Here is a 57671-nt window from a genome sequence, read left to right as displayed (position 1 = left end):
GCGACGCCATCACCGAGATCCCGGCCGGACGGTGGGCTCTCGATGGCTTCTTCGATGCGCAGCGCGGCGCGCCTGGCCGCAGCTACAGCCGCTGGGGCGGCTTTCTCCAGGACATCGACCAGTTCGATCCGCTGTTCTTCCGCATCTCCCCGCGCGAGGCCGAGCTGATCGACCCGCAGGAGCGGCTGTTCCTGACCTGCGCCCAGGCGGCGCTGGAGGATGCCGGCTGGGTGCCGGCAAGGCTGGGCGGCGGGCGCGTCGGCGTCTTCGCCGGGCTGATGTACAACGAATGGCAGCTCCTGGCGGCCGAGGCCTCCACCCCGGAGCATTTCATCCCGGCCCATGCGCCCTACTGGTCGGTCGCCAACCGCGTCAGCTTCACCTTCGGCTGGCAGGGTCCATCCATGGCGGTGGACAGCGCCTGCTCATCCTCGCTGACCGCGCTGCACCTGGCCTGCGCCAGCCTCAGGCGCGGTGAATGCGCGGCGGCGCTGGCGGGCGGCGTCAATCTCAGCCTGCATCAGCGCAAGTATCTCGGCCTGTCGGCCGGCCGCTTCGCCGCGTCCGATGGGCGCTGCCGCAGCTTCGGCGCCGGCGGCGATGGCTATGTGCCGGGCGAGGGGGTTGGCGTGGTCGTGCTGAAGCGGCTGGCCGATGCGCTGGCCGATGGCGACAGCATCCATGCGGTGGTGCGCGGCAGTGCCATCAACCATGGCGGCCATGGCAGCGGCTATGCGGTGCCCAGCCCCGATGGCCAGGCGGGCGCGATCCGCGACGCGCTGGCGGATGCCGGGGTGGACGCGGCGACCATCGGCTATGTCGAGGCCCATGGCACAGGGACAGCGCTCGGCGACCCGATCGAGATCGAGGGGCTGCGGCGGGGCTTCGCCGGTGCGGCGCGCGACCTGCCCATCGGCTCGGTGAAATCGAATATCGGGCATCTTGAGGCGGCGGCGGGCATGGCCGCGCTGGCCAAGGTGGTCCTGCAACTGCGCCATGCCACGCTGGTGCCCAGCCTGCACGCCACATCGCCCAATCCGGAACTGGACCTGCCGGGCAGTGGCTTCGTCGTGGTGCAGAGCCTGCGGCACTGGGCACCGCAGCAGGCCGAGGCGGGGCCGTTGCCACGGCGGGCCGGCGTCAGCTCCTTCGGGGCCGGCGGGTCCAACGCGCACGTCGTTCTGGAAGAGGCTCCCACTCCCCGAAAGCGAGGAATGCCGCCGGCGGGTCCCTGGTTGCTGCCCCTTTCGGCGCCTTCGGCCGTGCAGCTGGAGCGCTGGGCCGCGGCGCTCGCCGCGCATGTGCGGCGGCAGCCGGAGACGGCCTGGGCGCTCGCCGACCTTGCCCACACGCTGCGCATCGGGCGGGGCGCCTGGTCGCAGCGCGCCGCGCTGCTGGTGGCGGACCGGCAGGAATTGCTGGATGGGCTGGATGCGCTGGCGCAAGGCAGAGCCTGGGCCGGGCTGTGGCACGGCAGGGACGGTGGCAGGCAGCGGCCCGACACGGCGCCAGAGCCGGTGCGGGAGTCGCTGCAGGCCTGGCTGAATGGCGCCGCTGCCGAAGCGGCAATGGGCGCAGTCCCGGGCGCGCGGCGCCTGCCGCTGCCGCCGACGCCCCTGGCCGAGCAGCGCTGCTGGCTGCCGGACGCTCCCACGCCGCCGGCCGGGCCCGACGGGCCGCGCCGGCTGCACTGGGCGGCCGCCGACCCGGTGCTGGCGGAGCACCGCCTCGGGGGCCGGCCGCTAGTGCCCGGCGCGGCGCTGCTGCTGGCCGTGGTGGAGGCGACCGGCCTGGAGCAGCCGGTGCATCTCTCGGACATCGTCTTCGTCGCCCCGTTGGCGGGCGATGGGCTCGGGGCGAGCGCCGAACTCACCATCAGCGGCGGCCCGGCGGCCCGGCAATTCCTGGTCACCAGCGCCGGCCAGACGGTGATGAAGGGTCGTATCGAGGCGACCGGAGCGGAGGCGCCACCCTGCGGCGTCGGTCAGGACATCCCCGACGCCGCCGGGGCAGGCTTCGCGCCGGATGCCTTCTACGCCAGGCTGGAAGCGGCCGGCGCCGCCTATGGGCCGAGCTTCCGGCGCATCCTGGGTGCCTGGTCGGATGGCCAGTCGGCCCGGGTGGCTCTGGCACCGGGGGCACCGGCGGCCGGGTTGCTGGACGCAGCCTGGCAGGCGGTGGCGTTGCTGGCGCCTGCCCAGGTCGCGCATGCGCCCTTCACCATCGCCAGGGCCTGCTTCCATGGCAAGGCCGAAACCGCGGTGACGGCCCGGCTGCAGCGGTGTGGCGCCGTCGGCGCGGTCACGGTGGATGCGGTGGTCGAGGACCGCTCCGGCGCCTTGCTGGCGCATTTCTCCGGGCTGGTGCTGCGTCCGGTCTCGCAGCCTGCCAGGCCGGCCGAAGCGGTCGGCGGCACGCCGGATGGCATGGTCCTGCTGGCGCCGCGCTGGCTGGCGGAGCCGGCGCCGGCCCGGTCTGGCAGTGGCGCGGTCGCCGTCGTCGCGGGGCCGGGCGATGAGACTTTCCTCGCGGCGTTGCGCGAAGCCGCGCACCCCGTGCCGTTGCGCGAAGTGGCGCTGGATACCGCAGCGGGAGGTGGCGTCCGAATGGCCCGTGCCTGCGGCGATGCGGCCGAAGTCATCTTCCTGGCCGGCGTGGCGGAGGCAGAGGCGGCGATGCCGGACGCCCTCCGGTTACGACGGGCAGAGACCAGTGGCGTGCTGCCGCTGCTCGGGCTGATGCAGGGCTGGGCGAGCCAGGGCCCGCTGCGCGAGCGGCGGCTGAAGCTGGTGACGCGCGGCGTGCAGGCCACGACCGCGGCCGAAGCGCTGCGCCCCTGGCAGGCGGCGGCAATCGGGCTGGCCAAGGTGGTGGGGCTGGAGTTGCCCCGGCTGACGACCGCCACCATCGATCTGCCGGCCGAAATGGCCGCGATGGAGTTGCCCGCCCTCGCCGCCGCCGTGCTGGCCGAGCCCGTGCGCGACAGCCGCGCCGAGATCGCGCTGCGGGGCGGGCGGCGGCTGGTGCAGCGCGTGGCGCCGGTGGACTTGCCATCGCCGGGCTTCAACCCTTTCCGCCCCTGGGGTGTGCATGTCATCGCCGGCGGCGCGCGCGGCATCGGCTTGGCGATGGCGTGCCACATGGCGCGCCGGTCCCATGCCCGGGTCCTGCTGCTCGGCCGCAGCCCGGCCGAAAGCGCGGCCGCGGCGCTGGAGGCGGTGGCCGAGGCGGGCGGCAAGGCCCTGTACCGCCAGGCAGACCTGACCGACCCTGCCGCCTTGCAGGCCGCCATCGCCGAAGCGCGGCATCGCTGGGGCCCGGTGAACGGGGTGATCCACTCCGCCCTGGTGCTGGACGACCGTAGCCTGCTGCGGCTCGACGAGGCTTCGCTGCGCGTCGCGCTGGACCCGAAGGCCACCGGCGCGGTGGCGCTGGCCGAGGCGGTGGCAGGCGAGGCGCTGGACTACTTCGCCTTCTTCTCCTCGGCCAATGCGGTGTTCGGCAACGCAGGCCAGGCGAATTACGTCGCAGGCTGCCGCTTCAAGGATGCCTTCGCCTTCTATCTCCGCCAGACCCGCGGGGTGCCGGCGCTGACCATCGACTGGGGCTACTGGGGCGAGGTCGGCGTCGTCTCGGACGCGGCGCTGCGGGAAAGGCTGGCGCGGCAGGGGATCCTGCCGATCAGCATTGCCGAAGGGGTGGATGCCTTCGAGCGCGCGCTCTGCGCCGGCGTGGCCCAGGTAATGCCGGTGGCCGGCACGGCGGCGGCCTTCGCGCGCCTCGGCGTGCAGCCGGTGCCGCCGGCCCGGAGCGCCCAGGCAGCGACACGGGCGGCGGGCGGGGAGGCACCGGCGGAGCCGACCGCAGAGGCCACCGAGGAGGCAGCCCTTGCGGCGCTGGAGCGGCTGGCGGCGCGCGAGGTTGCGGCGGCCCTGGCCGGGCTCGGCCTCCGGCCCGGCCCGCCGCGCGATGCCGCGGCCTGGGCGGAGGAGTGCGGCATCGCGCCTGCCTGGCAGGGATTGTTCGCCGCCTGCCTCGACATCCTCGGCCGGGCCGGGCTGGCCAGGCGGCAGGGCGATGCCTGGGCGGCGCTGCCGCTGCCGCCGGCCAGCCCGGACGCCCGGGCGGCGGTGCTGGCGGCTGCCCCGGCGCTGTCGGCGCATGCCACGCTGCTTGACAATGCGCTGGCAGCGCTGCCGGCGGTGCTCAAGGGGCACGGCAATGGACTCGCGGCGCTGATGCCGGGCGGGTCCACCGCGCTGGTGGAGGCGGTGTACAGTTCGGCGGCGGCGACCCTGCGGCTCAATGCCGAAGTCGCCGATGCGGTCCGCGCCTCAGTCGCGGCGATGCCGGCAGGGCAGGGCCTGCGGGTTCTGGAGGTGGGTGGCGGGACCGGTGGCACCACGCAAGCGGTCCTGCCGATGCTCGCCGTGCTGCGGCCGGATGCGGAATATCTGTTCACCGACGTGTCGCCGGCCTTCCTGCCGGCGGCGCAGCAGCGCTTCGGGGGCATGCTGTCTGGCTTCCGAACCCTGCGCCTCGACATCGCCACGGTCGGGGATGCGGGCCTGCCGGAAGCGGATATCGTCATCGCCGCCAATGTCCTTCATGCAACGCCCGGGCTTCGCTACAGCCTGGAGGCCTGCCGGCGGCTGCTGCGGCCCGGCGGGGCGCTGATCCTGAACGAGACGACCGCGGCGCGCGACTTCGCCACCCTGACCTTCGGCCTGACCCCAGGCTGGTGGAATGCCGCCGACCCTGCCGAGCGCCTGCCGCATGGCCCCGCCGCGGCGCCCGAGACCTGGAGGCGTCTGTTGGCCGAGGCAGGATTTGCCGCCATCCGCAGCATCCCCGAGGCCGGCACCGCACCGCAGACCATCTTCATCGCCACGGCGCAGGATAGCAAAGCGGGAGCCGGTGCCGCCGGCCACGCGCTGCGGCAGCATCTCCTGCGCCTGGTCGGCGCTGTGCTGAAGCTGCAGCCGGAGGCGATCGAGCCGGTCGAGCAATTCGGCATCTACGGCCTGGAATCCACCATGGCGCTGGAGGTGATCGCCGCGCTGGAGGAGGATTTCGGGACGCTGCCCAAGGCGCTGCTGTTCGAGGCGAACTCGATCGAAGCCCTGGCGGCCTGGCTGGAACGCAACCACCCGGCCGAAGCGGCTGGCTTCGGCGCAACCGCGCCGCGGCACCCCGAGCCCATCCCGCTCCCCCAGGCCCCGCCTCGGACAGGGCCGGTTGCGGCGCCGGCGGAGGATGCCATTGCCGTTGTCGCCATGGCAGGCCGCTATCCCGGCGCCCGCACGCCGGACGCGCTCTGGGCGCTGCTCCGCGAGGGCCGCAGCGCGATCGGCGAAGTGCCCTCCGGCCGCTGGGACCATGCGGCCCATTACGACCCGGCGGCCGAGCGCGACGACAAGTCCCATACCCGCTTCGGCGGCTTCGTTGAGGATATTGACTGCTTCGATGCCCCGCTGTTCCACATCTCGCCCGCCGAGGCACGGGCGATCGACCCGATGGAGCGGCAGTTCATTGAGGTGCTCTGGGAGCTGCTGGAGAACGCCGGACACACGCCGGAGCGGCTGAAGCAAGGCGCACGCAACGCGCTGGGCGGCGATGTCGGCGTCTTCGTCGGCGTCATGAGCCAGACCTATGAGCAACTGGCGACCGAACTCTGGGCCAAGGGCAGCTATACCGGCGCCTTCTCCTCGCATTCCTCCATCGCCAACCGCGCCTCCTTCCTGTTCGACTTCACCGGCCCCAGCCTGGCCGTGGACACCGCCTGCTCCTCCTCGCTCAGCGCCGTGCACATGGCCTGCGAGGCGCTGCGTCGGGGCGACTGCCGCGCCGCTGTCGCCGGCGGCGCCAATCTGCTGATGCATCCGCTGCACCATATCCTGCTCTCGGCCTATCGGGTGCTCTCGCCCGATGCGCTGACCCGGGCCTTCGGCGCCGGCGGAAAGGGCTTCGTGGTGGGCGAGGGCATTGGCGCGGTGCTGCTTCGGCCGCTGGCCGATGCGCTGCGCGACGGCGATCCGGTGCTGGCCATCCTGCGTGGCTCCGCGGTGAACACCTGCGGGCGCACCACCAGCTATTCCGCCCCTTCCGTGACAGCCCAGACAGCGGTGATCGAGGCGGCGATGCGCCGCGCCGGGGTCGATCCCGGCAGCATTTCCTATGTCGAGGCGCATGGAACGGGGACCGAGCTCGGCGATCCGGTGGAGGTGCGCGCACTGACCCAGGCTTGGCGGAATGCATCCGACCAAGGGGATGCGCCGCGCATGAGCTGCGCCATCGGCTCCATCAAGCCCAATATCGGCCATCTGGAGGCAGCGGCGGGCATCGCCGGGCTGACCAAGGTGCTGCTGCAATTGCGGCACGGCATGCTGGCGCCGTCGCTGCACGCGGTGCCGCCCAATCCCAACATCGACTTCGCTGTAACGCCCTTCGCGGTGCAGACGCGGTTGGCGCCGTGGCCGCGGCTGGCCGGGCCGCGCCGCGCCGGCCTCAGCTCCTTCGGCCTCGGCGGCGCCAATGCGCATGTGGTGCTGGAGGAGGCGCCGGCCCTGCCGCCCGCCGCGCCCGATGACGGCAGCCCGGTGCTGATCCTGGTCTCGGCCCGGACCGAGGACCGGCTGCGCGCGCATCTGCAGCGGCTGGCGGCGGCGCTGCGCGCGGAGCCTGGCCTGGCAGTGCGGGATGTCGCCTGGACATTGCAGGTCGGCCGTCAAGGGCTGGCGGAACGCTGGGCCGTTGTCGTGCACAGCCAAGCGGAGCTGCTGGCCGCGATCGAGGCCTGGCTCGCCGGCCAGGCGGTGCCGGGGCTCCAGCGCGGCAGCCTGAAACGGCTGGGCTCCTCCGCCGCAGCCGGTACAGTCGCCGAACCGGGCCAGGCCACGGATCCCTTCGCCATGGCGGTGCACTGGGCGCAGGGCGGCCGCATCCTGCCGGAGCGGCTGCCGCGCGCCGTGCCGCCCCGCATCGTCGCGCTACCCAACTATCCCTTCGAGCCAAGGCGCTTCTGGCTCGACGAGGGGCCCGGCTTTTCTCGCGCCGCAATCACCGCCTCACGGGCCGAGGCGCGTGCCGCATCGACGGCGGCCGTGGCGCCGCTGCAACCGGTGGCCGATTATTACGACATCACGCTGCCGGTGCGCTCCGACAGGCTCGACGAAGCCTATTTCTCGCTGGCCCCGCTGGTCGCGCCGCCGCCCGGTTTCTCCTGGACCCGCACGGTGCTGGACCCGGCCGCCGACCCAGCCGCGGCGGAGGCCCTGCTGGAGGCCCAGCGGCACCTGCGCCGCGTGTTGCTGGACGGCGTCGACCTCGCATCACGCCCGGTGCGGGTGCTGGATTTCGGCTGCGGCGCCGGCACCGACCTGATCCAGCTGGCGAAGGCGCATCCCAGGCTCACCGGCCTTGGACGCAGCCTGGCGCCGGAACATGCGCGGGTCGCCGGTGCCAGGGTGACGCTGGCAGGGCTGGACCAGCGCCTGGCGATCGAGGTGGGCGACAGTGCCGAGGCCCCCTTTGCCGGGCTGTTCGACCTGATCCTCGGGATCGAGGTGGCGCATCATGTCGCCGACAAGGACAGGCTCTTCGCCAATCTTGTGGCCTCGCTCGCTCCTGGCGGACGAATCGCGCTGGCGGATTGCGTCGCCCGGCGCGTCGGCGTCGCGGTGCCGGAAACGGGGTCATGGACGTTGGCCGAGGCGGCCTATGCCGCCACAATGGCCCGGGCCGGGCTGCGGATCGCCCGTGTGGTCGATTGCAGCCAGGAGGTGTCCACCTGCCTGCAGGATAGCGCGACCGAGGCCGTGATGGCGCGGCTGGCAGCCGACGGCATGGCGGCGGACCGGCTCGCACTGGTGCGGCGTGTGCATGCGGGCTGGTCCAATTTCGGCCGGGCGCTGGCGGAAGGCAGCATCCGCTACCTGCTGCTGCAGATGGTGCGGGCGGCAGAGGATGTCGCCGCGCTGACGCAACTGAACAGCGCAGCGCTGGCCGCGGCGCTGCCCTATGCCGAGGCGTTGGCCGCCGCAGCTCCGCTGGGTGGGGCCGCAGCGTCGCGCCAGCATCAGGCCATCCTCGGGACGCTGCTGTCCTGCCTCGCAGGGGTGCTGGGCATGGATGCGGCGGATGTCGAGCCGGAGATGCCCTTTGCGGAACAGGGACTGGACAGCCTGGGCGGCCTGCGCTTCCTCGATGCGCTGTCGGCTGCCCTGGGCTGCACGCTGGATGCCCCGCTCATCTACGATCATCCGACGCCAGCGCTGCTGGCGGCGGCCCTGGCCCTGCAGGTGGCGCCGGGGTTCCCGGAGCCGGAGCCTGTGGCGGCACCGGCTCCGGCGCCCGCCGCCGTCCCGCCGCGGGGCGACATCGCGGCGGTGCGCGAATGCATGGCCGCCGTGCTCGGGATCACACCCAGGGAGATCGAGGTCGATACTCCGTTCGCGGCGCAGGGGCTGGACAGCCTGGGAGGGCTGCGCTTCCTCGACGTGCTGAACCAGAGGCTGGGGCTCTCGCTCGGCACCGAGACACTCTACGACCATCCGACGGTGACCGATCTCGAGACCCAACTCGGCCTCGCCGTCCCGCCGCCGCCGACCAAGACCGCCCGGGCGCCTGTCGCCGCGTCGCCAGAACCGCGGGGCCCGTCGCCGGTGGCAGTCGTCGGGCTGGCAACGCGCCTGCCGGGCGCTGCGAACCAGCAGCAGCTTTGGCAGGTGCTGCGCGAGGGGCGGGACTGCATCACCGAAATCCCGCCGGACCGCTGGGACATCCACCGGCACTGGAGCCCGGATCGGGAGGCGACGGACCGCAGCTATGGCAAATGGGGCGGCTTCCTCACCGACCACGACAAATTCGATGCCGGCTTCTTCGGCATCGCCGCGCGCGAGGCGGCATGCACCGACCCGCAACAGCGCGTCTTCCTCGAAGCCGCCTGGCACGCGCTGGAGGATGCCGGGCTGGCCACGGATGCGTTGCGCGGCACGCGATGCGGCATCTATGCGGGGCTCTGCGGCAACGAGTATGCCGGGCTGATGAGTCAGGCCGGCGCCGCGCCGGATGCCTATGCGATGCTCGGCAACGCCGGCTCCATCCTGGCGGCGAGGCTGGCCTACCTGCTGGACCTGAAGGGGCCGGCTCTCACCGTGGACACGGCCTGCTCATCCTCGCTCGTCGCGGTGCATCTCGCCGTGGAGGCGCTGCGGCACGGTGAGGTGGATGTGGCGCTGGCCGGCGGCGTTTCGCTTTATCTCGGGGAACAGCCATTCAAGCAGATGAGCCGGGCTGGCATGCTGTCCCCCACCGGGCGTTGCCGCAGCTTCGATGCCGAGGCCGACGGCATCGTGCCGGCGGAAGGCGTGGCGGTGGTGGTGCTGAAGCGGCTCGACCGCGCTATCGCGGACCGCGACCAGATCCATGGCGTCATCCTTGGCAGCGGCATCAACCAGGATGGCCGCACCAATGGCCTGACGGCACCTTCGGCCGCCGCCCAGGAAGCGCTCATTGGCGAGACCCTGGATGCCATCGGCGTTCCGGCGGACAGCATCGACATGCTGGAAGCGCACGGCACCGGCACCCGGCTGGGCGACCCGATCGAGGCGGCGGGGCTGGTGGCTGCGTTCTCGGCGCGGACGCAGCGCCGTGGCTTCTGTGTGCTGGGAAGCCTGAAGACCAATCTCGGTCATACCACCGCGGCATCCGGTGTAGCGGGGCTGGCGAAGGTGCTGCTCTCCCTCCGGCACGGCGTCATCCCGCAGAGCCTGCATCTCGCCACGCCCAATCCGCTGATGCGCCTGGACGGTTCGGCCTTCCGGCTGGCGACCGCGGCGGAAGCCTGGCCCGCGGTCGCGGGGCGGTCGCGTCGGGCCGGCGTTTCCTCCTTCGGCTTCTCGGGCACCAATGCGCATCTGCTGGTGCAGGAAGCGCCCGTCCGGCTGGCTGCAGCGGAGGAGGAGGGCTGGCGGCTGGTTACGCTGTCGGCCCGGGACGCGGCTGCGCTGCAGCGGAGCCTCGTGGCGCTCGGCGACTGGCTGGATCAGACAGGGCCGCTCCGGCTCGCGGATCTCGCCTATACGCTGAACCACCGCCGGCGGCACGAACCGGTGCGGGCCGCCTTCGTGGTGGCTGACCTCCCCAGCCTGCGCAAGGCACTGCGCGAACCGGTGGAATTCCTGCCCAAAGCTGTCGCGGTGCCACCGGCGCCACGCGGGGTCCGCTGTGACTCCGCCGCATGGCATGGCTGGCTGGATGCCCAGGCGGAGGCCTATCGGGCCGGCGGGGCGCTCGACCTTGGGGCGCTGGACGAGGGCGCCGGGGTGCAGGTCGTCTCGCTGCCCGGCTATCCCTTCGCGCGGGACCGCCACTGGTTCGTGGCACCCGATGCCGCGCCGACGGCAATCCGCCTCTACGCCCCGGCCTGGCAAGCGGCGCCGACTGATGCCGGGGCAGGAACCGGGGCCGTGCCACGTGGGACGACGCTGGCCCTGGTCAACAGCCCGGCGGAGGCGGCGGCGCTGGAGGCGCTGCTTCCAGGCCCGCTGCATCCGGTGCTGGCCGGGATGTTCTGCGATCTGGACGCCACGCCGCCGGTGATCCGTCCCGGTGCGCCGCAGGACGTGGAGGCGCTACTGCGGCGGCTGCCGACGCGGCCGGACCGGGTGGCGGATCTCTGGGCGCTCGGCACGGCCGCCGGCGCCGATCCGGTCGGGCAGGCGCGCGCCCTGTTCGTGCTGGCGCAGGCATTGGCCGCGGCCCCCGGGGCGAGCCATGGGCCCGTCCGCATCGTCCATGCCCATCCCGCCGAAGCCCCGGGCGGTGCGGCGGGGCTGGTCTCCAGCTTGCCGCAGGCGGCGCCCGGCCTTGCCCTGTCAACGCTCGGGCTCGACTCGGCGGCGCGGGCCGGTGCGCTGCCCCTTGTCGCGGCAGAGTTCGCCCGGCCGGCAGGCGAGATCCGCCACCAGGCCGGCCAAGCCGAGATACGGCGGCCGCTGCCGCTCACCGCACCGGCGGGCGCTGCGGCGGCGGTGACCGGCACGATTCTCGTCGCCGGCGGGCTCGGTGGCATCGGGCAGGTGCTCTGTCGCCGCTTGGCGACGCCTGGGGTCAGGCTCGCCATTCTCGGCCGCTCGCCGCCGTGCGAGGCCGGGGAGCTGCTGCTTGGCGGCCTGCGTGCGACGGGAGCCGAGGCCGCCTACTGGCAGGCCGACGTCACGGACGCGGCCGCACTGGACCGCGTACTCGGCAGCATCCGTCGCGCCTTCGGGCCGGTCACGCAGGTGCATCACCTGGCCGGTGTGATGGGCCGCAGCACCCTGGGCGGCAAGCCGGTGGCCGAGGCCGATGCCGTCCTGGCGGTCAAGATCGCCGGCGCGCTTGCGCTGGACGCCGCCACCGCCGCCGACCCGGTGGAGCAGTTCGTGCTGCATGGCTCGCTGGCCGCCACGCTGGGGGATCTCGGCCAGGGCGACTACGCCATGGCCAACCGGTTCCTCGAAGCCTTCGCTGAATGGCGGGCCGGCCAGCGGCGGGGCCGCAGCCTCTGCATCGCCTGGCCGCTCTGGGCTGAGGGCGGCATGCAGCCGGGGGCCGCGGCCGCGACCCTGCTGCAAGGTCTTTCCGGCCTGCCGCCACTGCGGACAGCGGACGCCCTGGCCGCCCTGGATATGGCCCTGGGACTGGACCAGCCGGTGGTGCTGGTGGCGACCGGGGAGCTCGAAGCGGTGTTGCCACGGCTCGGTGCCGCGCTGCCCGTGCCGCGCCCGGCAGGGCCGCGCCTTGCCTTGCCCGAAGGTGGCCTTTCGGAATGGTTGCGCGGCCTCGCCGCCGGCATCCTGCGGGAAGATGCTGCCGCCATCGATCCGGCGGCCAGCCTGCTCGAACACGGCTTCGATTCCATCACCCTGAAGGAACTGGCCTCGGCCATGTCGCGCAGGCTGGGCATCGAGATCTCCGCCACACTGTTCTACCGCCACGGGTCCCTGCAGGAGATCTCGGCGCATCTCGCCGCGGAGCATCCCGGTGCCTTCGCCATGGTCGCGCCGCCCGCCGCGCCCTTGGCGGCTGCCGAGGCCGAGGATCCGGTCGCGATCATCGGCATGGCCGGGCGCTTTCCCGGCGCGCCCGACCTGGAGGCGTTCTGGGACCTGCTGCGCCAGGGCCGGGACGCCATCGGCCCGCCGCCGGCCGGCCGGCCGGGCTGGCAAGGCCACCTCACGCCGGCCGGCTACATCGAAGGCATCGAGGAATTCGACGCCGCCTTCTTCCAGATCGCGCCGAACGAAGCGGCGCTGATGGACCCGCAGCAGCGACTCTTCCTGCAGACTGCCTGGCAGGCGCTGGAAGCGGCCGGCATCCGCCCGGACAGTCTTGCCGGCAGCCGCGCCGGCGTCTTCGTCGGCGCCCAGTCCAGCGACTATGCCGAAGTGGTGCGCGGGCTCGCCGCGCCGCAGCTGGTCACCGGCCTTGCCCATGCCGCAATACCGAATCGGCTCAGCTACTGGCTCGACCTGCGTGGGCCCTCCATCGCCATCGATGCCGCCTGCGCCGCCGGGCTGCTCGCCGTCCATCAGGCGGCCGGCGCCATCCGCGCTGGGGATTGCGGACTGGCGATCGCCGGGGCGGTGAGCCTGCTGCTCAGCCCGACCTCCGGGCCCATGGTGGAAGCCATGGGCGTGCTGGCGCCCGATGGCCGCTGCAAAAGCTTCGCCCGCCAGGCGGATGGCTATGGCCGTGGCGAAGGGGTGGCGGCCGTGGTGCTCAAGCGGCTGTCGCAGGCGCTGGCCGATGGCGACCCGGTGCTCGGCGTCATCCGCGGCAGCGCGGCGGGGCATGGCGGCCATACCGCATCCCTGACCGCGCCCGACCCCGCCGCTCAGGCCGCGCTTCTGCTGCAAGCCTGGGAAGCGGCCGGGATCGATGCCCGCGACATCGCCTATGTCGAGGCGCATGGGACTGGCACCGAGCTCGGCGACCCAACGGAGGTCGATGGGCTGAAGGAGGCGCTGGCGACCCACGCCGCACGGCGCGGCGAGGCTGCGCTGCCCCGCGGCCATGTCGGCCTGGGCAGCGTGAAGTCCAATATCGGCCATCTCGAGCCGGCCAGCGGACTGGCGGGACTGGCCAAGGTGCTGCTCGCGTTCCGCCACGGCACCTGGCCCGCGAGCCTGCACTGCGCCGAGCCCAATCCATTGCTTCGGCTGGAGGAGACGCCGCTGCGCCTGGTGACCGCGCCTGAACCATGGCCCGGCCCACAGGCGGTGGCAGGGCTGAGCGCCTTCGGCTTCGCCGGGGCCATGGTCCATATGCTGCTCGCGCCGCCGCCGGCGCTGCGGGCCCGCCCGCCCGCTCCAGGGGGCGCACGGCTGGCCCTGCCGCTTTCGGCGCGCGACCTGCCGGCTCTCCGGCGCATGGCGGCGGCTCTGTGCGCGGTGCTGGAGCGGCCCGACACCCCGGCGCTGGACGCCGTTGCCCACACCCTGCAACACGGCCGCACCGCCTTCGAGCAGCGGCTGGCGGTGGTCGCCGGCACGGCGGCGGAAGCGGCGGGGCTGTTGCGCGCTTGGCTGGACGGCGCGGCGGCTGCCTGGCCGGAGGCGGTGTTCTTCCCCGCCGCCGAGGTGCCGCGGCGCCCGTTCCGGCAGTGGCTGAGGCGGACACCGGCCGCTTCGCCTGCGGAGGCCGATGCTGAAGCCCTGGCGCGCGCCTGGGCGGGGGGAGAGGATGTGGTCTGGCCGGCACCGCCGGCCGGCGTGCCCGTCGCGGCGCTGCCGCCCTATCCCTTCGCGCCCTCGCCGCACTGGGCCGTGGCGCCCGGGGCGGCTCCGACCCCGTCCCCTGGCCTGCTGGGCCCTGCCGAAGCGGGGCCGGATGGCACCACTTGGCCGCTTGCCTTCCCGGCGCTGCTGGCCGACCACCGGGTCTCCGGCCAGCCGATGCTGCCTGCCGCCGCCACTGCGGCGCTCGTGCGCGCCGCGGCCGGCCCGACGGCTGCCCAGTTCGCCGACCTGCTATGGAGCCGTCCGATCGCGCTGAATGCGCCGGCCCGCTTGCGGCTGGCGCGACCCGGACTGGATGGCAGCGCGGGTTTTGAGATCCTCGATGCGGAGGGCACGGTAGCCACCAGCGGGACCGTCCTGGCCGGCTGTCCACCACAACCCGCGCCCGAGCCCTTGGCGGCGATCGCCGCCCGCTGCCCGGAGCGGCTGGCCGGGGCGGCGCTGTACCAGGACTTCGCCGCCGCCGGGCTGGAATGCGGCCCGGCCTTCCGCCGGCTGCTGGAGGTTTCGCTCGGCGAGACGGAGGCGCTGGGACGCCTTGCCCCGGCAGTTGGCGGGAGCGGGCCGAGCCTGGAGCCCGATCCGGCGCTGCTGGATGCCGCCGCACAGGCAGGCGCGGCCTTGCTGCGACGCCTCGGGGCGGGGCCGTTGCAGCCCTTTGCCGCCGATGCCATCCGGCTGTACGCGCCGCTCGATGCCGCGGCCTTCGTGCTGGCGCGGCATGGCGGCGAGGAATTGCTCGACCTCGCCGTGCTGGACGATGAGGGCGCTGTGCTCGCCGGCATCGAGGGTCTCTTCGCCCGCGCGCCGGCGCCCTTGCCGCCGCTGTCGGTCTGGGTGCCGGACTGGGAGGTGATGCCGGATGCGACGCCGTCCGACATCTGCCTGGATGCGCCGGTGCTCGTGCTACGGCAGATGGCGGATCGGGGCCTGACCGCTGCGCTGCGCGCCATCCATCCCGGACTGGTCGAAATCCGCCTCGGCCATGTGACCCGCCGGCTCGGCGCGCAGGCCTGGGAGGCCGCCCCAGCCGAGCTGGAACGCGCCCTGGCCATGGCGGAGGCCGAGGCCGGCGCCTTCCGGCGGATCTACGCCCTGAATGCACTGACCGGCCTGGACGAGTTCGACCCGGCGGCCCTGCTGGCGATGCAGGCCCTCGGGCTGGCGCCGCTCTTCCGGCTCGGCCGCTTCCTGGCCCGCCCGGGACGCGTCACCGCCAGCTTGGTCGCGGTGACCGAGCGGACTGAGTCACGGGAGGCGCCGGACCCCAGCGGGGGCGGTGTCGCGGCTTTCTGCCTCAGCCTGGGGCAGGAGTGGCCGGCGGGGCGCGTCGTTGCGGTCGATATCGATCCTGGGCGGCAGGATACCATGGCCTTGGCGCGCTTGCTCGCCGCCGAGGCGGGCGAGCCGGGCCGACCCGCCGAATTGCTGTGGCAAGACGGCCGCCGCATGGCGCGCGTGCTGCGGCCAGTCGCGCTGCCGCCGGCCGCCGAGCTGGCGGCCGGGCTCTATCTGCTGATCGGCGGCGCCGGTGGCATCGGCGGGGCCCTGGCCCGGCACCTGGCGCGGCCCGGGATGCATCTGGTGCTGACCGGGCGCCGCGCGGCCGATGCGCGGATCGAGACCCTGCTGGGCGAACTCCGCGAGCTTGGCGCTGCGGCTGAATATGTGATGGCGGATGCGGCCGATGCGCCGGCGATGCTGGCGCTGGTCGCCCGGTTGCGGCGGCAGCACGGCCCGATCGCCGGCGTGGTCCATGCCGCGCTGGTGCTGGCCAATGCGCCGTTGGCCGGCATGACGGATGCGGGTTTCGCTGCGGCGCTGGCGCCGAAGCTGGCCGGTTCACTCTGGCTCGCCGAGGCCTTTGCCGAGGAGCCGCCGGGGTTCCTCGCCCTGTTCTCCTCCGTCATCGGCCTGTCCGGTGGCGCGGGCCAAGCCAATTACGCGGCGGCGGCGGGTTTCCAGGACGCCTTCGGGCACTGGCTGGCAAGCCGGCTGCGCTGCCCCTTGCGCATCCTCGACTGGGGCTTCTGGAGCGATACCGGCAGCGTCGCCCAGCCGGCGGAGCGTGCCAGGCTGGCGCGGCTCGGCATGGGGGGCATCGCCACCGGGGAGGGGCTGTCTGTCTTCGCCCAGGCGCTCGCCGCGCCGCATCTGCGCCTGGCGATCGCCCGGATGCTGCCGGCCGGCCGCGGCGCGGCACCTGCCGCACCCGCGGTACCGGTTTCCACGCCGCTGGCCGCCGGGCTCGCCGTGTCCCGGCCCCGGTTGGAGCGGCCGCAGGTGCTGGCATGGCTGCGCAGCCTCTTCGCGGAGTTCCTCGGGTGCGACGCCGACAGCGTGCCGGAAGCCGAGCCGCTGGTGCTGCTGGGCGTCGACAGCCTCGTCAACATGCAGGTGCTGCGGCGCCTGGAGGCCACGCTGGGCCGCCTGCCGCGCACCCTGCTCTTCGAGCATGGCGACCTTGGCCAGCTGGCGGATGCCCTGCTCTCCAGCCATGGCGCCGCGCTGGCGGCGCTGCTGGGCGTGGCTCCCGCGCCTGCCGCCGCCATGCCCGCCCGGGCAGCGCCTGCCCCGGCCGTGGTCCCGGATGAGGGCGCCATCGCCATCATCGGCATGGCCTGCCGCTTTCCCGGGGCCGATACGCTCGAGGCCTTCTGGTCCATGATCCGCGAAGGCCGCGACGCCTTCGGGCCGGTGCCGGCGGATCGGTGGCCGGCCAGTGCGACGGAGCGAGGCGCCTTCCTCGACCGCGTCGACCTGTTCGACCCACTGCATTTCGGCATCAGCTTCCGCGAAGCCGCCGCGATGGATCCGCAGGAGCGCCTGTTCCTGCAGACCGCATGGCATGCGCTGGAGGATTCCGGCCACACGCGGGCAGGGCTGCGGGCTGCGGCGTTGGCCGGCACCGGCGCCGATGTTGGGGTCTATGTCGGGGTCATGAACGGCGCCTTCCAGCTGCATGCCGCCCGGCCGGGCGCCGGCGGTACGCAGGTGCAGGCCATCGCGCCCTATTGGTCCATCGCCAACCGGGTCAGCTGGCTGTTCGATTTCCATGGTCCCAGCATGGCAGTCGATACCGCTTGCTCTTCTTCGGCCGCCGCCCTGCACCTGGCATGCGAGGCGCTGCACCGGGGCGAGATCGGCGCCGCGCTGGTCGGTGGCGTGTCGCTGCTGCTGCACCCCCGCCAGTTCGAGACGATGCATGCCATGCGCATGATTTCGCCGAGCGGACAGTGCCGGCCCTTCGCGGCCGGCGCCGATGGCTTCGTGCCGGGCGAGGGGCTCGCCGCCGTGGTCCTGCGTCCGCTACGCGAGGCGGTCGCCGGCGGCGACCGGATCCTCGGCGTGATCCGCGGCAGCGCGATGAACACCGGCGGGCGTACCAGCGGCTATACCGTGCCGAATCCCGCTGCCCAGGCCGCGGTGGTCGCCGCGGCGGTCGCCCAGGCCGGCGTCGATCCGGCCAGCATCGGCTATGTCGAGGCGCATGGGACCGGCACCGCGCTGGGCGATCCGATCGAGTTGGAAGGGCTTGGCCGCGCGCTGGACCCGAATTTCGCTGACCGTAGTCAGCGCAATTCGGGTCCAGCTTTTCCTGAGCCAGCGCTTCACGCCTTGACGGTGTCCGCCTGCGGCGAACACCGTCAGGGCGATCGCGGGCTTGACCAGGGCGCGGGGCTGCCGCCCTGCGCGGTCGGATCGGTCAAGGCGCTGGTAGGGCATCTGGAATCGGCCGCGGGCGTGGCGGGGCTGGCACGGATCCTGCTGCAGTTCCGCCATGGCGAGATCGCGCCCGCGCCGCTGCGCGGCGCATTGAACCCGGCCTTGCCGATCGACGGGTCCCGCTTCGTGCTGCCGGCCGCGGCGATGCCCTGGACCGGCAGCCGGCGTGCCGGGTTGTCCTCCTTCGGCGCCGGCGGCGTCAATGTGCATCTGGTGCTCGAGGCGCCGCCGCCGTCGCCCGCGCCGCCGCCGGCGCGGCCCCGGATCGTGCCGCTCTCGGCGCGGACAGCAGAGCAGCTGCGGCTGATGGCCGGCCGGCTTGAAGCATCGCTGGCGACCGGCGAGGCGGACCTCGCCGCCATCGCCTACACCCTGCAGACGGGGCGGGAGGCGATGGCGCACCGCTTCGCCTGCGTAGCCGCCGACCTGCCGGGGCTGCGCGCGGCGTTGCGCGAATTCCTGTCGGGGCCGGATGCGGCCATGCCGCCGCTGCCGGCCGGCCGCGTGACCACGGCGCCGGAGGCCTTGCGTGGCATGGCGCTGCCGGCGCTGGCGGCGCTCTGGGCCAGCGGCACCAACCTGCCCTGGGAGGCGATCTGGGACGGCCCGGTGCCGCAGCGGGTCGGGCTGCCGAATTACCCCTTCGCGGCGGAGCGGCATTGGCCGGCCGGGCTTACGCCGCTGGAAGCCGCCCAGGCACCGGAGCCCGATGGCCCGCATCCGCTGATCGAACGGGTGCTGCCCTCGCTGCAGGGCGCCGGTTTTGCCGTGAAGCTGGATGCGGCGGCGCCGCTGCTCGGCGGGCACCGGGTGGATGGGGCTGCGCTGCTGCCGGGCACCGCCGTGCTGGAACTCGCGCGTGCCGCTGTGGCGCTGACGACCGGCGAAGCGATCTCCACGCTGGCGGATGTCGCCTGGCTGGCACCGCTGCCGGCCGGGGCCAAGGTCGTGCTGAGCCTTCGGGAAGATGTGGCCGGCCTGCGCTTCGAGCTGACCTCGGCACCGGATGGCCGGCGGCTTCTGCATGCATCAGGGCTGGTGCCGGCATCGCAGGACGGTCCGCCGCCCCCGGTGCGGAATCCTGGCGGCCTGGAGGCGGCGCTGCCGCAGCGGCTTGAGGGCGCCGCAATCTATGCCCGGTTGGCGCAGCTCGGCGTGGCCTATGGCGAGCCCTTCCAGGGTCTGGCGCGCATCGCCTTCGATGCCGATACTGCGCTGGCGTGGCTGCATCCCGTCGTGCTGATGCCGGGCATGCCATGGCAGCCGGCGCTGCTGGATGCCGCCTTCCAGGCAACGATGGGGCTGCTTGGCGCGGCCGGCCAAATCGAGCCGCTGGTGCCCTTCCTCGCGGAGTCGGCGCGGGTCTTCGCGCCGCTTGGCGAGGCCATGGCCGTGCTGGTCCGTCGCGCGCCGCTCGGCGGTGCCGGCGGCGTGGTGGTGGATATCGAAGTGCTCGGCGCGCATGGCGAGGTGCTGGCTGCCTTCGGCCGGGTCACGCTGCGCCGGCGCGCGGCGGAGGTGGCTGCGGGCGCCGCAGCACCGGGCCTGGCCGGGTCGCCGCTGGATCGGCTGGACCGGCTGGCTGCGTCGCGGATGCTTGCGCAGTGGCAGCGGCATGGCGTCTTCGCCGCGCCGGCGCAGCGCTGCACTCGGGCGGAGATCGCGCAGGCGCTGCGGCTGCATGCCGGCCACGCCCGGCTGCTCGCCGCCGCGCTCGACCTGTTCGGCCAGCGCGGCTGGATACGGCAGGACGGCGAGGCATGGTGCGCGCTCCCGACGGCGCTGGAGGCCAGCCGCGACTGGCAGGCAGCGCAAGACGCCCTGGCCGCTGCCGAGCCGACGCTGGCGCCGCATCTCGAATTGCTGGACCGCTGCATGGCCTCGCTGGACGGCATCCTGGACGGCAGCATCCCGGCGAGCGAAGCCTTCTTCCCCGATGGGTCCATGGAGTTGCTGGCCCGGGTCTATGCCGGTGACGACAATGCGGCTTTCCTGCATGGGGCAGCGGCACAGGCGGTGGTCCAGGCTGTGCGAGCCGCTGGCGCCTCGCCACGGGTGCTGGAGATCGGCGCCGGGACCGGCGGCACCACCGGGCCGGTGCTGCACGCGCTGCGCCGGGCCGCCCTGTCGGCCGAGTTCGTTTTCACGGATCTCTCGCCACGCTTCCTGCAACAGGCCCGCGAGCGGTTCGGCGCGGACCATGCGGGCTTCCGCACCACGCTGCTCGACATCTCGCGCGACCCGGCGGAGCAGGGGCTGGCAGGCGGGTTCGATGTGGTCCTCGCGGCCAATGTGCTGCATGCCACGCCGGAAATGCGCGAGACGCTGCGGCATGCCGCCGCGCTGCTGACCCCAGGTGGCACCCTGGTGGTGAACGAGATGACCGCGGCGCGTGACTACGCGACCCTGACTTTCGGCCTGCTGGAAGGCTGGTGGCTGGCGAATGATCCGGCATCCCGCCTGCCGCACGCGCCACTGCTCTCGATCGGGCAATGGCGGTGCCTGCTGGCTGAGTCCGGCTTGGAGGTGGCCGCCGTCACCCTGCCGCCTGCCGTCACCGAGGAAGCCGCCACGCCGCAGGCCGTGCTGGTGGCCAGGAAGGCGGCGGCCCGGCCGGAGGCTGCGGTGGCCGCGCCAATGGCCATGCCGGCGGCGGCGCCGGCATGCGCGCCGCCGCAGGGCAGTGTAGGCTGGATCGAGGATGCGGTGACGGAGGCGGTCGCGGCGGTCTTCGAGATGCCGGTGGAGACGGTGCGGCTTGGCGGCATCCTCAGCTTCAGCGAACTCGGCGGCGATTCCCTGCTCTCCGCCGAGCTCGCGGCGAGGCTGGGGCAGCGGCTGGGCGTGCCGCTGAAGACCACCGCCATCTTCAATTACCCGAACATCGCGCTGCTGGCGGCGCATATCGCCGAGGAATTCCCCGGCATCGGTGCCCCGGCGAAGGCCGTGCCGCCCTCCGCCCCGGCCGTTCCCGTGCCGGAGGACGAGGAGGCGGCGCTGCACGCGGTGCTGCGGGCGCTGGAGACCGGCGATATCGATGTGGACGAGGCCCTGCGCCGCGTCACCCCCGCGCTCTGACCGGGCGTCGCATGACGACCGCCGCAGGAACCCTCATGGGACATTCCAGCATGGACACCGATGCGACACCCCGCGCGCTGTTCGGGATGGTGGCCAGAGGCGAGCTGACCGCTGCCCAGGCGCAGACGCTGATCGCCACGATCCGGGCGACCCGCCCCGCGCCTCCGCCAGCGCTGGATCAGGTCGCCATCATCGGCATGGCGGGACGCTTCCCCGGCGCCGATACGCCCGACGCATTCTGGCATTTGCTGGCCAATGGCCGCAGCGCGGTCAGCCCGCAGCCGCCGGCACGCTGGGCCCAGGGCCCGCGCAACGGCGCGCCCGCGATCGCCGGCGGTTGGCTGGAGGGGATCGAGGATTTCGACCACGCCTTCTTCGGCATCCCGCGCCGCGAGGCGGAGGTCATGGACCCCCAGCAGTCGCTCTTTCTCGAAGCCGCCTGGTCGGCGCTGGAACAGGCGGGTTATGCGGAGCGCGACATGTCGGGCCGCAGCGTCGGGGTCTTTGTGGGCGCCGGCGCCGGCGACTATGCCAGCCACCTGATGGCCAAGGGCGCCGAGCCGGATGGCCTGTCCTTCATGGGCAACAGCAATGCCATCCTGGCCGGCCGCATCGCCTATCTGCTGAACCTGCGCGGTCCGTGCCTGACCGTCGACACCGCCTGCTCCTCCTCCCTCACCGCCGTGCATCTGGCGCGGGAGGCGCTGCTCTCGGGCGGCTGCGAGATGGCGATTGCTGGTGGCGTCTGCGTGCTGCCGACGCCGACCTTCGCCGTCGCCGCCAGCCGGGCCGGCATGCTCTCGCCGAGCGGGACGTGTCGTGCCTTCGATGCCGCCGCCGATGGCTTCGTGCCGGGTGAGGCGGTGGCGGCGCTGGTTCTGAAGCCACTGGTCCGGGCGCTTGCGGATGGCGACCATGTCTGGGGCGTCATCGAAGGCTCCGCCGCCAACCAGGATGGCCGCACCAATGGCATTACCGCGCCCAGCGCGCCGGCCCAGGCGGCGCTGATCCAGGCGGTGCACGAACGCTTCGGGATCGCCCCCGCGACCATCGGCTATGTCGAGGCGCATGGTACCGGCACCCGGCTCGGCGACCCGATCGAGGTCGAGGCGCTAACCCGCAGCTTCCGGCGGCATACCGCTGAGACTGGCTTCTGCGCCATCGGCTCGGTCAAATCGGCCGTTGGCCATACGATGAGCGCGGCCGGCGCGGTGGGCATCGTGAAGCTGCTGCTCAGCCTCGCGCACCGGCAGTTGCCGCCGACGCTGCATGTCGCCACGCCGAACCCGGCCTGCGAGTTCGAAACCTCGCCATTCTTCGTCAACACCGCGCTGCGCGCCTGGGAACCGCGCGGCGGCACGCGACGGGCAGCCATCAGCGCCTTCGGCTTCTCCGGCAGCAATGTGCATATGGTGATCGCCGAGGCGCCGCCGCGGGCGGCGCCGGCGGCCAGCCGGCGGCCGCGGCTGTTGCTGCTCTCGGCCCGCGATGCCGTGGCGCTGCGGGCCACCGCCGCGGCCCTGGCCGGCCATGTGGCGGGGCAGGCGACGCTCGACCTCGATAACCTGTGCTGGACACTGGCGGCCGGCCGCAACCATTACCGCGAACGGGCGGCGCTGCTGGTCGAGACGGCGGAGGATGTGGTCCGGGCGGCGCAGGCGGTGGCGGCGGGCCAGGCGCCCGTCGCGGCCGGCGCCGACGCCGCGCTCGCCCGGCTGGCCCAGCGCTTTCTGGCGGGGGAGGATCCCGACCCCGAGGCCCTCGTGCCGCCGGAGGGCCGCCGTCGAATTCCGCTGCCGGGATACCCCTTCCGGCGGGTGCCCTGCGGGCTGCGCGCCGCCACCCGTCCGCGCGTGCTGCGCGGGTTGCATCCCCTGCTGGACCGCGTGCTGCCCAATGGCGCCTTCCACACGGCGATAGACCCGGCCGAACCGCTGTTGGCGGATCACCTCGTGCAGGGCGCACCCATCCTGCCGGGAGCCTGCGTCATCGGCATGGCCCTGGCGGCGGCGCGCGCCGCGACCGGGCGGGCGGCGACGGGCCTTTCCGCGGTGAGCTTCCGCGCCCCGGTCGGCGTGACCGAGGCGGCGGGCCTGCTGCTGCGGCTGGAGGAGGGCCGTTTCACCCTTTGTGCCGAGGCCGGGCAAGGCGACCCCCTGGCCACCGGCACCCTGGGCTGGGAAGCACCCCCGGCCGTCGCGGCGCTCGACCTGGCCGCCATCCGCACGCGCCTGCCGGTGCTGCTGGAGGGCGACGCGCTGGCGGCGCGCTTCGCCACCGCCGGCGTGGCGCTTGGCCCGCTGTTCCGTGGCCTGCGCCGGATCTGGCTGGCGGGGGACCCGCGGCAGGGGGAGGCCCTGGCGGAGCTTTCCCTGCCCGGGGAGGAATTGGCCGGAATCGACGACTATGACCTCCACCCCACCCTGCTTGATGGCGCATTCCAGGCGGGCATGGCGGCGCTGGCCGCGGCGCGGCCGGAAGCCAGGGAGGTGCTGGTGCCTGCCGGCCTCGGCGCCCTGACGCTGCATGCGCGGCCCGAGCCGAGCTGCCTCGTCCACATCGTCTTCGCCGGGGCTGAGCTGGTGGCGGACCGGGCACGCTTCCATGCCAGCCTGCTGGACGAGACAGGGCAGGTCCTGGCCACGGCCCGTGATTTCCTTGCGCTGCGCCTGCCTGGCGTGGCGGCGCAGCCTGCCCCGTTGCCTGAGCCGAACGCCATGCCGGTGCCTGATCCGGTACCCGGGCCGGGCGCCGAGCCCGTGCCTGTCTTCGTGCCGCGCTGGCACCCCACCGAAGCCGCGCCGGCCGCGGCGCCGCGACCGGACGGCGTCGTGCTGATCCTGCGCGATGACGAGGATGGCGGGCTCGGCGATGCGCTGGCCAAGGCGCTCGGGGATCGCGGCGTCATCCAGGTGGTGCTGGGCGAGGCGACGGAATCGCGGGCCGCCGGCGTCTTCGGCATCGACCGTGCGGAGGGGGTCGCGTTCGACCGGCTGCTGGCGCAGCTGAAGCCGCTGGCCGCGGTCTACATGTTGGGCAGCGGGCGCCGGACCGGCGCTGCGGCCGCCGCGCTGGAGGCCGCCGCACGGGCGGATCTGCTGCCGCGGATGCGCTTCCTGCAGGCCCTGGCCGGCTCCGTCGCCACCCTTGAGGCGGGGCTGCCGGTGCGGGTGGTCACCATCGGGGCGCAGGTGGTGACGGAGGCGGATCTGCCTGATGCCGGTGCCGCCATGCTGGCCGGCCTTGCCATGGCCGGTGCGCGCGAACTGGCGCCGGTGCGGCTTTCGGTGGTCGATCTCGCGCCGGCCGAACTGGCGGCCGATGCGGCGACGCTCGCCACGGCCCTGTTGGCGGAGCCGGATGAGGCGCCCGGACGCAGCATTGCCTTGCGGGGCGGTGGCCGCTGGCTCCGCAGCCTCGATGAGGTTGCGCCATCGGCAGCCCCGGGGAAGGCCGGGTTCCGCGATGGCGGTGCCTATGTGCTGCTCGGCGGGACGGGCGGGTTGGGCCTGGCCCTGGCTCTGCACTTGGCACGCCGGCACCGGGCCAGGCTGCTGCTGGTGGGCCGCAGCCCACTTTCCGCCTCCCAGACCCGGGCCGTCGCAGAGATCGAGGCGGCGGGCGGCAGCGTACTCCATGTCCGGGCCGATGCCGCCGATGCGGCGCAGCTCGATGCAGCGCTGACAGAGGGCCGGGCGCGGTTCGGCCGGTTCGACGGGGCCGTGCAGGCCGCCATGGTCCTGCGCGACACACCTTTCATGCAGCTGGACGCGACGGCGATGGCCGCGGTGCTGGCGCCGAAGCTGGCGGCGACGGCGAACCTGGCCCGGGCCATTGCGGCGGACCGGCCGGACCTGCTGGTGCTGTTCAGCTCGGCCAATGCCTTCATCGGCAATCCCGGGCAGGGGAATTACGCCGCCGCGGCGGCTGGGCAGGATGCGCTGGGCCTCGCCCTGCGGGCTGCCGGCATGCCGGTGGTGGTGGTCAACTGGGGCTATTGGGGGGATGTCGGGGCCGTGGCGGCGCCAGTGTTCCAGAAACGCGCGGCCAGCCTCGGCATCGGCGCCATCGGCGTGGCCGAGGGCCTGGCGGCGCTGGAAGGCATTCTGGACGCGGGCCTGCCGCAGGCGATGGCGATGAAAGTCTCTGCGGAGACGCTGAACGCGCTGGGCATCCCGGCGAACCCCGCCGCGTCGCCCGCCGCCGCACCACCCGCCCAGGTGACGGAGGCCGAGGCATCCGTCGCCCGGCTGACCGCAGAGTTCGATGCACTGGAGCGATGCGCGCATGAGCGGCTGGTCGGGCTGTTCCAGGCCGCCGGCTTCCTGCAGGCGCCCGGCCAATCCGCCACCCTGACGGAGTTGCGCCGGATGCTGGCGGTAGTGCCGCTTCATGAGCGCCTGTTCGATGCCGTGCTCGACATCCTCTGCCGGGCCGGCTTCTTGGTCCTGCGCGGCGACCGGTTCGAGGTGACCGAAGCCCTGCTGGATGCCGGCCTCGCCGAACGGATCGAGCATCCGGAGCTGGCCGAGGCCGCGCTGAAGGCCCAGGCGCCCTGGCTGGGTCCCTTCCTGGCGGTGACGCACCGCTGCCTGTCCGCCTATGCCGAGGCACTGGCCGGCCGCGTCGCGCCGACCGAGCTGTTGTTCCCCGGCGGCAGCGGCGCGCTGGTGGCGCCGCTCTATCGTGACAACCCGATCGCCAATTATTTCAACGCGGCCGTCGCCGCCGCGGTGCTGGAGATCGCCCGCCAGAGCGGCGCGGGCCGGGTGCTGCAGCTGACCGAGGTCGGGGCCGGCACGGGCGGCACCGCCATTGCCGTCATGCAGGCGCTGCAGGACGCAGGAATCGGATTCCGCTACCGCTTCACCGACCTTTCCCCCAGCTTGATCCGTGCCGCCCGGACCGGCCTGCGCGCCCGCTTCCCGCAAGCGGAATTCGCGGTGCTGGATCTGGAAAAGCCGGTGCCTGCGGGCCTGACTGGTACCGCCGATATCGTGATCGCGGTGAATGTGCTGCACGCGACGGCCGATATCGGGGTGACGCTGGCGCATTGCCGGGCGCTGCTCGGCGCGGGCGGCACGCTGCTGCTGAACGAGGCGGTGCGGCGACGGGATTTCGCCACCCTCGTCTTCGGCCTGACCGAAGGCTGGTGGCGCTTCCATGACGCCGAGCGCCGGCTGCCCCACAGCCCGCTGCTGGACGAGCCAGGCTGGCGGGCGATGCTCGCCGAGGCCGGCTTCGCCGCCGTCGTCAGCCGCACGGCCGAGCAGGCCGGTGCCGAGGCGGCGCAGGTCGTGCTGCTGGCTCAGCTGCCGGCCAGCGCGGCGGCGCAGCCGGCGCCTGCCCTGCAGACGGCGCTGCCCACCCCCCGTCCCGCCCCCCTGGCCGCCGCCACCGCCAAGGCAGCCGAGGCGCCGCTCACCGTGGTGCGGGCCGCGGTGCGGCGGGCGTTGGCGGAAGCCTTGCGTGAACCGCTCGACAGCCTGGATGACCGGCAGGAATTCGCCGCCTTGGGCATCGATTCCATTCTCGGCGTGGATCTCACGGAGCGGCTGTCCGCCCGGCTGGGTATTCCGGTCCCGGTGGCGGCCCTGTTCGACTACCCCACACCCGTTGCATTGGCGGCGCATCTCGCGGCGGAGCATGGGGCGGCGTTGCAACCGCAGGCCCCGCCCGCCGTCGCCATGGCCGCTGTACCGATCGCACCGGCAACGGACACGGCCGTGCCGCAGGCAGCCCTGTCGGCGGGTGGGGACGCGGTGGCTGTGGTCGGCATGGCCGGCATCTGGCCGGGCGCGCCGGATCTCGACAGCTTCTGGCGCAACCTGCGCGACGGCGTCAGCAGTATCGGTCTGCCGCCCGCCGGGCGTTGGCCAAATGCCCCGGCTGGAACCGAGTCCTGGCGCCAGGGGGGCTTCCTCGACAGTGTCGACCGCTTTGACCCGCTCTTCTTCGAGATGTCGGGCATCGAGGCGGACCACACAGACCCGCAGGCAAGGTTGTTCCTCACCACCGCCTGGCGGGCGCTGGAACATGCGGGATATGGCCCCGCCTGGCTGGATGGCCGCCGCTGCGGCATCTTCGTTGGCGTCGCGGCTGGCGACTACCCCTCCGGCGCCACACCCGGGGCACCCCCCCCGCCGCATGCCTTCACCGGCAATGCGCAATCGGTGCTGGCCGGGCGCTTGGCCTATCTGCTGAACCTGCGTGGCCCGGCGCTGGCGGTGGACACCGCCTGTTCCTCCTCCCTTGTTGCGCTGCACCTTGCCTGCCGCAGCATCGCCAGCGGGGAGAGCGAGCTGGCCCTGGCAGCCGGGGTCTTCGTCACCTCCACCCCGGCCTTCCACCAGCTGACCGGCAGTCTGGGCATGACCTCGCCCAACGGCGCCACCCGCGCCTTCGACGATGCGGCGGATGGCTTCGTCGCGGCGGAGGGGGTCGGCGTGCTCGTGCTGCGCCGACTGGATGCAGCATTGGCGGATGGCGACCCCGTCCTCGGTGTGGTCCGGGCAACCGGCACCAACCAGGATGGCCGCACCCATGGCTTCACCGCGCCGTCCTCACGCGCCCAGGCGGAACTGGTGGCGGAGGTGCTGGACCGCGCCGGGCTGACCGCCGCCGCCATCGACTATGTGGAAGCGCATGGCACCGGCACGAAGCTCGGCGACCCGATTGAGGCCGAGGCGCTGGGCCGGGTCTTCCGCAAGCATGGGGTGACGGCCCCGGGCGCCTGCCGGATCGGCTCGGTGAAGACCAATATCGGACACACCGGGCCGGCTGCGGGCATCGCCGGTGTGCAGAAGGTCCTGCTGGGCCTGGCACATGGGTTATTGCCGGCCTCGCTGCACCACAGCGTGCCGAACCGGCACATCGATTTCGCCGCTTCGCCGCTGGCGGTCTGCACCCGGGCGGAGCCCTGGCCACGGCGCCCGGACCGACCGCGCCGCGCCGGAGTTTCTGCTTTCGGGCTGTCGGGCACCAATGCGCATGTGGTGCTGGAGGAGGCGGCCTGCCTGCCGGCTCGGCCGAGATTGCCGCAGGGGCCCTTCCTGTTCCCGCTGTCCGGCCGCACGGAAGCCGCGCTGGCCCGGCGGCTGGCGGACCTCGCCGCTTGGCTGGAGGCCGCCGGGCAGGATGTGCCGCTGGCCGATATCGCCCATACCCTGGCGATCGGGCGCCGGCACATGGCGCATCGCCATGCCGTGCTGGCCAGCGACCATGCCGGGCTGCGTCTGGCGTTGCTGCGGCCCTCGGCGGCCGCCACTGCCTCCGCGGACAGTGTCCTTGTTGACAGCGCCAGCGCCCTGGCCGCGGCCCATGCAGCGCTCCTGGCCGGGCGCAGCGATGCTTCGGCGCTGGCCACGCTGGGGTCCGCCTATCGACAGGGCGCGGACGTCGATTGGCTGGCGCTCTATGCCGGGACCGGGCTGCGCCGGGTCGCGCTGCCGGCCTATCCCTTCGCCGAGGAGCGCCACTGGGCGCCGGATGCGGCGCTGCCTGTCCCACAGCCGCAGCCGCAGCCAATCCGCTTCCATGTGTCGGTGTGGCAGGCCGCGCCGGCCAGCCCCGGGACGCTGCCCTCTGCTGCCCTGGTCTTCGATGACGACCCTGGCCTGGCCGAGGCGCTGGGTGGCCGGATGCCGCTGACCCGGCACGATTTCGCCACGCTGGATGATGTGGCCCTGGCCGCACCGCTGCTGGTGCTGCATCCCATGCCCGAGAGCGACCCCATGGCGCTGGCGCGCCTGCTGGTCCGGCTGGCCCGGCGGCTGCTGGTCGCGCCCGCCACCCGGGTGCTGCTGGTCGCCCGCGGCGACACCCTTGCCACTGAGGTGATGGCGGCGGCGACCGCCCTGGGCATTGCGCTGAAGCCGCAGCATTGGTCGGTGCTGCGGCTGTCGCGGACCGTCGACGCCCCGGCCGTGGCGCAGGCCGTGCTGGCGGAAGCCGGCCGGGCGGGATCCTCCGCGGAGCTCCGCTGGGTTGGTGACGAAAGGCAGGAGCGGCGGTTGCGGCCATGGACAGCCGCAGCGCAGCAAGGGGCGCTGCCGTCGGGTGCCGTCTGCTGGATCGTTGGCGGCACCGGCGCCATCGGGCAGGCCCTGGCGGTGCATCTCCGCGCCCGTCATGGGGCGGAGGTCGTGCTCGCGGCGCGCCATGCGGGCCCCGGGGTCTGGCCGCTGGATGTCACCGATGCCGCTGCGGTCGAGCGCATGGCAGCCGAGATCCGCGCTGGGCACGGCCGGTTGGATGCGGTGTTCCAGCTTGCCGGGGCGATGCGCGCCGCGCCGCTCGGCGATGCGACCGCTGCGGCCACGGAGGCGGTCCTGGCGAGCAAGATCGCCGGTACGATCCATCTCGACCGCGCCACCGCGGCCGACCGGCTGAGCGCCTTCGTGCTGTTCTCCTCCCTGGCGGCGGAACTGGGTGATTTCGGCCAGGGCGATTACGCGCTGGCCAACCGCTTCCTGGCGGGCTTCGCCGCCCGGCGGGCGGCCGAGGTCGCGGCCGGCAGGCGGCACGGGCGCAGCCTCAGCATCGCCTGGCCGGTCTGGCAATTCGGCGGCATGGCCGCGGCAGGCCCGGCGCGGGAGGCGGCGTTGCAGGCGAGCGGGCTGGCGGCGCTGACCAATGACGCAGGACTAGCGGCGCTCGACCAATTGTTGGCAGGCGGGGAGGGGCATGTCGCCGTTCTGCCGGTCGGCGGGCCCGATCCCGTCATGGCGCCGGTGGCGGTCCGCGCGGTGCCAGCTGCCGGTGGCGCGGCCTCCGGCACTGCCGCGCGCCAGGCCGTGCGCGCCCTGCTTGCCGAACAGCTGCGGATTCCGGCCGGCGACATCGCCGATGACGCACCCTTCGGCACGCTTGGGCTGGATTCGCTGCACCTGCGCGGCTTTGCCACGGTCCTGGAGGAACGCTTCTCCGTCCCAATGCCGGTGACGGAGCTGTTCCGCGTGAACACGGTGCAGGCGCTGGCCGAGCATCTGCTGGCCAGCGGGGCGGGCTTCGGCGCAGCGCCCGCAGCGCCCGCGGTGCTGCCTTCCGCCGCGGCCCCGCTGCCGCTGCGGTCGGCCCTGCCCGCCAGTGATGGACGGATCGCCATTATCGGCATGGCGGGCCGCTTCCCCGGCTGCGCAGATCTCGATGCCTTCTGGCAGGCGCTGCGCGATGGCCGCGACCTGGTCGGCGAGATCCCGCCGGACCGCTGGGACTGGCGGGCGTACCGCACCGCGCCAGGGATGGGCCCGGATACGGAAGTGCCGCGCTGGGGCGGCTTCGTCGCCGGGTCCGACCGCTTCGATGCAGCCTTCTTCGGGATAACCGCGCGGGACGCCGCCTTCCTTGACCCCCAGGCGCGGCTGCTGATGCAGACGGCGTGGCACGCGCTCGAGGATGCGGCGCTGCCGCCCGCCAGCCTCGCGGGCAGCGCCACCGGGGTCTTCGTCGGCAGCCAGCTCAACGACTATGCCGAACTGCTCGGCGATGCCGGCGAGGCGGCGGCCCAGGCCGTACTGGGCAATACCCGCACCATGCTGGCCAACCGACTGAGCTTCCTGCTCGACCTGCACGGCCCTTCGCAGACCATCGACACCGCCTGCTCCTCCTCGCTGGTAGCGCTGCACCGCGCAGTGCGGGCGCTGCGGGAGGGCGAGTGCGGGACGGCGCTTGTGGGCGGCGTGCATCTCATCCTCTCGCCGCGCGCACAGGTGATGGGCGCGCAGCTTGGCATACTCTCCCCCACCGGCCGCTGCCGCAGCTTCGCGGCCGAGGCCGATGGCTACGTGCGGGGCGAAGGCGTCGGCGTGCTGGTGCTGAAGCCGCTGGCCCAGGCGCTCGCGGATGGCGACCCCGTGCGCGCCGTGATCCTGGAAAGCGGCGAGAACCATGGTGGCCGCGCCTCTGGCCTCACCACGCCCAACCCGACGGCGCAATCGGCGCTGATCGCCGGGGTACTCCGCCGGGCCGGCGTCGCGGTTGGCTCCATCGGCCATATCGAGGCGCATGGCACCGGCACCGCGCTCGGCGATCCGGTCGAGGTCGATGCGCTGTGCAGGGCCTTCGCCGAGGTCGCCGCCGAACGTGGCGAGGCGCTGCCCGAGGCGGGGTTCTGCGGGCTATCCTCGGTGAAGTCGAATATCGGCCATCTCGAGCCGGCCTCGGGCATCGCCGGGGTCATCAAATCGGTGCTGGCGCTGCAGCATGCGACCCTACCGGCCACGCTGCATGCGGAAGCGCCGAACCCGCTGCTGCCGCTGGCGGGCAGCCCGTTCCGGTTGCAGCGGCGGATCGCGCCCTGGCCGGCGCCAATGGGGGGCGCGCCGCGCCGGGGCGCGGTGAGTTCCTTCGGTCTGGGCGGCAGCAATGCGCATCTGCTGCTGGAGGAATGGCCGGTTGCGCCTCGCCCGGCGCCGGCTGCGACCGGGCCGGCGCTGGTGCCGCTTTCCGCCCGCGACATGGTGGCGCTGCGGCGACAGGCGGAAGCCCTGCTGGGCTGGCTGCAAGCCGCCGGCGATGCCTGGGCGTGGCCCGACCTGTTGCTCACCCTGCGGGAGGGGCGGAATGCCATGCCGGCACGGCTGGCCCTGGTGGCGGGTTCCCCGACCGAACTCGCCGGCAGGCTGCGCGCCTGGCTGGACGGCGCTGAGGCCGATGGCGCCAGCGGCGTGGTCCAGCGCGACATCCTGGGCGGGCTGTTCGAAACCGCGGACGAGGCGGCCGGGCTGGTCGGCCGCGCGGTGGCGCAGGGCCGGCTGGACCGGGTCGCCAGGCTGTGGGTGTCCGGCGTGCCGGTCGCGTGGGGGCTGCTGCCCCTGCCGCCCGGGGCGCGGCGCCGCAGCCTGCCGGGCTACGCCTTCGCCGATGAACGGCACTGGTTCGACCAACGACCCGGGTGGGTGCCAGCCCCGGCTACGGCTGCGTCGCCGCCCAGCGCCGCGCCCATGCTTCCGGCGCCCATGCCGCCGCAGGTGGCGGAGCCTGTGGCGGGACCGGCGCCGAAGCCCGCCATGGATGCGGATGCGGTCCTTGCCCGCCTGCTCGGCATCGTCGCCGATGCGCTGTACCTTGATGCCGGTGCGCTCGACCTGGATGCGAATCTCGTCGAACTGGGGGTCGATTCCATCCTGGCGGTGGAAATCGCCCGCAAGCTGCAGGATGGCTTCAGCATCGCCCTGCCGGCGACCCGCCTGTATGACGCACCGACCATCCGCCGCCTGGCGGCCTTGGTCGCTGACAGTAGCGCGCCGGCCATGCCGGCACCTGCTTCGGTGGCCCCTGCCCCGACCGACACTCCGTCCCCCGTCCCAATCGCGAAGGGCGCGGCGGCTGTTCCGGACGACCAGGTGCTGCGGCGGCTGTCGGTGCTGTTGGCGGAGGCGCTCTACCTCGCGCCTGAGCAGATCGAACCCGACCAGCCCTTTGCCGAGCTCGGCCTCGATTCAATCCTGGCGATCGAGCTGACCCGCACCATCAAGGCCGAATTCGGCGTCACCCTGCGGGCGACCCGCCTCTATGACCAGCCAACGCCGCGCGGCCTGGCTGCTGCCATCGCTGTGGAACTGGCCGCGGGCGAAGTCGCGCCGGCAGAACCGAACCAGCCTTCGGCCACGCCGCAGCGTGCGGAATCAGCGGTGCTGGACAGGCTGCGCCTGCGGCTCGGCACGCTGCTGTCGCTCGAAGCGGCGGAGATCGAGCCGGAACTGAGCCCAGTGGAATTCGGGCTGGACCAGGTGGTGGCAGCCCAACTGCTGCGCGATATCCAAGCGGATTTCGGCGTAACCCTGGAAGCCGCGGCCCTGTTCCGTGCGGACACACTTCTCCAACTTGCGCGGCAGATTGAGGCCGCGAGGGTCCCGGCGGCGCCCGCTGGGACCGGTTTCGCTGGCGCAGAACCCGTTGCCCCGCAGCCTGCCGGCAGCGGGGCCTATGCCGATGGAGCGATTGCCGTCATCGGCATGGCCGGCCGTTTCCCCGGGGCGCCGGATCTCGACCAGTTCTGGCGCAACCTGCGGGATGGCGTGGACAGCGTGGCGCCGGTGCCGGCCTCTCGCTTCCCGATCGATGCCTGGTACGATCCGGACCCGCAGGCCAGCAACCGCAGCTACTGCCGCGACGGCGGCTTCCTCTCCGGCATCGAGGATTTCGACCCTCGCTTCTTCGGCATTGCGCCCGCTGAGGCAAGGATCATGGACCCGCAGCAGCGACTGTTCCTCGAGACCGCCTGGTTGGCGCTGGAGGATGCCGGCCTGCCGGACCACATGCTGGACGGCGCTCCCTGTGCGGTCTTCGTCGGTTGCAGCCAGGGCGACTACGCGCATCGCGCAGCCACCCGTTTGTCGGCGCAGTTCGGGATGGGCAATGTCGGCTCCATCCTGGCCGCGCGCATCGCCTATCACCTTAACCTGCGGGGGCCTGCCGTCGCGGTGGACACCGCCTGCTCCTCCTCGCTGGTCGCGGTGCATCTCGCCTGCCAAGCCCTGCGGACCGGCGAGTGCGAGATGGCGGTGGCGGGCGGCGTGGCGCTGATGACCACGCCGAACATGCATGTGCTGACCAGCCATGCGCGCATGCTCTCGCCGGTCGGCCGCTGCAAGGCCTTCGATGCCTCCGCCGACGGCTTCGTGCCGGCAGAAGGCGTCGGCGCCGTCGTGCTCAAGCCATTGCGCCGCGCGCTGGCGGATGGCGACCGGGTCCATGGCGTCATCGAAGGCTCCGGTATCAACCAGGACGGCCGCTCCAACGGGTTGACCGCGCCGAGCCTGGCGGCGCAACGGGAATTGACGCTGACGGTCTGGGAACGCTTCGGCATCCACCCCGCCAGTATCGGCCATGCCGAGGCGCATGGCACCGGCACCGCACTAGGCGACCCGATCGAGGTGCAGGCGCTGACCGACGCCTTCCGCCGGCATTCCGACCTGGTCGGCGAATGTGCGCTCAGCAGCGTGAAGACGAATATCGGCCATGCGGTACCAGCGGCCGGCATTGCCGGGCTGCTGAAGACCTTGTTGCTGCTGCGTCATCGGACCCTGGTGCCCAGCCTGCACCTGAACACACCGAACCCGTTGATCGACTTCGCCAACTCGCCCTTCCATGTGCCGCGCGTGGCGATGCCCTGGCCGGCGCGCCAGGACGGGGCGCCGCGGCGCGGGACGGTCAATGCATTCGGCTTTTCCGGCACCAATGCCCATGCGGTGGTCGCCGAGGCGCCGCCAACCCCACCGGCCGCCGGAGCGGCGGCCGGGCCGCAGCTGTTCCTCATCTCCGCCAAGACGCCGGAGGCCCTGCGGCAGCGCGCCGCCGGGCTGGCCCGATGGCTCGGGCAGGAGGCCGTCCCGCTTGCCGATCTGGCCTATACCCTGGCTGCCGGACGGAGCCATTTCCGCTGCCGCGCCGCCATCGTCGCGGCGGATGCCGCCGCGCTGCGGGACGCGCTGCAGGACATCGCCTCGGGCGAGGCGCCAGGGGAGGCCCCAGGGGAGGCCGGCCCGGCGCCGGCCGAAGCCGAGGCTCTGGCCGCCCTGGCGGCGGCCGCAGATCCGTCGGCGCGGGAGGTCGCACTGGGCCTGCTGGCCCGGGCCTACCGGGCAGGGGCAGCCTTGCGCGGCCTGTATCCGCGCGGCAGCGGCCGGTTGCTGTCTTTGCCGGCCTATCCGTTCCAGCGCCAACGCTGTTGGGTGGAGGACAGCGCCGGGCCGCCGGCTGCGGAACCGGCGCCGGCCGTGGCTATTGCCATATCATCCGCCCCCTTGCCCACGGATGGGGAAACACGGGCCCGGCCGGTCTATCGGGTAGCGGCGTCGGACGCACTGCTGGCACAGCACTTGGTCAACGGCCGGACGCTGCTGCCGGCTGCGGCCAGCCTCGCCATGCTGTTCGAGGTCACAGGTGCGGCAGGCATCGCGGCGATCCGCTGGTTGCGCCCTGTCCTGGCCGGGCCGGACGGGGTGGAATTGCGCTACGATGCGGATGCCATGGCCCTGGTCGCCGACGGCGCCCGATATGTGACCGCGCAGGCGCTGGAGGGCCGCCCCGCACCGCCGCCTCTCAATCTGGAGACCATACGGGCGCGCTGCCCCGAAGCGGTTCCGCCGGCGCGTCTCTATGCCGGGCTGGCGGCACTGGGCATCACCTATGGACCGGCCTTCCGCTGCGTCACCGGGCTGTGGCGCGGGCCGGATGGCAGCGAGCTGCTGGCCGACCTGACCCCGCCGGCCATGCCTGATCCGGGGCCCTTCCTCCTTGACGCCGCACTGCACAGCATCGCCGCGCTCGGCGACGACACCGGCGGGCTGGCCGAGGCGCCCCTGCCTTCGGCGCTGGAGCATGCTGCGAGACACGGCGCCCTGGCGCAGGCCCGGTATGCCTGGGTGCGGCGCCGGCCGGGCGCGGCCGCCTTCGACGTCCTGCTGGCCAATGCCGCCGGCCATCCGGTGTTCTCGCTGGAAGGTTTTGCCGCGCAGGTGCCGCTCGCACCGAAGTCCCGCCTGCCCACACCCGATCCAGCCATGGCGGCGAAGGGGCTGAACTTCTACGTGCCAGGCTGGGAGCTTGCACCACTGCCGGCGGCATCGGTGCGGCGGCCGGAGCTGATCCTGGCCAACGAGGGCATGGAGGCGCTGGCCGCTGCCCTGGCGGCCCTGCCGGGCGACGCCCCAGCTCGCATTGAAGCGCTGCCGGAATCGGGCTGGCAGGATGCGCTGGTGGCCCTGCCCGGGCAGGCCCATGTCGTGCTGCTCGGCGGACGCCGGACCACGACGGCCGACACGGTTGAAGCCATGCGGGCGTTACAGGCCCTGATGGCGCTGGGGCGGCCCTTGCGGGTGACGGTCGTCGCCGGCGATGCCTCCGATGCCGGGACCGCCCGCAACTGGCGGGGTGCCGCGTTGCTCGGCCTGGCGAAGGTCGCCCTGCGGGAGGCGCCGTGGCTCGATATCGCCATGCTGGACACCACCACCGGGGATATGGCGCCGGATGGTGCCCTGGCACCGGCGATCATGGCCGAGCCGCCGCAGCGCATCGGCCGGCATGAGGTACCGCAGGACGTCGCCTGGCATGCCGGGGCGCGGTGGCAGCGGCAACTGGTTGCCACCGAAGTGCCGCCGCACCCCTCGGCCATCCGCCGGCAGGGCGTCTATGTCCTGGTAGGCGGCGCCGGCGGCATCGGCGCGGCGGTGGCGCGGCGGCTGGCATCGCAGTTCGCGGCGCGGCTGGTGCTGGTAGGGCGCCGCGTGGCAGGCTCGGAGCAGGAGGCGCTCTGTGCCGAACTGGCGGCGCTCGGCGGGCAGGCGGTCTATGAAGCGGCGGATTGCGCCGATGTCGCCGCCATGCAGTGCGTGCGGGACCGCGCGCTGGCGCGCTTCGGCGTGGTGCATGGGGTGATGCATGCCGCCTTCGTGATGGCTGATGTGGCGCTGCCCGGAATGACGGAAGCAGAGCTGCGGAAGGCCCTGAGTCCCAAGGCCGATGGCACGGCAGTGCTGGCGGAGGTTTTCGGCCCGCTGCCGTTGGATTTCCTTGCGCTCTTCTCCAGCACCAACTCCGCGACCGCCAATGCAGGCCAAGCCAATTACGTGGCGGCCTCGATGGCCCAGGATGCGGCGGGCGCCTGGTTCGGGCGTGGCGCCACGACCGGGAGGCTGCCCGTCCGCACCATCAACTGGGGCTTCTGGGACACGGTGGGGCGGGTGGCGGATGACAGCTTCCGCCCCCGCCTGCGCGGCACCGGTGTCGGCGGCATCGGCACCGAGGAGGGGGTGGACGCGCTGCTGGCCATTCTGGCGGCGGGGCTGCCGGCAGTGTCAGTCCTGCGGCTAGAGGCGCAGGGGGTCACGCTGTCGCCGCGACCTGCCGCGGCGACCGACCTGGCGGGGCTAGAGGCGGTGGTGCACCAGACCCTAACCGAGGTGCTGCAGCTCGACCCGGGCGAAATCGGCGGCGACAGCCTCATGGCCGAGATCGGCCTGGACTCGATCGGCATGGTGGATGTGCAGGCACGGCTGGAGGCTGCGCTGGGTTCCGTGCCGCGCGAAGCCCTGATGGGAGCGCAGACGGTGCGGGATCTGGTGGCGGGCCTCGCCGCACTGGCCGCCGCCGCTCCGACGCCGGCCGAGACCGGGGCGGGGGCGGCGCCCGCCATCGGTTTGCGGGCAGTGCAGGCGGACGGCGCCGGCGCCCCCGGCTTTTGGGTGCCGAGCTTCATCGGCGAGACCGGCTGGGTCCGTCAGCTCGCCACGGCCTGTGCCGGGCAGCGCCCCACTTGGCTGCTGGAGCCGGGTGGCTTGCTTGCGGCGGGCGAGACCCTGGCCGGGATCGGGGCGGCCATGGCGAAGGCGGTGCGTGAGGCCTGTCCTGTCGGCCCGGTCGTGCTGGGTGGCTATTCCTATGGCGGGGTACTCGCCTTCGAGACGGCGGCCTGCCTCGCGGCACAGGGGGTCACGGTGGAGCGCGTGGTGCTCCTCGACAGCTTCGCCCCTGGCTCTGCCGCGCTTGCGAGCGTGCTCGAGGTCGGCGAGGCGCCGGGCCTGCCGAGCTCGGTTGCCGGCGCGCTGGCGCAGGGCTGGAAGCCGGCAGGACCCCTGCCGCCGGCGCCGGCCGACCTGCCAGAAGCGGCGCTGCTCTCCTGGCTGGCCGATGCCATTGCCGGGCTCTGCGCCGAGGCACCTCCGATGGCGGATGTCGTGGCGCTGCTGCGGGACAATCTCGGCGCCATCCGCCGGCTGCGGGCGGAACTGCGCAACCATGATCCCAACCCGGCCGGTCGCAACCTGCCGGTCACCCTGCTGCGCGCCGCGCGGGCACCGGTTGCCGGCTTGGGAGGCGCGCCCCTGGACCCGGCCGCTCTGGCCGCCTTTCGCGTGGACGGGCCGGCCGACCATGGCTGGTCCCGCTGGCTGGCCAAGCCGCCGCAGCTGCTGATGGCGGAGGCCGACCATTTCGGCATGGGCGGTCCGGCGGTACTGCGGCAGGTAGCGGTCGAGTTGGCTTCGCCCCCCGTCGAGGCCAAGGCGGTGGACCCGCGCGCAGCGGCAGCGCTGGCGGTGGTGCGGCGGCATACCGTGGCCGTCCTGGACGGCGTTGCGGAGGAGGCGGTGACGCTTGATGTGTCGCTACGCGACCTCGGTGCCAATTCGATCGACCGGGTCGAGATCGCCACGCTGGCCATGCAGGAATTGAATGCCGACATCCCCCGGCCGCGGCTGGCAGGGATTTCCACCCTGGCGTCCCTGGTGGCGCTGCTGGTGGAGTTCGCGGTGCCCGCATGATGGAGCCCATCTGGATCACCGGGCTCGGCATCACTGCGGCGGGCGTTGTCGGCCTGCCTGCTTTCGAAGCGGTATTGCGGGCGGGGCGTCCGGCTATTGCGCCGGTCGCCGGGCCGGGGCCGCTGCGCCGCGCTGCGCTATTGCCGGCGGCGGCCTTCGCGCCCGCTGGCCCGATGCCGCGGGGGGCGACCCGTGCGGCGCGCTCGGCCCTGGTGGTGGCGCGGGAAGCCTGGGCGCAGGCGGGCCTGCAGGAGCCCGCCGCGGTCGGGCTGGTGGTGGCGGGGCATAACCTCTCGCTGGCGGAGACCGCCGAGACCCTTCTGGCGCAGCAGGGCCGAATGGGTTTCGCGCCGCCGCGCCACGCCCTGCAGGTCTGGGACAGCCATGTCCTCGGCGTCCTTAGCGAGGCCCTGGGCTGCACCGGACCCGGGATGCTGGCCGGCGGGCATTTCAGTTCCGGCATCACCGCCCTGGCGCAGGCCGCGATGTGGCTGCGCGCCGGGGAGGCCGAGGTGGCGCTGTGCGTCGCGCCTTGCGCGGCGCTCTCGACGTTGGAATGGCAGGCCTTCGTCAATCTTGGCGCCGCCGATCCGGGGGGTGACAATGGACAGACCGGGGAGCTGCCGCCCTACCAGCCCTTCGCACCGGGGCAGGCGGGCTTCGTGCCAGGCGAGGCGGCAGCCTGCGTTGTCCTGGAAACCGCCGCCCACGCCAGGGGGCGGGGCGGTCGGCCACTGGCGCGGCTTGGGGCCGCCCGGCTGGCCATGGCCGGTCGGGCCGGGCCGGAGCCCGATGCCGCGAACGAGGCCCGGGTCATCCGGGCCGCGCTCCAGGCCGCCGGGCTGGCCGCGGACGCTGTCGGCTACATCAATGCCCATGCCACCGGCGCCGCCGCCGGGGACATGGCGGAGGCCGAGGCGATCCGGGCGGTCTTCGGCGGCGGGGCCGGGGCACCCTGGGTCAATGCCACCAAGGCCATCACCGGGCATGGGCTGTTCGCGGCCGGCCTGGTCGGGCTGGTGGCGACGGTGCTGCAATTGCGCGGCGGCTTCCTGCACGCGAATCCGGGTATCGGGGCATCGCCGGCCGGGCTGCGGCTGGTGGGCCGTCACAGCGAGCCCCATGACGGAAGCGCGGCGCTCTGCAATGCTTTCGGCTTCGACGGTCTCAACGGCTGTGCTCTGATCCTGAACTCGACGGAGAACCGATGATGCGGCGCGTGGGAATCGACGCGGTGGGCGTCTATGCCGGGCGGGCGATGCTGGATGTCTCCGTGCTGGCCATGGCGCGCGGGCTCGACATGGCGCGGTTCCAGAACCTGCTGATGCGACGCAAATCCGTGGCTCTGCCGGTAGAGGACCCGGTGTCATTCGCGGTGAACGCGGGCAAGGTCATTGTCGACCAGTTGCCGAAGGCGGAGCGGGAGTCGATCCGTCATCTCGTGGTTGCCACCGAGTCCGGCATCGACTTCGGCAAGGCGATGTCGAGCTATGTGCAGCACTATCTGGGCCTCAGCCGCAATTGCCGCACCTTCGAGGTGAAGCATGCCTGCTTCGGTGGAACCGCGGCGCTGCAAGCCGCGGCGGCGACGCTGCGGTGCAGCACTCGGCCGGATGCACGCGCGCTGGTCATCACCACCGATGTCGCCCGGCCCATTCCGCACACCTATGCCGAGCCATCCCAGGGCGCGGCCGCCATCGCCCTGCTGCTGGGGCCGGAGCCGCGGCTGTTGGAACTGGAACTGCCCACCGGGTCCTACGGCTTCGAGGTGATGGACAGCTGCCGGCCTTCGCCCGATATCGAGACCGGCGATCCCGACCTGTCCCTGCTGACCTATCTCGACTGTATCCGCGGCGCCTTCGCTGACTACCAGCGGGAAACCGGCGCCGATTTCGCCACGCATTTCGATGGGCTGGCCTTCCATACCCCCTTCGGCGGCATGGCCAAGGGCGCACACCGGAGCATGATGCGCGACCAGAAGCGGCTGCCTCCGGCTGCCATCGAGGCGGATTTCGAGCGTCGCCTGCGGCCCTCGCTGACCTATTGCTCAGAAGTCGGCAATGTCTATTCCGGCTCGGTCATGCTGGCTGCCTGTGGAGCGATCGAGGCGCTGACCACCCGCCGTGAGGCCGGGGATTCGCCGCCACGGCTGGGGCTCTTCTCCTACGGATCCGGCTGCTGCTCGGAATTCTACTCGGGGCTGGTGATGGAGCGCGCGGCGGCGACGCTGGCCGAGGCGCGCATTCCCCAGGCCATCGCCGGCCGGCACGCGCTTTCCATGCCCGATTACGAGCGCCTGCTGGGGCTGAACCGCAAGGCGATGTTCGGCGTGCAGGACATGGTCGCCGACCCAGAGGAGATCGGCCCGCTCTACCGGGATGCGGTGGCAGGCTCGGGCGTGCTCGTGCTGCGCCGGATCGAGCGTTTCCATCGGCAGTATGACTGGGCCTGAACGGATGGAGGGTCCTGTCCAACTCTCCCGCCGTGGCCGCCTGCTGGTGCTGCGGCTGCACCGGCCGGAGGCGCACAACGCCATCGACAGCGCCATGCTGCTGGCCATCGACGCGGCGCTCGATCTGGCGGAGGCCGATCCCGCCATCCGTACCGTCCTGCTGGAAGGCAATGCGGAGGTGTTCTGCACCGGGCTCGACCTCAAGGCCGCGCTCGGCGGCGGTGACGGCCCGATGGACCCGGCGGCGGCCGAACGGGGCGCGCGGCAGTACCTGGCGGTGCTGCGGCGCTTCACCCGCTCCCCCAAGATCATTGCCTGCCGGGTCGCCGGGCGCTGCGAGGCGGGCGGGATAGGCTTCGTCGCCGCCGCCGATTTCGCGGTGGCCGAGCCGGGCGCCAGCTTCCGCCTTTCCGAGGCTCTGATCGGCCTGCTGCCGGCCACGCTGATGCCTTTCCTGATCCGCCGGGTCGGCTTCCGTACCGCCTATCGGCTGACGCTGGCAGCGCCGCTGTTGGGCCCGGCGGAGGCACTGACCGCCGGGCTGGTGGATGCAGCCGGCCCGGCGGCGCCGGAAGCGCTGCGCCACCTGCTGCTGGGCAGCGAGCGGGTGCCGGAACGCACGGTCGGGGCCGCCAAGGCCTATTTCGACGCGCTGGCGCCGATCACGGCCGAGATGGAGGAATGTGCAGTGGGCCGCATCAGCAGCATGCTGGCGGACCCGGAGGCGGCGGCGCGGATCCGCGGCCTGATGGCGCAAGGGGTCTGGCAGGGCGGCCGGGCGATGACACCATGAGCGATGTGGTGCACCTGACCTTCCCGGAGGATGGTGTGGCGGTGGTCGAGCTGGCCGACCGTACCCATTCCAACACCTTCAGCCAGGCGCTGGTGGCCGGGCTGATCGCCAGCTTCGCGACAATTGCCGCATCGCCTGCGCTGCGTGCGGTGGTGGTGCATGGCTATGGCAGCATCTTCTGTCCCGGCGGCACGCGGGACGAATTGCTCGGCATCTTCGAGGGCCGCATCAAATTCGACGACCTGCCGCTCTACCGGCTGTTCCTGGATTGCCCGGTGCCGGTCATCGCCGCCATGCAGGGCCATGCGCTGGGCGGCGGGCTCGCGATGGGGCTCTTCGCCGACATGGTCATCCTTGCCGAGGAGTCGCTCTACAGCGCCAACTTCATGAAATACGGCTTCACGCCGGGCATGGGCGCGACCCTGGTGCTGCCTGCACGGTTCGGCAGCCTGCTGGCGAACGAGATGATGTTCTCCGCCGCCAGCTACCACGGCGGCGAGCTGGCACGGCGCGGCACCGGCTGCCGCGTGCTGAAGCGGGCCGAGGTGATTCCCGCCGCCCGCAAGCTGGCGCGGGAGATTGCCGACAAGCCGGTGGTATCCGTGCGCATGCTGAAGGCGCATCTCGCGGCGCCGCTGCGCGAGGCCCTGCCGCACAGCGTGGCGGCGGAACTGGAGATGCATCGCACCACCTTCGTCCAGCCGGTGGTGCGGCAGCGCATCGAAGCCCTGTTCGGGAGTTGAGGCCATGCCGCTCGACCCGTTGCAGACCACGCCGCGCCGCCTCGCCTGCATCTTCCCCGGCCAGGGCTCGCAGGCCGTGGGGATGGGGCGGGCTGCCTTCGGCCGCTTCCCCGAAGCGGTGGAGGAAGCCTCTGATCATCTGGGCTGGCGGATCGACCGGCTGTGCCTGGAGGACCCGGCCGGCCTCCTCGGTCAGACACGCTATACCCAGCCGGCGTTGTTCCTGACCTGCGCGCTCGAATACCGCGCCTGGTGGGAGGATGGGGAATCGGCGCCGGCGGCGGCGGCGGGCCATTCCCTCGGCGAGTATGCCGCGCTCCATGCCGCGGGCTGCTTCGACCTGATGACCGGGCTGCGCCTGGTCGCCGAGCGGGGGCGCCTGATGGCCGCAGCCCGGGGCGGAAGCATGAGCGCGGTGATCGGCCTGGCGCCGCGGCGGCTGGCCGAGGTGGTGGCGGATTTCCCCGAGATCGATGTCGCCAACTACAATTCCTACGAGCAGGTGGTCATCGCCGGGGAGGTGGCCGCGCTGGACCGCATTGAGGCGCCGCTGCGGGCGGCAGGTGCCCGGGCGGTCATCCGGCTTGATGTCAGCGCGGCCTTCCATTCCCGTGCCATGCGGGCGGCGGCAGAGGCCTTCGGCCGGACCCTGGCGGCGACCCGGCTGGCGCCGCTGGCCTTTCCCGTCATTTCGAACCGCCGCGCCTTTGCCTATCGCGACGACGAGATCGCCGCGGAACTGCAGGCGCAGATCGTCTCGCCCGTGCGGTGGATCGAATCCATCGAATACCTGCTGCGCATGGGGCTGCGCGAGTTCCGGGAGATCGGGCCCGGGCAGACCATGACGCGGCTGATTGCGCAGATCCGCGCCGCTACGGTCTTCGCCAACTAGACCCGCAGCATGGCACTGGATGCCGTCACAGCCCGCGGTGACAGGCTCGGCTCCGCCAGCTTCCGGCGCGAGCATGGTGTCCGCCTGGCCTATGTCGCCGGAGCCATGGCCAAGGGCATTGCCTCGCCGGAACTGGTGGCCCGCATGGCGCGGGCCGGGCTGCTCTCCTGGTACGGGGCGGGGGGGCAGCGGCTGGCCGCCATCCGCTCGGCCGTGCGGCGCATCCGCGCGGCGGTCGGGCCGGCGGCCCCCTGGGGTGTCAATCTGCTGCACCCCATCGGCATGCCGGCGCTGGAGGAGGCAATGGTCGACCTCCTGCTGGAGGAGGGCGTGCGCTCGGTCGAGGCCGCGGCCTATATCGAGGTGACCCCGGCCTTGGTACGCTACCGGCTTTCGGGCCTGCGCTGCGGTGCAGACGGCACGCCTTGCGCGCCGAACAAGGTGCTCGGCAAGGCCTCCCGGCTGGAAGTGGCGGCGCAGTTCATGGGCCCGGCGCCGCCGGCCATCGTGGCCGCGCTGGCGGATGCAGGGCGGATCACGCCGGAGGAAGCCGCGCTGGCTGCCAGGCTGCCGCTGGCCGACGACATCTGTGCCGAGGCCGACAGCGGCGGGCACACCGACCGCCGCGTGGCCCTGGTGCTGCTGCCGGCCATGCAGGCGCTGCGCGACCGGGAGGCCCGCCGGCACGGCTTTGCCCGGCCACCCCGGGTCGGGCTGGCCGGCGGGCTCGGCACCCCGGCGGCCCTGGCGGCGGCCTTCGCGATGGGCGCGGATTTCGTGCTGACCGGCTCCATCAATCAATGCACCGTGGAAGCCAGCACGTCCGACGCGGTCAAGGATCTGCTGGCCCTGGCCGGACCGCAGGACACCGATTTCGCCCCGGCCGGCGACATGTTCGAGATCGGCGCCCGGGTGCAGGTGCTGCGGCGGGGGCTGCTGTTTTCGGCTCGGGCCAATCGGCTGTACGAGATCTGGCGCCGCCATGACAGCCTGGAGGAGGTGCCGGCCGAAACCCTGCGACAGATCGAGCGGCAGTATTTTGGCCGCCCTGTCGCCGAGGTCTGGGCCGAAACCATCGACCACTATGCTGCTGCCGCACCCGATATCCTGGCCGCCGCCGAAGCCAACCCGAAGCAGAAGCTGGCCATGATTCTGCGCTGGTACTGGATCCACGCCAACCGCCTCGCAATGACCGGCGACACGGTCCGTCGCACCGATTGGCAGGTGCATTGCGGGCCGGCCATGGGCGCCTTTAACGAATGGGCGCGTGGCACCAGCTTCGAGGATTGGCGGGCGCGGCATGTCGACCTGATCGGCGATGCGCTCATGGATGCGGCGGCAGGGCTGTTGGCTGCCAGGGAGGGCAGGCAGGGTGGTTGAGGCGGCGCGGCTACGATTCCACGAGGCGCAGGTGGCGGAGGTGGTGCTGGCCAATCCTGGCCGGCTCAATGCCATGGACCCGGTATTCTTCGCTGAACTTGCCGCCATCTTCGCACGCATCGCCGACAGCCGGGTGGTGCGCGCCGTGGTCCTGCGCGCGGAAGGACGCGCCTTCAGCATCGGACTCGACAAGGAGTTGTCGATGAATTTGCTGCCGCCGGCCCGGCCCGGAGAACCGCCGGCCGGCCGCACCACGCTGCTGCACCGAACCATCCGGCGCTTCCAGGCCGCCATGATGACCGTACGGTCCTGCCCCAAGCCGGTCATCGCCGCGGTCAACGGCTTCTGCTTTGGCGGCGGATTGGATCTCGCCTGTGCCGCGGATATCCGGCTCTGCGCCGCCGACGCGCAATTTGCCGTGCATGAAACGCGTATTGCAATGGTGGCGGACCTCGGCACGCTGACCTGGCTGCCGCGCATCATCGGCCGTGGCCCGGCGCGCGAGATGGCCTTCACCGGCGCGCCGGCCGGGGCGGGGCGCGCCCAGGCCATTGGGCTGGTCAATGCAGTCTATCCAGACCGCGAGCAGTTGCTGGCCGGCGCGCTGGACTTGGCGCGGAACATCGCCCGCAACGCGCCCCTGGTCGTCAGCGCGGTCAAGCATTTGATGGACGAGGCCGAACTGGTCGAAGAGGAGCGCGGGCTACGACACGTCGCCTTGTGGAACGCGGGCCATTTCTTCAGCGCCGATCTGGAGGAAGGCCATCGCGCGGCGTTGGAGCGGCGTGAGCCGAAGTGGTCGGAGGATTGATCCTGCAATGCAAGTTCCGGGTCGGGTTTCTCTGACGCTTTCGCTCAAGGCAGATCTGGCGCGTGGGCGTCCGCAGAAGGTCGCCCTCATCGCCTGCGTCCGTCGCCTCTTCAATGTCATTCTCCGGATCAGGACACCGGGGCGTGCCGCCTGACAGTCAAGACGCTCGCTCACGATTGCGCCGACCGTCCGATCGAATGGGAGGTCGCTCCAGACGCTCTCTGACAGGACCGCCGGACACAGCTGCCGTTGGCAGCACCCGTCAGGTCGTCTAGCCTCACCGAGGCAGGGAGGCGCACCGTGGGCTCCGACAACGCTGACCGGTTGCGGGCCTCCGCCTCGGCGACGAGCATACTGGCGAGCGCCTGGAGCACCTCCGGGCCATTGCCGAACCGAGCACCGTGGTCGCCGACGGACTGGCGGAACGGCGGACTTCCCCACGGCCAGCGTATTTGCGGCCCTCGCGGGCAGGGGGGAGCCTCGAAGGCGGTGGTGGTGGTCGAGATCGGCGGCACGACGGGTCGGCCGGGCGGCAGCAACAACCACCCATGTGGCCGCTCGCGGCGAGTTGTTGGGGGGTGGAGAGCGTCGATGCGATCCACGACGATCGGAAGACCAAAGCGCGTCGCCGGAGCCGGAACGGCACTCGCGCGCTGCCGCGGCGCACACGTGAGCCGATGATGAAGGTACTGATCTCCGGTGCAGGAATCGCGGGCCTGTCGCTCGCCCTGCGTCTGCGCCAGCGGGGCCTGTCCCCCATTGTTGTGGAGCGCTCCCCCGCGCTGCGCGACGGCGGCTACATGCTCGGCCTGTCGGACCCCGGCCTTGATGCGGCCGAGCGGATGGGCCTGGACGAACTCCGAGCGGCCCGGCACGTGCCGCGCCGCCTCGTCTATGTCGGCCCAGCGGGGCAGGAGAGGTTCGCCATCGATGGCTTGGCGATCGAACGCCTCGTCGGCGATCGCGAGTTCAACCTCATGCGCGGTGACATCGAACGCGCGCTGTTCGAGCGCGTGCGAGGAGAGGTGGAGGTCCGCTTTGGCGCATCGGTCAATTCCTTGGAGGAGACGCGGGGCGGCATTGTTGTCCGGCTGAGCGACGGCGAGGAAATCAGGTGCAATCTTGTGGTCGGCGCGGACGGCCTGCACTCGCAGGTCCGCGTGCTCCGCTTCGGGCCGGAGGAGCGCCTGGTGCGCCCGCTCGGAGCCCGCGTGGCCGCCTTCCTGCTAGACCGCTCCGGCTTTCCCGACGCGGAACTCGGTACCTCGTACTGGCTGACCGAGGTCGGTCGCGCGGCGGCGCTTGGCGCCGTGGACGAGAAGACGCTGGTCGCGTTCTTCATCTGGCGGACCGAAGGGCGGCCGCGGATCGGCACCATGGAGGAGGAGTTGCACCGCGCCTTCGCCGGCGCGGGTTGGCGCGTCCCGGCCATGCTGGACCTGCTGCCGACGGCGAAAGACGTGTACCTTGACGAGTTGGCCCATGTGGTGATGCCGCGCTGGAGCGAGGGGCGGATCGTGCTGCTTGGCGACGCCGCGTTCGCCGTCTCGTTGTTCGCCGGGAAGGGCGCGACGCTCGCGATGGCCGGTGGCGTCGTGCTCGCCGATGCGCTGGCCGACGGACCGGACGAGATCGATACGGCGCTCGCCGCCTACGAGGCGCGACTTCGCCCGTGGGTGGAGACGGCCCAACGTATGGCGCGCCGGAACATCCATCTGTTCGCGCCTGCGAACCGGTTCCAACTGCTCGCGCGCGAGACCATGCTGCGCCTCGCGGCTCGGCCATTCCTCGTGCCCTTGGTCAGGCGTCTCCTGAACCGCCAGGGCGAGCGGCTATAGAGGTCGGACGGCGCGGAGCGCCGCCGGATTCAGCCGAGCGGCTTGATTCACAGGAACTGGATTTGGGCGCGAAGGACCGCTGACGCAGTCGCGGTCAGGCGGTGGCATTGTCACGAAGGCATGGCGGTGGATGCCGTTGGCGAAGACGCCAGGTTGCCTGGCCGAACATTCTGCTGCAGGAAGCGAGATCTTCACGCTGAACTCGAAGCGGGCCTTGCCCTTGCCGGTGCAGGCCACTTCCGGCGCATGCAACGAGTAGAGCTGCGGCCGGGCAGCTGTACGACGGCCGAATCGCAGGTTGCGGGCGCCATGGCCGCGAGTGGGTAGAAAAAGGAGATGCCGCCGTCCGCATCCAGGATGCGCAGCAACCGTAATGCGGCGCCGGACTTTAAACGGTGAACGGTGTGCCTGAGAAACGGTACCCAGATCTCCGCGCACGGCGCGTAGCAACGGCAACAGAGAATATTTACTTGGCAGGTCGGCCGATCGCTGTATAAAATCTGGCTTGCGAACGAGGTGATGCACCCTGAGCGAAAATCTTCGTTTGCACCGAGCGTTTGCGCAACGCATGGTGACCTTTCGGTTTCTATAAGCTCCCGGCTGCCTGCGCGGCGCCGGCCACGCCTCGGATCCACGGGGCGCAGCGGAGGAAGGGTGATGCGATGCGGGTGAGGATGCCACCTGGCGTGAAGCGGGTCACCGTCATCGGCGGATCAGGCGCTGTCACCATCGCACGGTCTGCCGTGCATCCCAGGCACCTCTCCCTGGCGACCGAGGACATCAAGTTCACCGTCATCGACTCGAAGCGGCGCGTCAGCCGTGGCGTGGTCCAGCTTGAGCTCGGCGAGCTCAAGCCGCAGTCGAAGGCACTGAAGCCGATCGAAAAGCGCATACGCCGCCTCGTGCGGGCTGAGCACAAGGCGCTCGGCCATTACCTGGTGCTGCACGACGCATCCAACCGCAAGCGGCGCAATGGCTGGGTAAAGGATCTCGCGCGGAACGTGAGGCGCGTCATACGCCGCGCGACCTGAGCGCGGCGTTACTGGCGAGGGCGGAGAGATGGCATGAGCGGATCGGAGATCAAGGAGCCCACCAAGGGCATCGTTTGCGTGCTGGATCTGGGGGAGCAATCCCGCAAGCGGATCCGCAGCCTGCGCCGTGGCGAAGGGCGGCTGATGGAGAAGGTTGAGGATGCCGTGGCCGCGCTGAAGGAAGACGGAGTCCTAGATGCGTCCGCCCAGACTGCGGTTATCGTCGTTCGCCAGGAGGCAGGCTCCTTTTTTGATGACGATGACGACGACGATGACGATGACGATGATTGACAGCGATTGGGCCGGCCAGATCCGGCTGCCGCCGCAAGGGGGTTGAGAGCGCCTAGTCGGAGAAGACACGCATCGCCAGCCACATCGCAGCGGGCATCCGCGTGGATGTTGTCCGACCACGCCGACGTGAGCGTGACGTCCTGCAGCCGCTCCTTCCCAGGCGGCCAGAGCGTTCCTTCTCACCCGATATCGAGGATGACATTCCGACGCCGCTGGGCCAAACCGAACCCAGTGCGCCCATCCCGATTGAGCGTGTGCCGCCGGGTAGCCGCTTCCATTTCTTCGGTACTTTCTGGCAGCTTCTGGTCTTCGGCCTGACGCTGCAACGACTGCGCCTGACGCAGAAGCTGGATCCCGCCCGAAAAGCCGTGCTGACACGCGAACTCTTCGAGCGGCTGAGCGGCATCTGGATCAAGGCCGGGCAGCTTCTGTCGCTGCGCACCGACCTGATGTCGGACGAGATGTGCCGCGAACTTGGGAAACTGCAGTACCGGGTAGCTGGCTTCCCGGCCGACGTCGCGCGCCGCGTGGTCGAGGAGCATCTCGGCAGGCCGCTCAGCCAGGTCTTCGCAGATTTCGAGCCGCTGCCCTTCGCTGCGGCCTCCGTATGCCAGGTACATCGCGCCACGCTGCTCCGCAACGGCCGGGCGGTCGTCGTGAAGATACGGCGCCCCGATATCCGTGCAAACTTCGAGAGAGACATGCGCGTGCTGCGCCAAATTTGTGCCCTTATGGGCATGCTCGGCATCGGCGCGCAGTTCCGCATGGCCGAGGGCATCCACGCGCTGGACGATCTGCTCAACGAGGAGACTGACTACCGGTTCGAGGCTGTGAACCTGAAGCGGATGCGCCGCAGCCTGCGGCCGCACGGCATCCATGTGCCTCGCGTGTTCAAGGAGCTATCCGGCGAACGGGTCCTGGTGATGGAGGAAGTGCCAGGCGTCCTGATGTCCCACTACATTGAGATGCGGCGGACCGATCCCTCCCGGCTGCGCCGCTGGCAGCTCGAGAACGGCATCGAGCCGGAGGCGTTGGCGCGGCGCCTGACCGTAAGCGTGCTGAGGCAAATCACGGAAGACAATCTTTTCCACGGCGACCTGCATCCGGGCAATATCATGCTGCTGGCCGACAATGGCATCGCCCTGTTGGATTTTGGCAGCGTAGGGCGGTTGGACGAGCGTACCTTCCAGCTCTACCGACGCAGTCTCGCGGCGATTTCGGCCAGCGATTTCGAACGTGCGGCGGACTACATGCTGCTCCTGCAGCCTGGGCTCGGCGCGCTCGATCCGCGGCCAATATCCCGCGATCTGCGCGACTCCCTGGAGGCCTGGAAGATGAGCACCGAGTTCCCGGGTGCTCGCTATGCGGACCGTTCGGTTGCATCCATGTCGAACCACGTTGCCAAAGTTTTCGCACGGCGGGACATGCCCTTCAGCTGGAGCCTGATGCGGGTGGGCCGCAGCCTGAGCACCCTCGACGCATCCCTGCAGACCCTTGCGCCGAAGGGAGATTTCATGTCCCTCAGCCGTGCCTATTTCCGTGACCGGCAGCGCCGCAGCACCCAGCCCGGGGCGCGGCGCCGGGCGGGCGCGAAGATCCTCTCGGAAATCGGCTGGCTGATGGGCGACATCAACCTTGCCCTCGGCGGGGCGCTGCGTCACCAGAGTCTCAGGGCTCAGGGCATGCTGAACACGGCCGGCCGCCTGAAGCTGGCGGTCCTCTCGGTGTTGCAGCGGGGCGTCATCTCCATCATCGTCCTGACCCTCACGGCAACCGTCTTGGACGAAAGATTGCGTGGGGTGCCGTTGAAGGAGGACAACGGCTTCCTGAGTGGGCTGCATCGTGCAGCACACGTACTGCTCGAATACCTTCCGAACCTGCATATTCTCACCTGGCTCATCATGCTGTCCTGCACCCTGTTCGTCGCCCATGTCCTCCGGGCCGCCCGCTCCGTCCTCTCCAATCGCACTAAGTGAGCAGCGCAACGGTCCGGGTAGTGGTCCTGCGCCTTGCGGAGGACTTGGCGGAGCCGCGCCTGTCGCCCTTGCTGGCACTGCTCGATGCTGTGGAGAGAGCCCGCGCCGCGCGCTTTGTCTTCGCGCGACTGCGGGTGGAGTTCGTCGCCGCGCATGCTCTGGCCCGCATCGCACTCGCCAGGGCAACCGGTGCCTCTGCCGATGCCTTCCGCTTTCGCACGGGTCCGAATGGCAAGCCGGAGGCGTTGCTGGACGGATCCGCGGTGCCCGTCGCGTTCAGCCTCTCGCATACCAGGGGCATGGTTGGCGTCGCGGTGGCGGCGGTTCCGGGCCTGCGCTTGGGCTTCGACCTGGAGGCGGCCGGGCGGATGATCAGCGCGAACCTGGTATCGCAGATCTTCCGGCCGGAGGAGTTACGCTGGCTGGGGAGCCTGCCGCCCGAGGCCCAGGGCCCCGGGATGATGCGTCTCTGGACCTTGACGGAGGCCTTCATCAAGGCAACAGGGCTTGGGCTTTCCGAAGACCTCTCCACCTTCTGGTTTGAGCTGCCGCCCGTCATTCGCTTTGCGCCGAATGCGGCCGAGGTGGGGCAGACATGGAGCTTCGCGCAGCGGCTCGTTATGGACGAAGTGTTCGCCGCCGTCGCGGCATCGCCGGTCCAAGACCTAAAAGTCGCCTGGGAAGAGACGTCACTCGAGGCCTTGCTCGGTCATTAGAATGAGGTGGTCTCCATCTGTCGGACAGATTGACGGCCTAAATAGGCTCGGTCTTGGTTGTCCTCAGGCCGTCAACCTCGCCATCTCGTCTGCCCCATACGCCTCCTCGGGTGTCCGCCCGGAAGGCGCTGTGGGGGCGCCCGGCATTGTAGTAGCCGATCCATTTCGTGAGCCCGGCCCGCGGTTCCGCGCCGGTCTCAAAGGCGTGCAGATAGACGCACTCGTACTTCAGGCTGCGCCACAGCCGCTCGATAAAAATATTGTCCAGCAAAGCGTGGCGAGGTGAACTGGCTGCCCGGGTCGGTATTGAAGATTTCCGCTGCCTGAACCGCGCCAGGGCCTCATCCAAGGCCTCCATGCAGAACTCCATCCAGGGTGTTTGAACCGCCCCGGATTTGCCGGAGGCAGGGAATTTTGAGTCAGACTTGCTCCGTTGAAAGACTCAGGCTGCCTCTGCGAGGAGCATGAGGTTATGGTGGATAAGGACCCGCAGCACGAGCGCTCGGCCCTGGGCGTCATCGCGGCGCGCGGTCAGGCATGAGCCGAGGCGGTGCTTGTGCTGGCTGAAGTCGCTCTCAGCAGGCCAGCGCTGATGGTAAAGGGGTGTGGGAAGTGCCTGCGCGTTACGCGCCTGTGTGTCGTCCCGGCGCGAATAGCGGCTGCCGTATTCCGGCAGGGCCGCCTGCCCGTCTCCGTTGCTTCCTGGGCTACCCACACCGTCGGCTTCGACATCCTCCGCATGATCGAATCATCATTACCGCGAAGCGAGGACACCAAGCGTTAGACTTGTTCCAGTCGCCAATCCTGAGGCCGAACTGGTCTTCACCGCCCTGACCCGGTGCTTCCCGCGCTTGGCGTTACGGGGGATGGAGCGGCTGGAGAGCGTACTGGTGCGCGGACAGGCGCAACTGGTGCTGGAGTGCGAATGATCGCGCGCATTTTGATGCATTCGGAAATAGTCAGGAGACATGGCAAGAAGTCGTCGCACCAGTGTCGTCGAACATGCAATATGGTGGGGTCCATGCGGGGCTCACGGTCGGCCCGACCGAGTCATGATGGTAGGGAACCGGCGGATGCAACTCACTATCGGGGGCTCTGCAGCCCTGCTTCTCCTGTTGGCTATTCCGGCCGTGACCAGGGCAGAGTCGGCCGCAGAGGCCGTGTCGGTCCGTGCCGCCCCGGTCATCCGCGGCACCGTCATCGACACGGAAACGTTTCTCGGCTCCCTGACCGCGCTGCACAACGCAACCGTGGCGGCGCAGACCGCCGGAACCATCACTGAGGTCTTTGTGCGCTCCGGCCAGAAGGTGAAGCAGGGCGATCCGCTGTTCCAGTTCGACACCCGCGCGGCACGGGCCGATGTCGAAATCGCCCAGGCTCGTGTCCGGGTGACTGAAGGAGCGCTGCGCCGCGCCCAGGAATTGATGCGATCCGGTAACACGCCGCAGTCGCGGCTGGACGAGCTGAATGCCGACTACGCCACCGGCCGTGCCCAGCTCAACGCAGCGCAGGTGCGGCTTGACATCCTGACCCTGCGCGCGCCCTTCGACGCCCGCGCCGGGGTGGTGCAGCTTTCGCCCGGCACCTTCGTGCAACTCGGCGATCCCCTGGTGCAGCTGACCGACGACACGCATCTCGTCGTCGATTTCCGCGTGCCGCAGTCGCACCTCCCGCAGCTCCGCCTCGGCGGGCCGGTCAGAATCAGCGGTCAGGCGCTGGGTCGGGATCGTGTCCTGGATGGCCGCGTGACCATCATCAGCCCGCAGGCAGACCGCAATTCGCGTGCCGTGGACGTGCGCGCGGAAGTCGACACCGGCGGTTATCCGATGACCAGCGGCATCGCGGTCAGGGTGGACCTGACCGTGGCGCAACGTGAGGGACAGCCGATCGTCCCGACCGAGGCACTGATGCCGGGGATGGTGACGGATCAGGCCTACAGGATCCAGCAGGGGATCGCGCGCCTGGTGCAGGTGCGAACCGGCACGCGCCGTGACGGCCATGTGGAGGTGCTGTCCGGCCTGGAAGCAGGCGACCTCGTCGTCACCCTCGGCCAATTTCGCCTCCAGGATGGCGCCGCCGTGCGGGTGGTGGCGGACGGCCAGCCCTCCGCCGTGGAGAGGATTTCCTCCCCAGTGACGATGACGCCCATCGCGGCCGAAAGGCGCTGAGATGCGGCTGCGCGACGAATGCATTCGGCGCCCGGTCCTGGCGCTGGTGATCAATCTGGTGCTGCTGCTCGGCGGAGCCTACGCGCTTGCCAAGCTGCCGGTGCGCTACTTGCCTCGCTTCGAGGTTCCGGTGGCGACCATCTCGACCATCTTGCCGGGTGCCAGCCCGGAGATGGTGGAGCGCACCATCACCACGCCGATCGAGCGGTCTGTGCTGAAGGTGGATGGCATCGACCTGATGACATCAGCCAGCATCTCCGGGTTGTCATCCATCCAGCTTGTGTTCCGCGGCGGGGTGGATGCGGCTGCGGCGGCGCAGGAGGTCCGGGCCCGCGTGAACGAGGCGCAGGCGCTGCTGCCGCTGGGCACGCTGGCACCGGTGGTGCAGCAGATCAGCCTGGATAGCCAGCCCACCCTCTATATCGCCGTACGTGACGAGAACCGATCGGCGCTTGAGGTGACGGAGATCATCGAGCAGCAGCTTAGGCCGCTCCTCTCATTGGTGCCGGGCGTGTCCGGGTTGCAAGTGATGGGACAGCGCAGCTATGCGATGCGAGTGGTGCTGGACCGCTTCCGCCTGGGCGCCTATGGGCTGACCGTGGGCGACGTGATCGCCACCCTCGCCTCGCAGAATGTGGACCTTCCCGGCGGCGAGGCCTCTGTGCATGGCCGGCGCGTGACTATCATCGCCCGGACCAGCTTGCAGCACCCTCGCGAGTTCAGCCAGTTGGTTGTGCGCGATGGGCATGCAGCGGTGCGTCTGGAGGACGTGGCGGACGTGCATATCAGTGCGCAATCCGTGGACACCGCCGTGCGGCTGAACGGGCGGGAGGCGCTGGCTGTTGGGCTGCAGCGCCAGGCCGAGGCCAATCCAGTTGATATCTCCCGTGCCGTACTGGAGGTGCTGCCGCGGCTGCGCGCCGCCTTGCCGCCAGGCGTGGAGCTCGATGTCGTTTACGATGACGCTGCCTTCATCGACGCGTCCGTCCACGAGGTGTTGACAACCGTCCTGGTGACGGTCGGGCTGGTAATTGTGGTTGTGGTGCTGTTCCTCGGCTCCCTCCGCTCCTCTCTCATCGCGCTTGTCGCGGTGCCGCTCTCGCTGGGCGGTGGTCTCGCCTTTCTCCTGGTGATGGGCTACAGCCTGAATACCTTCACTCTGCTCGCCTTCGTGCTCGTGATCGGCCTGGTGGTGGACGACGCGATCGTGGAGGTGGAGAACGCCCAGCGCCATGTGGATGCCGGCATGGCGCCGCTGCCCGCCGCCTTCCGCAGCAGCCGCGAGCTGGCCTTCCCGGTGCTCGCCATGACCACGACGTTGGCGGCGGTGTATGCGCCAATCGGCTTGCTGCCAGGTATGGTCGGCACCCTGTTCCGGGAATTCGGCCTCACCCTGGCAGTCACGGTCATCGTTTCCGGCTTTGTCGCCATGACACTTTCGCCGATGCTCTGCGCCCGGGTGCTGCGGCCGCAGCGCGGCGTGGCGCTGGTGCTGGAGCGCGGCTTCGCTGCGCTGGGCCGAGGCTACCGCCGCGTGTTGACGCTGGCGATGCGGGCGCGTTGGCTGGTGCTGGTGCTGACTGTGGCACTGGCTGTCGCCGGCTTCTCGCGCATGGGGCACCTGCCAGCGGAGATGGCGCCAGTGGAGGACCAGGGATACGCGCTGGTGCTATTCTCCGGCCCGCAGGACGCATCGAACGAATATATGCAGGCACGTGCCGCCGACATCGAGCAGGTGCTGGCGGAAGAGGTGCCGGAACGTGCCTCGGTCATGGCGATCCTCGGCATGCCGACGCGGGAACAGGGCGTGTTTTTCATGCTACTGAAGCCCTGGCAGCAGAGGGCGCGCAGCGTTGTACAGATTCAGTCGGCGATTGAGCGCCGGCTGGTAGGCATACCAGGGCTGCGCATCGGCATGATCGACCCGAGCCCGCTCGGCGGCGGCGGGCAATTCCCGGTGCAGTTCATGCTGAAATCCATAATGGACCACCGCGAGCTGGCTGCGGCGGCGAAGCCCCTGCTGGAGGAGATGCGGCGCCATCCAGGCTTAAACTCCGTCGCCACCGACCTGAACCTGGACACGCCGACCTACGCGGTGGAGGTAAACCGCGACCTGGCCGCCGATCTCGGCGTGCCGCTTCGCGTACTGGCAGATACTCTCGGCAAACTCTTCGGCGACCAGGAGGTGAACCGCTTTGCCTGGCAAGGCACGCTCCTTCCGGTGATTTTGGGCCTAGGTATCGATAGGCGGATCGATCCCGCGCTGCTTGAGCAGGTGCAGATCCGGGTCGGTGACGGCAGCGTGGTGCCCTTCGGCGCTCTCGTCAGCGTCTCCCGCGAGGTCTCGGCGGCGTCCTTGCCGCATGTGGATAATTTGCGCGGCTTGACCATCACCGCCGACCTCAGGGAAGGCTACAGCCTGTCCACTGTCGCGGCGGAGATCGATGCAATGGCTGCTCGGCTGCTGCCAGCCATGGTGAGCACGGACTGGAACGGGCAGGTGCGCCAGGTCCGCACCGCAAGTGCCTCTACGGGTCTGGTCTTCGTGCTGGCCGTCGCCTTCATCTATCTGGTGCTGGCAGCCCAGTTCGGGAGCTTCATCGACCCGCTCATTGTCCTCTCGGTCGCGCCGCTATCGATTGCGGGAGCCGTGACGACGCTGTTCTTCGTAGGGGGGAGCCTCAACCTCTACAGCGCGATCGGCCTCATCACGCTGATAGGCCTGGTCACCAAGCACGGCATCCTGATCACGGATTTCGCAAATGAGTTGCGCAGTGAAAAGCCGATGCTCACGAAGCATGAGGCAGTGGTGGACGCGGCCGTGATCCGGCTTCGCCCGGTGCTGATGACAACCGCTGCAATGGTGCTGGGAGCTTTGCCGCTGCTGCTCTCCAGTGGACCTGGGTCCGTCAGCCGGCGCGATATTGGCTGCGTGATCATTGGTGGCCTGCTGTTCGGCACACTGCTCTCGCTGCTGGTCATCCCGGTTGTCTATTCGCTACTGTCGCGGCGGCGGGTGCCGCTGCCGCCCATTCCTTCTGACTTTGAACTAGCAGGCGCCGGTGACACCCTGCCGCCCGCCAGCGGCCTTGACGACGGGCGGGTCGGCCATGAGTCGGGCAAAGTCTTCCGTGCAAGCCAGAACGCCGACCCGGCGGCCTGACCATCCATGGCAGCATCCGTCGAAGCGCCCGGGTCAAGGACACTGGCCCTCGACCGGCGGTGGGACGGCCCTGGGCAGGCGGGCTTGGCGTCCGGGGCATGCGGGGCGTCGGCCTGGTGCGTGGAGCGTTCCATCCCCCGGCCCGGGCGTCATCGCGTCCAACTGCACCTGGAACGGCGAAACCACATGTGATGGGATGGACGGTCCCCGCTTCCACGTACCGACTGTGCCAAGCTGGCCGGCGGTGCATCGAAGCTAGGAGGCGGCCAACATGCAGGTGGTGACGATCGGCCTGGACATTGCCAAGCACATGTTCCAGATCCACGGCGCGGACGCGACGGGCAAGCCCGTGCTGCGCCAGCGTGTTCGGCGTGGTCAGGTGCTGGATACCTTTCGGGCGCTTGGACCATGCATCGTTGGCATTGAGGCGTGCGCGACGGCGCACCACTGGGCGCGCGAACTCCAGGCGCTTGGCCACGAGGTGCGGCTCGTGCCACCGAGCTACGTGAAGGCTTATGTGAAGCGCAACAAGAATGACGCAGCTGATGCCGCGGCAATTTGCGAGGCGGTGATGCGGCCGACCATGGGGTTCGTGCCAGTGAAGGCACGCGAGCAGCAGGCAGTCCTGATGCTCCATCGTGCGCGGAGCCTTGTCATCGCCCAGCGCCGCGCGCTCGGTAACGCGATCCGCGCCCACCTCGCCGAGTTCGGTGTCGTCGGCGCACAGGGTCGCGCCGGCCTGCGGCGGTTGCTCGAACAAGCGCTGAACGCAGCTCCGGCCGATCTCCCGGACTTGGCCCGCGACGTCATCCATGAACTCGGTTTGCAGCTTGCAGAAGCAGAGGCGCGCGAAGCTGCGATCGAGGCCAGGATCCTCGCCTGGCATCGGGCCAATGAGATGAGCCGGCGGCTGGCCACGATCCCAGGCATCGGGCCGATCACAGCATCCGCCATAGCAGCGACTGCACCCGACCCGGCTCAGTTCGCATCTGGCCGGCACTTCGCGGCCTGGATCGGCTTGGTGCCGAGGCAGCACTCGAGCGGTGGCAAGGAGCGGCTCGGGCCCATCAGCAAGCGGGGGGATGGCTACCTGCGCCGGCTGCTGGTGACCGGCGCACAGGCGGTGCTGCGCTGGATGCGGGCGCGGCCGGCAAACCGAACGCCCTGGCTGGCGGACATGCTGGCGCGGCGGCCGTGGAACGTCGTCGCCACCGCGCTGGCGAACAAGACGGCAAGGATCGCCTGGGTGGTGATGGCCCGCGGTGAGACCTACCGGAAGGGCTCAGCGGTGCCGGCCTGATCGGCCGCACTGCGGAGACGGCGAGCTTGCGGGTGTGATCGAGGAGGATGGCGAAGACGGTCGACGCGACCAGGGTCGGACCAGCCCGGTACGCCCACCGCTCCTCCCGAGAGCGGACGTTTGTATGGGACCCGATCCGCGGAACCTATCCAGGCCCGCCGCCGCAGGGTGGCATCGAGAGGCCGAAGACATGACCGCAAGCGCGCCGCTGAGTCAGCCGACGAAATCATGCTTGCAGGGCGGGGACCGTCCAGACATGGGCCTA

General features: G+C 71.4%; 17 protein-coding genes and 1 pseudogene (1 of these 18 running past the window's edge). 17 read left to right on the top strand and 1 reads right to left on the bottom strand.

The features are described from left to right. The 14 genes from H7965_RS17875 to H7965_RS17810 all read left to right on the top strand — a co-directional run. A protein-coding gene (locus H7965_RS17875) for an SDR family NAD(P)-dependent oxidoreductase (RefSeq protein ID WP_186771952.1) crosses the window boundary here: on the top strand, positions 1-20588 show its 3' portion. 4330 nt of this gene lie to the left of the window's left edge; 20588 of the gene's 24918 nt are visible here — the last part of the coding sequence; the start codon falls outside the window, past its left edge; its stop codon occupies positions 20586-20588. Positions 20589-20623: 35 nt separating this feature from the next. Beyond that, a complete protein-coding gene (locus H7965_RS17870) occupies positions 20624-37852 on the top strand; it encodes an SDR family NAD(P)-dependent oxidoreductase (RefSeq protein WP_186771951.1) in 17229 nt (5742 codons plus the stop codon). Next, positions 37852-39063 carry a beta-ketoacyl synthase N-terminal-like domain-containing protein gene (locus H7965_RS17865; RefSeq protein WP_186771950.1) on the top strand — a complete coding sequence of 404 codons (1212 nt, stop codon included), beginning with the start codon at positions 37852-37854 and terminating at the stop codon, positions 39061-39063. The genes H7965_RS17870 and H7965_RS17865 overlap by 1 nt, the downstream gene beginning before the upstream one ends. Further along, positions 39063-40304 (top strand): hydroxymethylglutaryl-CoA synthase family protein, encoded by a 1242-nt coding sequence (locus H7965_RS17860; protein ID WP_186771949.1) that lies wholly within the window; start codon positions 39063-39065, stop codon positions 40302-40304. The genes H7965_RS17865 and H7965_RS17860 overlap by 1 nt, the downstream gene beginning before the upstream one ends. A gap of 4 nt (positions 40305-40308) precedes the next feature. After that, positions 40309-41097, top strand: a complete 789-nt coding sequence (locus H7965_RS17855) for an enoyl-CoA hydratase-related protein (RefSeq protein WP_186771948.1) — start codon at positions 40309-40311, stop codon at positions 41095-41097. Next, the gene (locus H7965_RS17850; RefSeq protein ID WP_186771947.1) at positions 41094-41840 is read left to right on the top strand and encodes a polyketide synthase; all 747 of its coding nucleotides are present in this window, start codon (positions 41094-41096) and stop codon (positions 41838-41840) included. Before H7965_RS17855 ends, H7965_RS17850 begins: the two co-directional genes overlap by 4 nt. Positions 41841-41844: 4 nt before the next feature. After that, entirely contained in the window at positions 41845-42732 is an 888-nt protein-coding gene (gene fabD, locus H7965_RS17845) for an ACP S-malonyltransferase (RefSeq protein WP_186771946.1), read from the top strand. 9 nt (positions 42733-42741) lie between these two features. Beyond that, a complete protein-coding gene (locus H7965_RS17840) occupies positions 42742-44112 on the top strand; it encodes a PfaD family polyunsaturated fatty acid/polyketide biosynthesis protein (RefSeq protein ID WP_186771945.1) in 1371 nt (456 codons plus the stop codon). After that, positions 44051-44923, top strand: coding sequence for an enoyl-CoA hydratase-related protein (locus H7965_RS17835; RefSeq protein ID WP_315898699.1), 873 nt, complete (start codon positions 44051-44053; stop codon positions 44921-44923). The genes H7965_RS17840 and H7965_RS17835 overlap by 62 nt, the downstream gene beginning before the upstream one ends. A 680-nt stretch (positions 44924-45603) precedes the next feature. Beyond that, a complete protein-coding gene (locus H7965_RS17830; protein WP_186771943.1) occupies positions 45604-46761 on the top strand; it encodes an FAD-dependent monooxygenase in 1158 nt (385 codons plus the stop codon). Positions 46762-47447: 686 nt separating this feature from the next. Further along, positions 47448-47792 (top strand): DUF6312 domain-containing protein, encoded by a 345-nt coding sequence (locus H7965_RS17825; protein WP_186771942.1) that lies wholly within the window; start codon positions 47448-47450, stop codon positions 47790-47792. 33 nt (positions 47793-47825) lie between these two features. After that, complete coding sequence (locus H7965_RS17820) at positions 47826-48083, top strand: DUF6200 domain-containing protein (RefSeq protein ID WP_186771941.1); 258 nt, start codon at positions 47826-47828, stop codon at positions 48081-48083. A 101-nt stretch (positions 48084-48184) separates the two neighbouring features. Further along, positions 48185-50059 carry an ABC1 kinase family protein gene (locus H7965_RS17815; protein WP_186771940.1) on the top strand — a complete coding sequence of 625 codons (1875 nt, stop codon included), beginning with the start codon at positions 48185-48187 and terminating at the stop codon, positions 50057-50059. Positions 50060-50127: 68 nt separating this feature from the next. Then, positions 50128-50775 carry a 4'-phosphopantetheinyl transferase family protein gene (locus H7965_RS17810; RefSeq protein WP_186771939.1) on the top strand — a complete coding sequence of 216 codons (648 nt, stop codon included), beginning with the start codon at positions 50128-50130 and terminating at the stop codon, positions 50773-50775. A 63-nt stretch (positions 50776-50838) separates the two neighbouring features. On the opposite strand, the pseudogene H7965_RS17805 reads toward H7965_RS17810, so the two are convergent. Further along, positions 50839-51142: pseudogene (locus H7965_RS17805) on the bottom strand (integrase core domain-containing protein); the annotation flags it as partial. Between the two features lie 706 nt (positions 51143-51848). On the opposite strand from H7965_RS17805, the gene H7965_RS17800 reads away from it, so the two are divergent. From H7965_RS17800 to H7965_RS17790, 3 genes are all read left to right on the top strand, one after another. Continuing rightward, positions 51849-52943: an efflux RND transporter periplasmic adaptor subunit gene (locus H7965_RS17800; protein WP_186771938.1), complete on the top strand. Its 1095-nt coding sequence runs from the start codon at positions 51849-51851 to the stop codon at positions 52941-52943. Position 52944: 1 nt separating this feature from the next. Then, the gene (locus H7965_RS17795; protein ID WP_186771937.1) at positions 52945-56106 is read left to right on the top strand and encodes an efflux RND transporter permease subunit; all 3162 of its coding nucleotides are present in this window, start codon (positions 52945-52947) and stop codon (positions 56104-56106) included. Positions 56107-56377: 271 nt separating this feature from the next. Next, positions 56378-57406 carry an IS110 family RNA-guided transposase gene (locus H7965_RS17790; RefSeq protein ID WP_186771936.1) on the top strand — a complete coding sequence of 343 codons (1029 nt, stop codon included), beginning with the start codon at positions 56378-56380 and terminating at the stop codon, positions 57404-57406. The last annotated feature ends 265 nt before the right edge of the window (positions 57407-57671 follow it).

Origin of the sequence: Siccirubricoccus deserti (assembly GCF_014283215.1) — a bacterium.
Taxonomy (GTDB): domain Bacteria; phylum Pseudomonadota; class Alphaproteobacteria; order Acetobacterales; family Acetobacteraceae; genus Siccirubricoccus; species Siccirubricoccus deserti.
This window is presented reverse-complemented; position numbering and strand designations above follow the sequence as displayed.

What these genes read in the sequence shown, in the direction of transcription:
- H7965_RS17870 (WP_186771951.1), top strand. Translation starts at nt 20,624, where the DNA reads ATGGGACATTCCAGCATGGACACCGATGCGACACCCCGCGCGCTGTTC.
- H7965_RS17865 (WP_186771950.1), top strand. Translation starts at nt 37,852, where the DNA reads ATGGAGCCCATCTGGATCACCGGGCTCGGCATCACTGCGGCGGGCGTT.
- H7965_RS17860 (WP_186771949.1), top strand. Translation starts at nt 39,063, where the DNA reads ATGCGGCGCGTGGGAATCGACGCGGTGGGCGTCTATGCCGGGCGGGCG.
- H7965_RS17855 (WP_186771948.1), top strand. Translation starts at nt 40,309, where the DNA reads ATGGAGGGTCCTGTCCAACTCTCCCGCCGTGGCCGCCTGCTGGTGCTG.
- H7965_RS17850 (WP_186771947.1), top strand. Translation starts at nt 41,094, where the DNA reads ATGAGCGATGTGGTGCACCTGACCTTCCCGGAGGATGGTGTGGCGGTG.
- fabD (WP_186771946.1), top strand. Translation starts at nt 41,845, where the DNA reads ATGCCGCTCGACCCGTTGCAGACCACGCCGCGCCGCCTCGCCTGCATC.
- H7965_RS17840 (WP_186771945.1), top strand. Translation starts at nt 42,742, where the DNA reads ATGGCACTGGATGCCGTCACAGCCCGCGGTGACAGGCTCGGCTCCGCC.
- H7965_RS17835 (WP_315898699.1), top strand. Translation starts at nt 44,051, where the DNA reads ATGCGCTCATGGATGCGGCGGCAGGGCTGTTGGCTGCCAGGGAGGGCA.
- H7965_RS17830 (WP_186771943.1), top strand. Translation starts at nt 45,604, where the DNA reads ATGAAGGTACTGATCTCCGGTGCAGGAATCGCGGGCCTGTCGCTCGCC.
- H7965_RS17820 (WP_186771941.1), top strand. Translation starts at nt 47,826, where the DNA reads ATGAGCGGATCGGAGATCAAGGAGCCCACCAAGGGCATCGTTTGCGTG.
- H7965_RS17800 (WP_186771938.1), top strand. Translation starts at nt 51,849, where the DNA reads ATGCAACTCACTATCGGGGGCTCTGCAGCCCTGCTTCTCCTGTTGGCT.
- H7965_RS17795 (WP_186771937.1), top strand. Translation starts at nt 52,945, where the DNA reads ATGCGGCTGCGCGACGAATGCATTCGGCGCCCGGTCCTGGCGCTGGTG.
- H7965_RS17790 (WP_186771936.1), top strand. Translation starts at nt 56,378, where the DNA reads ATGCAGGTGGTGACGATCGGCCTGGACATTGCCAAGCACATGTTCCAG.